The sequence below is a fragment of the Amycolatopsis sp. NPDC021455 genome (assembly GCF_040640995.1).
Taxonomy (GTDB): Bacteria; Actinomycetota; Actinomycetes; order Mycobacteriales; family Pseudonocardiaceae; genus Amycolatopsis.
Genome location: NZ_JBFACT010000002.1, coordinates 56,441 through 113,342, shown reverse-complemented (window position 1 = coordinate 113,342; position 56,902 = coordinate 56,441). Strand labels below are relative to the sequence as shown.

Here is a 56,902-nt window from a genome sequence, read left to right as displayed (position 1 = left end):
TAGGCCAGGGTGACGGCCAAGCTGGGGAGTTTCCGCCCGCCGGCGGCTTCCGAGAGCGTGCCCGCCGAGTAGTGCGCGCGCCGCCCGAGCTCGCGGTAGGTGGGATTTCCGGCGCTCTCGCGCAAACGCCGGAGATCGGCGGCGAATTCGGTCAGCAGATCGTCCCTGGGCTCCAAGGGTCGCTCCGGACGCGGCACCCGTCCTCCTGTTTCTCATTTCCCGATTCGCCCCACCGTAGCCAAAGACGCGAGATCAGGTGGCGGATTCCAGCCGACGGCGAACGGCTTCGGAGTCGACGCCCAGCTCCGCGAGCAGCTCGGCCGCCGGGTCGGGCGGGGTCAGCTTCACCAGCGCCCGCAGCAGCCGCGCCGGATCACGCGGCCGCGGCGTCCCGCGGATCGCCTCGTCGACGACCGCGCGCGCCCCGGACGTCAACGCTCCCCGTGTGAGTTTTCCGCGCCGCGACGGGACTTCGGCCGGGCGGAGGCCTTCGACGTCGATGCCGAGCGCCGCAAGCGCCGCCCGGTCCAGGCGGTCGAGGGCCGCCCGGGCGTCGGCCAGGCCGGTGTCGAGCACGAGCGCGCTGTCCGGGTCGTGCAACAGGCCCAGCAGCAGGTGTTCCGTGCCGAGCCGCCGGTCGCCGCGGCGGCGGGACTCCTCCAGCGCCGCCGTCACCACCGCGGCGAACGGGCTCTTCGCGATCAACCGGTCGAGCACGAGTCCCTCACTTCCCGTACTTCGCGTGCACGGACTGCCGGGCGACGCCGAGCGCGTCGCCGATCTGCTCCCACGACCAGCCGCGCTCCCGCGCGTGCGCGACGGCCGCCGCTTCGACCTGCTCGGCGAGCCGGTGCAGGGCCCCCACCGCCCGCAGCGCCACCGCCGGATCCGTTTCCGAGACGCGTCCCGAAAGCTCTTCCGCTTCCATGGCATGTCAGTCTAGCCTGACAATCTCGTCAGTTTGAACTGACACGAAGGAGGGCGTCATGGAGATCGCGGTGATCGGAGCGGGCCCGGTGGGCCTGATGCTGGCGGCGGAGCTGCGGCTCGGCGGGGCCGAGGTGGTGGTGCTCGACCGGCGGCCCGCACCGGACGAGCGGCCGCGGGCGAACGGGCTCGTCGGCCGGGTCGTCGAGCAGCTCGACCACCGGGGGCTCCTGGACCGGTTCCGGGCCGAGGCCGCCTTCGCCGGACCGTTCCCCGGCTTCCCGTTCGGGCCGGTGCCGCTGAACACGCCCGTGCCCGGACTGATGCTGCAGCAGCCGCGGATGGAGGCGCTGCTGACCGAACGCGCACTCGAACTCGGCGCCGAAATCCGGCGCGGGCACGAACTCGTCGATCTCGGTACCGTGCGAGGCCCCGACGGCGACTATCGCCTGGACGCGCGGTACGTCGTCGGCTGCGACGGCGCGCACAGCCGCGTCCGCGAGCTGGCCGGCATCGGGTTCCCCGGCACCACCGACGGCGAACTGCTGCGCCTGGGCCACTTCCGCGCGGACGCGCCGCTGTTCGCCACGAGCGGCCGCGGCTGGCGCCGGCGACCCGGCGGCCGCGTGCTGGTGACGTCGCTGACCCCGGGTGTCGTGATCGTCGGCGTCCGCGAAGTGACGCCGGAGCCGCCCGGCGAACCGACTCTCGACGAGTTCCGCGACGCCCTCCGCCGGGTCCTCGGCGAAGACCTTCCCCTCGGCGAACCGCTGTGGCTGTCGCGGACCACGAGTTCGGCGAGGCTCGCGGAGCGGTACCGGGCCGGGCGCACGCTGCTGGCGGGCGATGCCGCGCACCTCTTTCCCGCCGGCGGGTCTTCGCTCAACGTCGGGCTGCTCGACGCCGTCAACCTCGGCTGGAAGCTCGCCGCCGTCGTGCGCGGTTCGGCTCCGGAAAGCCTCCTCGACAGCTACCACGCCGAACGGCACCCGGTCGCCGCGCGGACGTTGACGCAGACCCGCGTCCAGGCCCTGCTCGACCGCCTGACCGGCGAGGACGGCGATGCCCTGCGGACGCTCTTCGGCGAGCTGGCCGCGTTTCCCGAAGCGACGCGGCACCTGGGTGAGCTGCTGCGGGACACCGACGAACTGCCGTACGTCCCCGACCTGCCGCTGACCGTCGGCGGCGAGCCGACCCGCGTGGCGGAGATCATGCGCGCCGCGCGGACCGTGCTGTTCGACTTCGCCGACCGGGCCGACTTGCGGGAAGCCGTCGGCGAGGACGTGAAGATCGTCACAGCGTCCTGCCCGGACGCCCCGGCCGACGCGCTGCTCGTGCGCCCGGACGGCGTCGTGACCTTCCGCGGCGGTGATCCGGCGGCGCTGCGGGAAGCAATGGCGGCACCGGGGCGTTGACCCCGGTTGTGAGCTCACTGCCTGACGTGCCGCTGTCCGTGCTCGACCTGTCCCCCGTGTCGGAGGGGAACACCGTCGGCGAGACACTGCGCAACACCCTGGACCTCGCCCGCGCCGCGGAACGGCTGGGCTACCACCGCTACTGGCTGGCCGAGCACCACAACATGCCCGGCATCGCCAGCTCCGCCACGGTCGTGCTGATCGGCCACGTCGCCGACGCCACCGAGCGCATCCGCGTCGGGTCGGGCGGGATCATGCTGCCCAACCACGCTCCGCTGGTCGTCGCCGAGCAGTTCGGCACCCTGGAGGCGTTCCACCCGGGCCGGATCGACCTCGGCATCGGCCGCGCGCCCGGCACCGACCAGCGCACCGCGCTCGCCCTGCGCGGGCCGGGTGGGCTGTCCGCGGAGAACTTCCCGGAGCACCTGCAGGAGCTGATCGGCTACTTCACCCACTCGGAGGCCCGCGGGGTCAACGCGGTGGTGGCCGAGGGCAACCAGCCGCCGGTCTGGCTGCTCGGCTCGAGCGGCTTCAGCGCCCAGCTCGCCGGGCGGCTCGGGCTGCCGTTCTCCTTCGCGCACCACTTCGCCGCGGAGAACACCATCCCGGCGGTGCAGCTGTACCGCGAGAACTTCCGGCCGGGGGTGCTCGACGAGCCGTACGTGATGCTCGGCGTGTCCGTGGTCGCCGCCGAGACCGACGAGCGTGCGCGGTTCCTCGCCGGTCCCAGCGGGCTGACGTTCCTCAGCCTCCGCCGCGGCCGCCCGATCGCGCTGCCGACGCCGGAGGAAGCCGCGGAGTACCCGTACACCGAGATGGACCGCGCGTTCCTGGCCGAACGCTTCGGGTCCAGCATCGTCGGCTCGCCCGAAACCGTCCAAAAGGGACTCGAACAGCTCCTGGCCGACACCGGCGCGAACGAGCTGATGGTCACCACGATGGTGCACGGCCACGCCGACCGCGTCCGCTCCTACGAGCTCCTCGCCGCCCTCAAGTCTTGACGTGCCGGAAGGGCCGACACGCGTGATCGGGAGGTCGACACGCGTGATTGAAGGGTCGACACGGCGGGGCGCGGGCTCCCGCGGCGTGTCGTCTCCCCGATCACGCGTGCCGACCCTCCAGACACGCGTGTCGTCCGTTCCGGCGCGCGGGAATTGACAAAACGGGGTAGTTTGTCAAGCTCGGGTTCGACCGGGAGGTAACTTTCTTCTCCACAGTTGACAACAAGATCGGGTCCGTTTGTCAGCGACGCACAATAAATGCGGGGTTACCAGCCCGTGACCCCGTGATCCTGCTCAAGTTCTTGTCTCCCGCCAGGGCCGTCGTTAGCGTACCGACCAGTAGGAAACGGCACGGTGTTTCCCCGAGACCGTGAATGGCCGAGAATTGTTACCCCGTTCGGACCATTTCCCTTTAGTCAACTCGGGTGAATTCGGCCTGCCGCCGAAACCGCTGGAGGCACACGAATGGCCGAACGGACGACGACGCCGTCGTTCCCGGGGGCGGCCGCATTGCGGCAGACAGGCCGGCTCTACGGGCTCGGCCTCGACGTCGTCCGGCTGACCTTCCGCCGCCCGTTCCAGGTGCGGGAGCTGATCCAGCAGTTCTGGTTCATCGCGAGCGTGTCGATCCTGCCGACAGCGCTGGTCTCGATCCCGTTCGGCGCGGTGATCGCGCTGCACATCGGCTCGCTGACGACGCAGATCGGCGCACAGTCGTTCACCGGCGCGGCGAGCGTGCTCGCGATCATCCAGCAGGCCAGCCCGATCGTCACGGCGTTGCTCATCGCCGGCGCGGGCGGCAGCGCGATGTGCGCGGACCTCGGCTCCCGGACCATCCGCGAAGAGATCGACGCCATGGAGGTCCTCGGCGTCTCGCCCGTCCAGCGGCTCATCGTGCCGCGGGTGCTCGCCGCGATGGGGGTCGCGGTCTTCCTCAACGGCATGGTCAGCGTTGTCGGCGTGCTCGGCGGCTACTTCTTCAACGTGATCATGCAGCACGGCACCCCGGGCGCCTACCTGGCGAGCTTCTCGGCCCTGGCCCAGCTGCCCGACCTGTGGATCAGCGAGATCAAGGCCCTCATCTTCGGCTTCGTCGCCGGGGTCGTCGCCTCCTACCGCGGGCTCAACCCCAAGGGCGGCCCGAAGGGCGTCGGCGACGCGGTCAACCAGTCCGTGGTCATCACGTTCCTGCTGCTGTTCGTGCTGAACCTCATCCTCACCACCGTCTACCTGCAACTCGTCCCGCCCAAGGGGAGCTGAGCGTGACCACCACGGACCTCCCGAGAACAGCTCGCGTGCGCGAGGCCGTCGACCGCCGGTTCGGCTTCCTCGACACCCTCGGCGACCAGATCCTGTTCTTCCTCCGCGCGATCGCCTGGACGCCGCGGGCGATCCACCGCTACCTGCGTGAGATCACGCGCCTGCTGGCCGAGGTCAGCTTCGGCAGCGGCGCGCTCGCCGTCATCGGCGGCACGATCGGCGTGATGATCGGGATGACCGTCGCCACCGGCACGGTCGTCGGCCTGCAGGGCTACTCCGCGCTGAACCAGGTCGGGACGTCGGCGTTCGCCGGGTTCGTCTCCGCCTACTTCAACACGCGCGAGATCGCGCCGCTGGTGAGCGGGCTCGCCTTGTCCGCCACGGTCGGCTGCGGCTTCACCGCGCAGCTCGGCGCGATGCGGATCTCCGAGGAGATCGACGCCCTGGAGGTCATGGGCATCCCCAGCGTCCCGTACCTGGTGACGACGCGGGTGATCGCCGGCTTCCTCGCCGTCATCCCGCTCTACGCGATCGGGCTGCTGTCGAGCTACCTCGCCTCGCGAGAGGTCACCGTGTTGTTCTACGGCCAGTCCGCCGGTACTTACGACCACTACTTCCTGCTGTTCCTGCCCCCCGGCGACGTGCTGTGGTCGTTCGGGAAGGTCCTGGTGTTCAGCGTCGTGGTGGTCCTGGCGCACTGCTACTACGGTTTCCGCGCGAGCGGCGGCCCGGCCGGCGTCGGCGTCGCGGTCGGCCGCGCGGTCCGCACCGCGATCGTCTCGATCAGCGTCCTCGACTTCTTCCTGTCCCTGGCGATCTGGGGCGCGACGACGACCGTGCAGGTGGCCGGATGAGACGGGAAACCCGCCGCAAGGCCGGGATCCGCACCGCAGGCGTGCTGTTCCTGGTGGTGATGGGCGTGCTCGTGACGCTGTCCATCAAGGTGTACGACAAGGACTTCGTCAGCACGGTCCCGGTGACGCTCAAGGCGAGCCGGATCGGCAACCAGCTGTCCCCGGGCGGCCAGGTCAAGGCCCGCGGCGTGCTGGTCGGCGAGATCCGCGGTGTCCGGGCGACACCACAGGGCGCCGAGATAGCACTCGCCCTCGAGCCTGACAAAGTGGACATGCTCCCCCGCGACGTTTCCGCGCTGCTCGTGCCGAAGACGCTGTTCGGCGAACGCTACGTGCAGCTGTCCATCCCGGACGGAACGCGGGCCCCGCACCTGGCCGCCGGCGACGTCATCGAGCAGGACCGGTCGGCCAACGCGGTCGAGCTGGAACGGGTCTTCGACAACCTGCTGCCGATCCTGAAAGCGGTCCAGCCGCAGAAACTGGCGACGACGCTGACCGCGGTTTCGACGGCCCTGCAGGGACGCGGCGAACAGCTCGGGCAGACGATCGACACGGCCGCGGCCTACCTCAAGAACTTCAACCCCGACGTCCCGCAGCTGACCTCGGACCTGCGCGACCTCGCCAAGGTTTCCCGCCTGTACGGCGACATCGCCCCCGACCTGCTGGACGCGCTCACCGCCTCCGCCGTCACACTCGGCACGGTCAAGGAGAAGGAAGCCGACCTGGCCGGGGTGTACCAGCAGGTGACGTCGTCCTCGCTGGACGTCGCCGGGTTCCTGGCCCGCAACCGCGACAACCTCATCTCCCTGGCCGCCGACAGCCGGGCGCCGCTGGAGATCGCGGCGAAGTACTCCCCCAGCTTCGCCTGCACCGTGGGCGCGCTCGACGCTTTGCGGGGCGCCATGGACAAGGTCCTCGGGGCGGGCACGAACGAACCGGGCATGCACGCCGAGGTCGCGGTGACCACCAACAGCGGCAAATACGTGCCCGGCAAGGACGACCCGCGGTTCACCGGCGGCGGCGAGCCGCGCTGCTACCCCTCCGGTGTCGCCCCCACCACGGGCACCGCCGCGGTCGCACCCGGCAGCGCCGGCCATCCCCTGCTGACCGGCGGCCAGGGCGACCTCGGCGTCGCGAACTCCCCGCAGGAACAGCAGCTGCTGGCCACGCTGGTCGCCCCGACGATCGGCGTCCCGACGGCCCAGGTCCCCGATTGGAGCAGCGTGCTGGTCGGCCCGCTCTACCGCGGCACGGAGGTGAAGCTCAAGTGAGGAACATCGCGGCCCCGCTCATCAAGAGCATCATCTTCATCCTCGTCACGGCACTCGCGACAGTCCTGCTGGCCATCTCCATCACCAACTCCGGTGTCGGCGCGGGCCAGCGGTACTCGGCGAAGTTCCTGGACGCCACTTCGCTCAACGTCGGCGACGACGTGCGCATCTCCGGCGTCCGCGTCGGCCAGGTGGAGTCCCTCGACATCAGCGACCACAACCGCGCGCTCGTCCGGTTCTCCCTCGACTCCGGACGGCGGCTGCCCGCCGACGTCCGCGCGGTCATCAAGTACCGCAACATGGTCGGCCAGCGGTACATCGCCCTCGAACGCGGCGCCACCGGCACCCGGGACCAGCTGCCCGAAGGCGGCGAAATCCCGCTGGACCGCACGACACCGGCGCTGGACCTGACGGATCTGTTCAACGGCTTCAAGCCGCTGTTCCAGGCGCTGTCGCCGAACGACGTCAACGAACTCTCCGGCGAGATCGTCCAGGTGCTGCAGGGCGAAGGCGGGACCGTCGAAAGCCTGCTGCAGCACACCGGTTCGCTGACCACCACCCTCGCCGGGCGCGACAAGGTGATCGGCGAGGTGATCGGGAACCTCAACTCGGTGCTCAAGACCGTCAACGGCAAGGGCGACGCGCTGGCGAACCTCGTGTCGACGCTGCGGCAGCTGGTGTCCGGCCTGGCCGGCGACCGCGCCGCGATCGGCGACGCGATCAGCGGGATCGGCGCCCTCACGCAGTCCACCGCCGGGCTGTTCGAGCAGGCCCGGCCGCCGCTCAAGGACAGCATCGCCGGGCTGCAGGGCCTCGCGGGCAACCTGGCCCAGAACCAGTCCGATGTGGACAGTTTCCTGACCAACCTCCCGGTCAAGTTCAACGAGATCGGCCGGACCGCCTCCTACGGCTCGTGGATGAACTTCTTCCTCTGCCGCGCCACGCTCGAAACCACGCCCCCGCGCGGCGTGTACGTCCCCACGCCGAGGTGTGAGTCGTGAAGTCCTTCAAGGAGCGCAACCCGATCGTCCTGGGCGTGGTCGGCAGCGTCGCGCTGGCCGCCCTGCTGACCGTCACGTTCAACTACGACAACCTGCCGATCGTCGGCGGCGGCACCACCTACGAGGCCGAGTTCTCCGAGGCCGCCGGCCTGCAGCCCGAAGACGAGGTCCGGATCGCCGGCATCAAGGTCGGCGAGATCCGCGAAGTCGCGCTGTCCGACGACCACGTCCTGGTCACCTTCCGCGTGAAGAACGCCTGGATCGGCGACCGCACGTCCGCCGAGATCAAGATCAAGACGTTGCTGGGCCGCAAGTTCCTCGCGCTGAACCCGACCGGCGACGGTGTCCAGAACCCGGACCAGCCGATCCCGCGCACCCGGACCGTCACGCCCTACGACGTCACCGACGCGTTCAACGGCCTGGCCGACACGGTAGGCGCCATCGACACGAAACAGCTCGCGGACAGCTTCACCACGCTGTCCGACACCTTCCGCAACTCCCCCGAGCACGTCCGCACCGCGCTCGACGGGCTCAGCCAGCTGTCGAAGACGGTGTCCAGCCGGGACAGCCAGATCGCCGAACTGCTGGCCAACGCGCGGAAGCTGACCACGACGCTGGCGAACTCGAACGACGACTTCGAGAAGCTGATCGACGACGGGAACCTGTTGCTGACCGAACTGAACCGCCGTCGCGACGCGATCCACGACCTGCTCACCGGGTCCGCCCGGCTGGCCGACCAGCTGCGCGGCCTGGTCGCGGACAACTCGGCTCAGCTCAAGCCCGCGCTCGAGTCGCTGAACCAGGTCACCGACCTGCTGAAACGGCAGAACGACAACCTGTCCAAGGGCCTGCAGCTGGCCCAGCCGTACTTCCGGGTGCTCACCAACACGACCGGCAACGGTCACTGGATCGACGCCTACCTCTGCGGGCTGCTGCCCGAGAACCACGACCCCTGCACCCCGCCGAAGAACCCGGGAGGCGCCAAGTGAGCGCGCTGACCACGACCCGCACCGGCGTCCTGGTGAGCCGGTTCGTCGCCGCCGCGATCCTGCTCGCCCTCGTCGTCACGGCCGCGCTGTGGTGGGTGTTCTCCGGCTCCGGGCAGCACCACGTCACGGCGTTCTTCACCCGCGCGGTCGGCGTCTACCCCGGCTCCGACGTCCGGGTGCTCGGCGTCCGGATCGGCCAGGTCGACGCGGTCACCCCGCGCGGCGAGCAGGTGCAGGTCGACATGTCCGTCGACGGCTCGGTCGGGATCGCCGAGGACACGACACTGCTGGTGATCGCGCCCAGCGTCGTCGCCGACCGCTACCTGCAGTTCGGCAAGCCGGCCCGCGGCGGGCCGCGGCTGCCCGACGGCGCCACGATCCCGGTGCAGCGCACCGCGACCCCGGTGGAGCTCGACCAGCTCTACGCCAGCCTGGACACGCTGACCAAGGCCCTCGGCCCGAACGGCGCCAACTCCCAGGGCGCGCTGTCCGACCTGCTGAAGACCGGCGCGCAGAACCTGCAGGGCAACGGCCGCGCGTTCAACGACAGCGTGCGCAACTTCGCGCAGCTGGCGCGCACGCTGGCCGGGAACTCGGGCGACCTGTTCGGCACCGTCGACCAGCTCCAGCAGTTCACGACCATGCTGGCCACCAACGACCAGCAGGTCTCCACCGTGAACCAGCAGCTCTCACAGATCTCGACCACGCTGGCCGCCAACAGCGGCGAGCTCGCGCGGGCCCTCGACGGCCTCGGCCACGCGCTCGCCGACGTCCAGGCGTTCATCCGGGACAACCGCGGCGCGCTCAAGGCCAATGTGGACAACCTGGTGACGACCACGCGGACGCTCGTCGAGCAGCGCGAATCGCTGGCCGGGACGCTCGACTCCGTGCCGCTGGCGGTGACGAACGTGCTCCAGTCCGTCGACCCGAAGACCGGGCGGCTGCTCGGCCGCGGCGATCTCGACTACTACCTCCAGCAGTCGCTGCCGTTGCCGGTCACCGGCGACGTCTACACCAACGGGGGGCAGTGATGAAGCGCGTGCTGACCCTGGTGGCCGTCGGGTGCCTGGCTCTTTCGGGCTGCTCGGGTGAGTTCAAGGGCGTCTACGACCTGCCCCTGCCCGGCGGCGCCGACCTCGGCGACCACCCGTACTCGGTGACCGTGCAGTTCGCCGACGTCCTCGACCTGGTGCCGCAGGCCGCGGTGAAGGTCGGTGACGTCCCGGTCGGCCGCGTGCGGGAAGTCCGGCTGGGCGGCGACGGCTGGACGGCCGAAACGGTCCTGGAGGTCAACGGCGACGTCGTGCTGCCGGCCAACGCCGTCGCGCGGCTGCGGCAGTCCAGCCTCCTCGGCGAGAAGTTCGTCGAGCTGGCCCCACCGGACGGCCAGGCGCAGAACGCCGGGAACGGGCGGCTGGCGAACGGCGCCACGATCACCCTGGACCGGACGAACCGCAACCCCGAGTTCGAAGAGATCTTCGGCGCGCTTTCCCTGCTGCTCAACGGCGGCGGCATCGGCCAGCTGCAGACGATCAACCGCGAGCTGTCGAAGGTGATGGACGGCAACGAGGAGCAGATCCGCTCGTTCCTGTCCGGCGTGAACACCCTGATGACCGACCTGGACGCCCACCGCTCGGACATCACCGAAGCGCTCGACGGCCTGAACCGGCTCTCGGCCACCCTGGCCAACCGGCACGAGCAGGTCTCCGGCGCGCTCACCGACCTCACCCCGGGCCTGCAGGCGCTGTCCGACCAGCGCACCCAGCTCGTCTCCATGCTGCAGGCGCTGGACCACCTTTCGACGGTGGCCACCGACGTCGTCGACCGCAGCCGCGACGACATGGTCGCCGACCTGCGTGCCCTGGCCCCGATCCTCGGCCAGCTCGCCGCGGCCGGCGACAAGCTGCCGAAGTCGCTGCAGATGCTGCCGACGTTCCCGTTCCCCGACTCGGTGCTGCCGGCGGTGAAGGGCGACTACATCAACGCCTACGTGTCGATGATCCCGGCACCCGGCGTGCCGCTGCCCAAGCCCGGTGACGGCGTTCCGCCCGGTCTGCCGCCCCTCCCGCTGCCGAGCAGCGCCGCCCGCGCCTCCGGAGGCAGCTGATGCTCTCTCGCAGAGTACGGATCCAGGTCATCCTGTTCGTCGTGATCGCGCTGGCCACGACGGCGTTCGTCGGCGCGAACTACGCCGGGCTGGGCCGGCTGCTGGGCTCCGGCAGCTACACGGTGAAGCTGGAGCTGGCCGAAGGCGGCGGCCTGTTCACCAACGGCGAGGTGACCTACCGCGGCGTGGCCGTCGGCCGGGTCGGCGAGCTGCGGCTCACCGTGACCGGCATGGAGGCGGACCTGCTGATCGACGACGGCGCCCCGCCGATCCCGGCCAACTCCCGGGCGGTGGTGGCGAACCGGTCGGCGGTCGGCGAGCAGTACGTCGACCTCCAGCCGCGCACGGGCGACGCGCCCTACCTGGCCGGCGGCTCGGTCATCCAGCGCGAGTCGACGACGCTGCCGCTGCCGGTGAACAGCCTGCTGACCGACCTCGACTCGTTCACCGCGTCGGTGCCGACCCAGGACCTGCGCACGGTGGTGAACGAGCTCGACGACGCGTTGCGCGGCGCGGGCCCGGACCTGCAGACGCTGATGGACTCGGCGACGACGTTCACGCAGGAGGCGAGCGCCCACCTGCCGCAGACGTCGAAGCTGATCGGCGACGGCGCGACGGTGCTGCGCACCCAGGTCGACTCAGCGGCGGAGTGGCGCACCTTCAGCGGCAACGCCCGCGTCTTCGCCCAGCAGCTGGCCAAGTCGGACGGCGACCTCCGGCGGCTGATCACCTCGGCGCCGCCCGCGGCGACGGAGCTGAGCAGCCTGCTGAAGGAGAACGACCCGGGCCTGCCGATCCTGCTGGCCAACCTGCTGACGACGGCCCGGGTGTTCGGCACCCGCACGGCGGCGGAGGAGCAGCTGCTGTCCGACGCCCCGCGCGCGGTGGCGGCGGTGGACTCGGCGCTGGACCACGACAACAACCGGCTGCGGATGGGGCTGGTGCTGAACTTCAACGACCCGCCGCCGTGCCTCCAGGGCTACGAGAAGACGCCCCACCGGCCGAGCACGGACCTGACGCCGTTGCCGTTCAACACGGACGCGGCCTGCACGCTGCCGTACGGGAACGAAAGCTCGGTGCGCGGCACGCAGAACGGGCCCCACCCGGCGGTCCCGGCCCCGGCCCTGCCGGGCGGCCTGACGAGCCCGCTCGGGCTCGGCACCCAGGCGACGGCGACGAGCCTCGAGGAGATGCTGTGGCTGCGGTGAAGCTGAAGCACGCGGCGGCGGTGCTCGCGACGGCGGCCGCGGTGTTCGCGGGCTGGTCGGGCTACTCGTGGTACTCGGCGGCCAACGCGACCGAGGTGACGTACGGGGTGGCCCGCGACGAGGCGCTGACCAGCGGACGCACGCTGGTGGCGGAGCTGAACACCCTGGACTACCACGACGTGAACGCCGGCCTGAACCGCTGGCTGTCGGCCTCGACGGGCCCGCTGCACGACCAGCTGGCCCGCACGGACGAGACGACGAAGAAGACCCTGGCGGCGAACGCGACGGTGGCCACGGGCCGCGTCCTGGACGCGGCCTTGAGCGAGCTGGACGAGCACGCGGGGACGGCGAAGCTGCTGGCCTCGGTGGAGATCACGATGGCGAAGCAGGGAACGGCCCCGGCGGTCAAGCGCAACCGCTTCGCGGCGGCGTTGAGCCGGACGCCGGACGGGTGGAAGCTCAGCGCGCTGGACCAGCTGCCGGTGGGTGCCCGATGAGCCGCGCGGACACCGTTCCGGAGGAGAGTGCGGCCATCTCCGCGGCAGACGACGGCGAGCCGACGCCTGTGCCGGCCGACGCGGCTCCGGCTGTTGTCGAGCCTGAAGCTGCGACCGACGAGACTGACGGCGAAGCCGAGTCCGGCGAACCGACCTCGGACCCCGGCGAGACCGAAGCCGAGGCCGCCGAACCCGGCCATCCCCGGCCCGCGTGGCGCCGCCTCCCCGTACTCCTCCTCGCCGCCGCCGTGCTGCTCACCGGCGCCGGCGTCTGGTTCACCCTCGAGGCCCGCTCAGCCGCGTCGAACCCCGCGGCCGCCAACCTCGCGCTCACCGACGTCGGCGCGACCGCCGACGTCACCTCGGCCGTCACCATCGCCATGAACCAGATCTTCTCCTATTCCTACGACCGCACCGACGTCACCGAAAAGGCCGCGGCGGCGGTGCTGCGCGGGCCCGCCAAGGATTCCTACGACAAGCTCTTCGCCGAGGTGCGGCAGAAGGCACCGGAGCAGAAACTCGTCCTCACTTCCCGCGTTTCGGCGATCGCCGTGCAAGAACTCCGGAATGGTCACGCGCGGTTGCTCGTCTTTCTCGACCAATCAGCCGTCCGAGCCGACAACAATGCGACCGACAGTGCCGCCGCGCAGCTTTCGGTGACCGCGGAGCACGCCGACGGCCACTGGGTCGTCACCGCACTCGAACCACGCTGAACCGTCCCGCACGAATAATCGCACTTCCGTTTCCGGGAGCACCCGGAAACGGACGGGAAAACGCAAAAGGAGGACAACCATGTCCGTGGCAACGCAGCTGAAGAGACTGGCCGTGCTCACGTCGGCGGCGGCCGTCGTACTCGGCGGGGTCGCGGTGACGCCGGCTTCGGCCGACGTCATCGAAATCCCCGTGTCCTACAGCGTCTCCGGCACCACCACGGTGAAGAAGACCGGCAGCACCATGAATCTCGGCCCCGGCACCCTCCAGGGCAACCTCGTCATCGACGACCAGACCGGCTCGGTCGGCCTCAGCGCGAACCTGACGCTGCCGCCGTCGCAGGCCGATTTCTCCCTGGCCGCCGGCCTGTTCCGGGTCAAGGCCAAGGTGAAGGTCGTCCCGCTCGGGCCGGCCACCGGCACCCTCGCCGACGGCACGCTGACCACGCACGCCAAGGCGAACATGGAGATCTCCGACATCTACTTCGGCATCCTCAGCCCGCCGACCATCCCGCTGCCGACCCTGCCCGGCGCCTGCCGGACGAAGACCCCGGTCGAACTGAACCTGGTCGCGCCGAACATCGACATCACCTCGCCGACGATCTCGCTCAGCTCGACCTACACCATCCCCGAGTTCAACAACTGCTTCATCGCCGACCTCGCGCTCGGCGCCCTGGTTTCCGGTCCGGGCAACACAATTTCGCTCGACCTGACCGCTCCCCAGAGCTGACCCGCCGGGTGGCGGGCGACCCGCCCGCCACCCGTCCGCTCAGCAGAGCGCGCCGGGATTTTCCTTCAGCCCGAAGCTGTCGTTGTCCCCGGCCGAGACGGCGAAAACCGGTCCGCAGACGCCGTCCAGCGTCGTCTCGCCGACGAAGTTGGTGCCCCAGGCGATGATGTCGCCGTTGGTCTTGAAGGCCAGGTTGTGGTTGTACCCGGCGTCGATGCCGACGACGTCGGACAGCGCCGCGTCCGGGACGGTGGCCTGCTGGTAGTTGTTCTGGCCCCACGCGTAGACACGGCCGCCCTTGAGCGCCAGGCTGTGGTTGAACCCGGCGGAGATGGCCGTGACCCCCGAGGACAGTCCGGCCGGGACGGTCGACTGGCCGTAGGCGTTGCTGCCCCAGGCCAGCACCCCGCCGTTCTTGAGGACCAGGTTGTGGTCGCCCCCGGCGGAAATCGCGGTCACCCCGGACTGCGCGGCCGCCGGCACGTCGGTCCGCGTGCCCCAGCTCACCACCTGCCCGCCCTGCTTCAGGGCCAGGCTGTGCATGTTGGACGTCGAGATCGCGATGACGCCGCTGCTCACCGAAGCCGGCAGGGTCGTTTGGCCGTACCAGTTGTTGCCCCAGGCGATGACCTTGCCGTTCTTGAGGGCGAGCTCGTGGCCCCAGCCGGAGGCGATCTGGCTGACCCCGGACTTCGCGTCGGCGGGGACCACGTTGGCGCCCCAGTTGTTCGCGCCCCACGCGAAGACCGCGCCGCTCTGCAGGGCCAGCACGGTCGTGCTGCCCGCCGACACGGCGGAGACCCCGGACAGCACGTTCGGCGGCGGGACCGTGATGGCGTAGTCCTGCTTCCCCCACCCGATCACGCCGCCGACGGTGGCCGCGGACGCGGGCGATGCGGACAAGGACACGGCGAGCGCCGCCGACACCGTCAATACGGCTCCCCTGAGCGTTACCCGTTCACATCGTGAAGTAACCGGCACAGTAGCCTCCTTTCTCCCGATTCGTTATCGGCGATTGCTCCGGCAAGATCGTGAATGGTAGACCGTAACGAGGGCCTTACGGCGGCGCGGTCGTTCTTTGTCAAAATCCGATAGAACATCCGCCGGACCTGTGTGTGACCGCACAAGAAACCCGGACCGCCCCGGCGGGGTGGGCTGACCGAGCCCCGAAGTCTTGTTCCGTAATGAACTCACGAGTAGCCTTCTTTTCGGCAGATGGACCTCCACCTCGCATGTCGGTGAATTATCACGTCCCGCCGCTCGGGGCAAAGGGGGCGGGCGATCGTGATGGGAGACCAGCGACGGCGAGCAATCGATCAGCCAAAGCCGAGACTGTACTGAATCAAAGGAGATGGGTATGTCCCGACTCAGCAGGCTGTCCGCCGGAATCGCGACCACCGCTACCGCCGTCGGCGCCATCGCGGTGCTGACCGCGGGCACCGCGGCCGCCGCCACGGTCACCTACACCGCCGGTGGCACCACGCCCCTGACCTACACCTGCTCGTTCCCGGGCATCACGCCGCAGCCGGTCCTCGTCACCTCGCACCTCGACGCGGACGACACCGTCCCGGCCGGTACCACCGTCACCCCGACCAACGTGGGCGGCTCCGCGACGATCAGCGCCGGTGTCCACGCGCTGCTCACCGCGGTCGGCTACGACGGCATCCGCGGCGTCGCCAACGTCCCGGTGACGGCGGGGGCGGGCACGCTGTCGCAGCCGGCGGCCACCGGGCTCAGCATCCCGGAGACCATCTACCCGGCGGGCGGCCCGATCACGGTGAACATCTCGCAGGTCGCGACGTCCAGCGTGCCGACCTACACCGCGCCGGCGACGGCGGGCACCGACACGCTGTCGATGGGCACCCCGGTCTCGGCGAACGTCGAGTTCCACAAGAAGTCCACCAACACCTGGTCGCCGTGGGCGATGACCTGCAACCTGAAGGTCACCAACCCGGCGCAGAACACCGCGTTCAGCCCGAGCATCACCGTCTCCTGACGCCGGTTCCCGGTGCGGGTCCCCTCGTGAGAGGGTCCCGCACCGGGATTTCCGTCTTTCCGCACCACGAACACACCAGGGAAACCGATGCCTCGTCGAGTCCGGCCCCGCTCCGTCACGGTGACCGCGCTGGCGGCCGCCGGCCTGCTGTCCGCGGCGAACGGCGCACTGACGGGGGTCGGTTCGGCCGCTCCCGGCCCCGCGGTCCCGCCGGACACCCAGGCGAGCGCGTCGGTCTCGGTGCACTGCCCGTTCGCCGACCCGCTCGGCCCGCGCGCGCTCACCGTCGAAACGACGGCGACGCTGCCCGCGCAGGCCAAGACCGGCACCTCGGCGAAGATCGGCGCCTACGCCGTCAAGCTGAGCCTCCCCCGCGACGTCGCACTCTCGTTCCTGCCCGCCGGCGCCACCACCGGTTCGCTGCGCGGCACGGTGCAGCTCGACCTCGCCGTCCACCAGGGCGACCGCTCGGACAAGGTGCCGGTCTCCCTCGTCGTGGCCCCGACCCCGCTGCCGGAGACCGGCGACGTCGTCCTGACCGCGACCGGCACCGTGCCGGAGATCGCGATCAACACCGTCGGCCCCGTCACGTTCGACGTCACCGCGCCGGCCCTCACGCTCGAAGCCGTCCCGGCTTCCGACGCGCCCCCGGCCACCACCGCGCCGCCGAAGGTCGCGTGCACCCTCGACGAGGGTCAGCAGGCCACGCTGGGCAAGATCCTCGTGCTGCCGAAGGTGACACCGGGCACCAAGCAGAAGCAGTCTGCCGCGCTCGGCGACGTGACGACCATGGACGAAGAGCCGCCCCCCAACATCTACACCCAGCCGCTCGGCCTGGTCAGCGTGATCACGAACTCGCAGGTCAAGAAGCTGGGCGCCACTGTCGTCTCCACTCCGTCCCTCATCGTCAACGGGTTCATCAATGTGAACGTCGACACCGCCGAAGCGTGGATCACCGGCGCGACCGCCTTCAGCCCGGTCACCGCGACGTTCCTCGGCTTCGGGTTCGTGCCGGTGAGCGCGACGGTCGAGTTCCTGCCGGTCGAGTACCACACCCAGCGGATGATCCAGATGACCGGTGGCCTGTACACCGACGAGGTCTCCGGGCTCCCTTCCATGCGCGCGACCGTGGAAGTCATGGCCCGGATGAGCCACGCGGAGATCAACGGCGTCCCGCTCGACCTCGGTCCCGACTGCGTGACGAAGAAGCCGGTGCTGCTCAAGGTGAGCGGGCCGTACGACCCGTTCGAGCCGGGCGGCGTCGGCCACGTCGACACCAGGGAGGCGGGTGGCTTCACGTTGCCGGGCTTCTCGGGCTGCGGCACCGGCGGACAGGACCTGAACCCGCTGCTCGAGGGCATGAGCTCGGGCCCGGGCAACCAGGCCGACGTCTACCTCTACAACCTGGTGGGCTGCGAGACACCCGACCCCGCCGACTGCCCGCCCCACAGCAACCCGCCGCCACCGGGCTCGCAGACCGCGGCCGCGGCGGCGAAGAAGGCGGCGACGAAACCGAGGTAGCTCGAGGCGCACCTGGAGGGCACATGAACATCCGCCGTTTCCTGACGACGGCCGCCGCGACGGTCCTCGTCCTCGCCGGAACCGCCGGGACGGCCCGGGCGGACACGACGTTCAGCGCGCCTCCCGGTGTGCTCTACCTCTGCTCGTTCCCGGGTGTTCCGTCCCAGCAGGTGACCGTGGTGGAGGGGTTCACCGGCCCGGGCGCCGTCCTGCACGGCGAAAACTTCTCGATCACCGACATCTCCGGGACGATCTTCCTGAGCGCGGCCACGCGCAGCCTGATGCGGGCCGTCGGCTACGACGGCGTCCGCGGCAGCGGGATGATCCCGGTCACCGCGTCGAACGCCACCCCGACCTCGAGCGACGGCGGCTTCGTCTGGGAGCAGATCTGGCCCTCGCAAACCGGGACGATCGATTTCTCCGCCCGCTCCCAGTCGTTCGTGGCAGGCAACCCCGGCACGGCCGGGCTCACGATGGCCACGTCGTTCTCCCTGGCGCTGCAGTTCCACAAGCGTGCCAACGACACCTGGACGTCGTGGTTCATGACCTGCACCCTCAAGGTCACCAACCCGCCGCAGAACCCCGCGTTCACGCCGGACCTGCCGGTGGTCTGACCGGAGCGGCCACCCAGGCTCCGAGGGCGCCCAGCAGGCCGCGGGCGAACGGGTCCAGGAGCCGGTCGCCGTCCTGCTCGAACTCGGCGTAAGCCTCCCGCGCGGCCGCCACGGCCACCCGGAGGGCGTGCGGCGGAAGGGCCCCGGCCGTCAGGCCCGGTAGCGCGAGCAGCTCGGGCAGCGCCGAGATCCGGCCTTCCAGGAGGTCCGGCAGCGTGGTGTCGAGCCGGGTCCGGTCGCCGCGCAGGGCCAGGACGTCTTCGACGCGGAGGAACAACCTGCCCAAGGTCGCGCCGCAGGTCCGGAACGCCTCGGCGTCCGCGCCGCCGAGGGCCGCGCCGATGCGCAGCGGGAACTCGAACAGTGAGGCGAAGACCGCTTCGGCGCCTGCACCGGTCGTCACGACGGTGGCCCGCAGCGAGGTCAGCTCGCCCAGCCAGTCCGAAAAGGACCAGGCGAGTCCGGGCGCCGCCTCCGCGATCAGCCGCGACGCCTGGCCCAGCAGGTAGTCACCGGCGAGCACGGTCGTCGCGGATTCCCAGTCGACACCGCGTACCTCCCGCGGTGTGGCGGCGGGACCGACGAAGGCGAGCGTGCCGAGCGTCGCGAGTTCGATGGCCGCGGCGACGGACGCGTCGCCGCGCGCCGGGCCGTCGCGACCGGCCGCGAGGGCCGCGAAGAACCCGATCGCGGGCCTCAGCAGCAGTTTTTCCGTCCGGTCGACGGTGAACATCCGGGCCAGGAACGGCCAGTCACCCCGGACGGCCGACAGGCACACTTCGTCGCAGGCCGCGAGGAACGGCAGCACCCGGGCCCGGGTGGCGGCCGGCAGCTCCAGGGGTTCGGCTCCGGCGAGTGCGGACACGCCTTCGGGCAGCACAATGGCCCGGCGTCCTTTCACGTGGAAGGAGTGCTCACTGCCCGCACCGGCGGCGAGCACGCGCCAGGTGAGGTGGTACCGGCGGGCCGCGTGCCGCGACGTCTCGAAGTAGCCGACGAACGCGGCCGCCAGCGACCGCTCGTACTCCCGGCGAGCGGCCACCGGATCGTCCCGCGCGCTCAGGATGGCTCGAGCGGCCAGCCGTCCGGATTGGACGGCCCCGCTCAGCCCCTCGCCGGTGAACGGGTTGACCAGGCCCGCGGCATCACCCACCCGCAGCCCGCCGGGGCCGGCCGCCGAACCGGGACCGAACCCGCACGACAGCGTCCCGGACGCCATCGGGCCGTCCGGGACGCAGTCCCGCACACGGGGGTCGAGTTCGGCCAAGGCCTCGACCGCCTCGGCCATCAGCTCACCGGCCGGAACGGCGTCCAGCGCCGACGCGCCGATCGTGCACCCGCCCGGCACCGGGGCGAGCCAGGCACAGCGGGGACGCCCTCGCGGGTCGTCCGCGGGCGGAGCGAGCAACCTGAGCACGACCCGGTCTCCGGCAGCGGGTCCGGTGAACCTCCGCGCGCAGCTCACCCCGGTACCGGCGATGTGTCCCGCACCGCCGGCCAGCACCACGTGCGGGGCGTCCGGCACGGTCGGCCGGTAGTCGGCGCCGCACCGGACGGCGTGTTCCCGCAAGGTTTCCCGGAGGACACGGCTGTCGACGACGGCGTACCCGGCTTCGGGAACAGCGTGCGAGGTGCCGGCGTCGAAGGCGATCGTCACCGGGCGGAGCGGCCAGTCGTCGGTGGCCACCCCGATCGAGCGCAGGATGTCCCGCGCCGGACCGCTGAGCAGGACGTCGTACTCCGGCCCGCGGTCTTCGCGTCCGGCCAGCACGACGGGCATCCCGGCGCGGGCCAGCACGGCGGCGGCCACCGCACCGGCCGGTCCGGCACCGACGACGACGGCGTGGCTCAAGAGCGGCTCGCTTCGAGCATCCCGGCCAGCGCGCGGCGCGCGTGACCATCCGGCGTTCGGTTCAACGCGGCCCTGGCGTGTCCGAAGTGGACACCGGCGAGCGTGCGCGCGGCCCGCAGTCCGCCGTGTGCGGTGACCAGCTCCCGTACCCGCGGCAGGTCACCGCCCGAGAACGACGGCCCGAGCAGGAGCCGGCCCAGCTCTCCCGTCGTGTCCGCGCGCAGGGCGGCCAGCGTCGGCGCGCCGAACAGGCCGAGCAGGTGGTCGGTGCCCGCCGGCTTGTCATCGCCCGAGGCTTCGAGGTCGAGGCAGTCGTCGAGCACCTGGAAGGCGATTCCCCATTCCACGCCGAACTCGGCGAGCGCGGCGACGACCGCGCTGTCCACTCCGGACTCCACGGCGCCGAGCAGGCAGCACAACCGGAACAGCACCCCGGTCTTGCGCCGCACGAGGTCCACGTAGTCCGGCAACGACAACGCGGTGTCGAAGCCGCGTTCGACGTCGAGCAGCTCGCCGTGGGCCAGCTCGGCCACCGTCCGGCTCACCGCCGTGGCGACGCCCTCGCCGAGGTCGGCCGCCTCGGTCCCGGCGGCCGAGAGGCAGGCCAGGCCGGCGAGCACGGCCAGTTCCGGCCCGGCGGACCGGTGTGCCGCGGGCCCGCCGCGCCGGGTCGCCGCCCGGTCGATCACGTCGTCGTGCACCAGCGAAGCCAGGTGCACCAGCTCGACGACCGCGCCGAGCCGCGCCACCCGCCCGGCGTCGGCCCGGCCGAACCCGGCGCAGGCGGCGAGCAGCCGCGACCGCAGGAGCTTGCCGGGCCGGTCGACGAGCCCGCCGACGGCGTCGCGCAGCGAGGCGGAAAGCCCGCCGACGAGCCGGACGAGGTGGTACCGGACCGGATCCGCGGCCGTCGTCACCGGGACGAGAACCCGAAGGTCTCGTCGACCTCGAGCCCCGGGATCTGCCGCAGCGCCGCCACCACCCGCTGATACACCGCCAAATCGTTCATGTAGCCGAGCAGCTGAGTGCGCGTGAAGCCGGCCGAAGGCGCGATCACGTCGTCGAAGATCACCCACATCGCCTGCTTTTCCGGCAGGGTGACCAGTTCGGGCGAGAGTCCCGCGAAGACCGCGCGGATGTCGTCCACGTTCTCCTGGGTCAGCTGGACGGTCGAGCCGGGGTCGCCGAGCAGGCCGATGACGAGCCCGCGGTACTTGTCGTAGTACCGCCTCGCCTCGGCCTTCTCCTCCGGGCCGACGGTCGCCGCCTCGAACCGGTTCACGGCGACGTCGAGGTTCTGGTACACGAGCCGGACCACGAGGTTGCCGACGAGGCTCTCGCCGAAGAACTCGTCCCTGGCCTGGTCGACATAACCGTTGTCGTTCGCCAGTGGCAGGTCGTACAACGCCCCGGCCGCGCCGAGCATCCGGCAGGCGATCGCCGGCATCGGCGTGTAGGTCCGGCCGTTGCCGCCTTCGCACACGACCGCCCCGGAGTCGCCGACGAGCGAAAACCGCTGCGCGTAGATCAGGTCGGTGAAGTGGTAGCCGTCGACGAACACGGTCGCGGTCGTGTCCAGCACGACGCTCGACGTGTAGCCCGAACTGCGGCCGACCTTCTCGATGCGGCGGCCCTCGACCGCGGCTGCCGTCGAACCCGGGGTGAGCAGTTCGACGTCCAGCTGCGCCAGCACGGTGTCGATCTTGGCCATGAAGGTGCCGCCGTGGGCGCTGGCGAGGAACGCGAGCCCGATCGCGGGGTGGGTCGGGGAGATCGGCGCCATCAGGTTGCGCACCACCGTCGAGCTGACGCCGATGCCGGGCTCCAGCTGGGCGATCGCGGCGTCGGCGCTGTTCGGCACCCCCCTGACGAGCGGGATGGCCCGCTTGAACCGGGCGACGGTGTTCCCGGCGTCCGCGCCGCCGTCGAGCGGAGCCGGCTGCAGGATCCCGGCACCCGGTGCGGTGACCCCGAAGTTGGCCAGGACGTGGTTCGCCGAAAGAACGCAGATCGAACCATCGGTGCGGTCGCGGACCAGGCAGCCGAGGGTGCCCAGGGTGCCGTCGGCGAGCGAGCCGATGCTGCCGCCCTGCAGCGGAGGCCGGAGCCGGTCCGCGATCGGCGCCGGCGCGGCTGCCCTGGCGGTGGCGCCGGAGAACGTGAACTCGCCCGTCTCGACGACGTCCACCCCGTGCCCGCCGACCGTCGACGGCAGCAGCCGGCTCCGGGACACCAAGGCGGCACGGCGTTTCTTGCGGACCAGGGCGATCACGACCGGCTCTTCGGTGAGCTCACCCCCGCGGGTGCGGAATCCTTTGGCGACGCCCACGACGTTCGGGTCGGCGAGGTACTCGTCGGCCAGCCGGGCCTTCGCTTCGTCGAGCGCGGCCGCCGTTCTCGTGTCCATGTGCACGCCTCAGCGCACCTCGATCGTCGCGGCCAGCGGATCGCCGTTGACCGGGAAGAGAGTGATGGTGCTGGTGATCGCCGTGCCGGCCCCGGCGTTGTTGAACACCGTCACCGCGCCCTTGGCAGTGGGCTCCACCTTGATCGTCATCGTTCCGGGGTTGCGGACGGCGGGGAGCTGAGGTGTACCGGTCAGCGTGGCCGTTCCGGTCAGGACGGTCTCGGCGGCGGTAGTGGGGACCGTGACGCGGGGGAAGACGATCGTCATCGGCAAGCGTCCGGAGAGGCCGCGGGCGTCGGTCACCACGACCGCGGCGGTGACCGTCGCGGTCAGCGAGGTGTAGCCGGCACTGCGGAGGATCAGCGGGAAGCTCTGGTGGCTGATCGCCTGCACGATGACCGGGCCGAGAGTCACGGCCGTTCCGTAGCCGGCGACCGCGGGAATCCCGGAGATGATCCTCGTCCGGAACGGCTGGGGGCTGATCCCCGGCGCGGAGGCCCGCCAGGCGAGTTCGGCGAACTCGCCGGCGGCCGCGACGCCTGCCAGCGCGGCGGCACCGGCCGCGAGCACGGCCGCGCCACGCAGCGCGGTACGTCTTTTGAAGGCGGCTTCCATCGTTTCTCCCCCTCGGAATCGTCCTTTTCGGAGGCTAACCGCAAAATCGAAAGGCGGACAAGGAAATTCCGCGGTTTTGTCGGATCACGACAAACACGGTGGGCCGAACGGCCGATTGATCACCACTTCACCGCGATGTTACGTTGGTGCGGATCGGGCGTTTTGCCCGCCCGATCGCCATGGGGGGAGGCAAGAATGTCACGGCTTCGCGTCCTGCTGTGCGGTGCGCTGGCCGCCGCGACCTTCGCCGGGACAACCGAAATTCCTGCCGCTTCGGCGTCCACATCGGACTCTTCGACGCTCGCCGTCACGGCCGATCCCGCCACCACCGCACGGAAACTCGTGCGGCGGCTGGCCGGCAAGGACCCGCGAGCGGCGGTGCGGGCCGACGCCTGGGTGGCGTGGGCCGACGAGAACGACGACGTCGTCTTCGAGTTCCTCGACCACGGGCTGGCCGCGGCCGAGCAACGGGCAGCGGAGACCGCTGCGGTCAACACGGACTTCTGCCGCCGGGTACTGCTCACCTACACCGCGGCCTACGCACCCGAGGTCAACGCGGCCGCGCAGCGCGCCTTGCTGGGCACCGACTCGGACCGGGAGCTGTTCGTCCGCCAGGGATTCGCCGCCGCGGAGCAGCGCGACCGGCTCGCCAGGGAGGCCGACGGCAGCCAGCGGGAAGCCCTCGCCGAAGCGGATCGCCAGTACGTCCGCACGCTGGCCACGCACGATCCCGGGGCGCAAGTGCGTGCCGCCGCGGCCTGGGCCACCCGGGCCGGTGCCACCGACGCGGACGTCGTCGAGTTCTTCGCCTACGGCTGGGCGACCGGCGCGGAGCTCGACCTGGAGGCGCACCGCCTGCGTGACGCCGAGCAGGAGGCCCGCTGGCTGGCCATCGTCCAGCGGTTGATCCTCGACGCACGGGAAGCGGAACAGGCCGCGCTCGACGCCGCCGGGGAAATCGCGGTCCAGCTGCGGGAAGCCGCGGCCCGGGCCTGGCAACGGGTCGGCGGGCAAACTTCGGCGCCCCGTGTCGCGTGGGCCGACGCCGAGCGGGTCGCCTGCGACCAGGCCGCGAACTGGGCGGCCGTGGCCGCCGCCGCACAAGCCGCGACCGGGCCGAACTGGCAGGCCGTGCGCGACGCGGCCGATCCCACCCGAGCCGCCTGGACGGCCGAACAGGACTGGGCGGCGGAGCAGGCCCGGTTCTGGGCCGGCGTGCTGGGCCAAGCCGTCGACGGGGAAACACGGATGCGGAATCCGCTCCCCAGGTAAGCGCTTTCTTTCTTTTTCGTCCCACCCGTCACGGAGGACGCGGAAAATGCCGCACGGATTCGTCACGAAGGTGTTCGCGCTCTTGCTGGCGGTCACCGTGTTCACCACGACCGACGTCGAAGCGGTCGTCCCGGCGCCCGCCGCGGTCACCGCCGACGACCCGCCACCGACCGGCGCGCGCCCGATCCCGCACACCGAATATCCGGGCTGGGACGGCGAGACCGGGCTGGGCGAGCCGATCGACCCGCGGCTGTGGAAGCTGGTCTCCGACATCGCGCAGCTCTCCGAAGAACCCGAGGTCCGCGCGGCGGCGCAGGCCGCGCTGGACGCCGGGACCGAGGACGCGATCTGGGAGTTCCTCGACACCGGCGAGGTCGAAGCGCAGCAACGCGCGCGGGCTCGTCGTGATGAAACGGCCCGGCTGAACCGCGAAGCCGTGCTGAACCTCCGCGGCACGGGCGGCCCGATCTTCAACGCCGAGGTCGAGCGGGTGCTGGCCGGTTCGGACGCCGACCGGGCCGCCTTCCTCGACTACGGCCGGGGCATCGCCACCGAACGCGACGAGCGCACCCGGCGCAACACCCAGGCCCGCGCCGACGAGCTGCGGGCGCGCGTGACGGCGCTGTCCGGCTCGGCCGGGCCGGAGGTGAAGCTCGCCGCTCAGCAGGCCCTGGCGGCCGGGGACGCGGCGATCGTGGCGTTCTTCAACGGCGGCTACGTCGCGGCCGCGCAGCGGGACGCCGCGGCCCGTGAGCAGTACCTGAAGGACCTCGAGGAACGGAACAAGGCCGCCGAGGCGGCGAGCGACCTCGCGCAGCGCGCGGCGCGCGCGTCACGGGCCCGGCAGAACCTGCTGGTCGCGAACGGCCGGGGCATCCGGTCGTTGCAGCGCGCGGCGAACGCGATGGTCTCGGCGGGCACCGCGGCCCGCCAGGCCGCCCAGATCCTGGCGGCGAACACCGCGGGCGGCCACCACTCCCCCGGGTCGTTCAGCCTGGTCCGCCAGGAGGTCCAGCGGCAGCTGGACTTCGCCGGGCAGGCGGCGTCCGAGGCACAGAGCGCTTCCGTCGCGGCGACTGCCGAAGCGAACATCTTGATCGAGGTGGGCCTGCCCTACGGCGCCGACTGGGCCCGCCTGGCCCAGGGCATGTCCTCGGCCTCGCAGGCGGCGGTGCTCGCGATCCAGACGGCGCAGCACGCCGTCGACGCGACGACGGCCACGGACGCGGCCATCGGCCACCAGGACGAAGCCGTCGCCCGGGCGGAGGAGGCCCGGCAGTGGCGGTTGCACGCGGACGAGCACGCCCGCCAGGCGGCGGCCCTGGCCGCGGCGGCCGCCGACCAGGCCAAGGCGGCCAAGGACGCGGCCGAACGCGCGAACCAGGCCCGGCTGGCCGCCCAGACGGCCCGCGACCAGGCCTGGCAAGACCTGCAACGCACCTACGACTCCCTCCACACGGCGGAGCAGGAGGCGGACAAGGCCCGAACGGCCCGGATGGAGGCCGAGCGACGGCGCGACGAGGCGGCCCGCTACCGCGAGCAGGCCGACCAGGCCGCGGCCGAAGCAAGCAAGGCGCGGGGCGAGGCTGAGGCGAAGAAGCGCGAAGCCGCCGCCTACCTGGCCCGCGCCCGCGCGCAGGAGGACATCGCCGCCGGGTGCGAAGACACCGCCCGGCGGGAGGAGTCGAACGCCAAGACCGCGCGTGACCTGGCGTGGAAAGCACAGCGCGAGGGGGACGCCGCCGAGGCCCGCGCCCAAGCGCTCGAAGCGTCCGCGGCCGCGGCGCGGGGAACCGAGCAGGAAGCGCCCGCCTGGGCCGCGGCGCGGGAAGCTCGCGCCGACGCGGGCGACGCGGCACGGGCGGCCGGCGAAGCGCGTGATGCCGCCAACCGGGCGACAGGTGCCGCCGCGCGGGCCCGTGAGGCGGCGACCAAGGCCACTGCCGCGGCCGCCGCATCCCGTGCCGCGGCGGAAGAAGCGGAGAACGCCGCGGCAAACGCGGATCTTGCCGCGGACAACGCCGAATCCGCCGCGGCCGACACGCACGTGTCCGCCACCCGTGCGAACGCCGCGGCCGCCACCGCGACGGCGGAAGAGGTCAAGGCCGCGGCCAACGCCCGCAACGCCGCCGCGCTCGCCGAGCAGGCGACGGAGCAGGCGCGGCTGGCGACGGTCGCCGCTACCAGGGCGGGGCAGAACGCCGGCGAGTCGTTCCGCGAAGCCGTCTCCGCCGCGACCCAGGCAGGTCTCGCCGGCCGGGCCGCACTGGCCGCACGAGAGTCGTCCGCCGCCATCACGGCACCGGCGAACACGGCGATCGTCGTGGTCGCGCCGTTCACCGGAGCCGACCTCGACGCCGACTTCGTCGCCGAGGTCGCGGCGCAGGCACAAGCGGCGGGCGACGAGCAGGCACAGGCCGCGCAGACCCGGGCGGACGAGGCCAAGACGGCCGCCACCCGAGCCCAGCAGGCGGCCGACAACGCCGCCGCCGACACGAAGGCGGCGTTCCAGGCGGCGGCCAACGCGGCGAAGTCGGCATCGCAGGCCGCGCAGTCGGTGGCGGAGGCGGCGCGAGCCGCAGCCGACGCGGCGTCGGCGGCGGACCTCGCCCGAGGTGCGGCGGACATGGCCAACGGCTACGACGCCCAAGCGCACCAGAACGCGGTGAAGGCGCGCCAGAAAGCGAACGAAGCGAACGCCGACGCGGCGATCGCGGGACTGGCCGCGGACGCCGCCGAAGGCCAGGCAGCCGCGGCGCGCGGCGCGGCCACCCAGGCGGAAACCGACGCGGCGGCAGCCCACAAGGCGGCCACGCAGGCCGAGACCTACGCGGCCGAAGCCGCCGCGGCGGCGGAACGGGCGAGGGCCCACGCCCAGGAGACGTCGAACGCGGCCCAGCGGGCCCGCGACGCCGCGGCCGACGCGCAGCGTGCGGCGGACCAGGCCGAGAAGGAACAACGGCAACGGGACGCCGAGATCGAGCAGGCCAAGGCGATGGTGCTGGCCGGCTGCCTGCCCGGCCTTTCGGTCGAGGACATCGACGAGCTCGTCGCCGAACCGGACAGCGAAGCAGCCCTGACGGAGTACCGCACTGCCCAGCAGGGGTGCATGAACGGCGAGGACGTCGTCAGCTTCCTCGCCGAGGTCGGTGGCGAGGTGCTCCTCGAGTACATCGGGATCCCCGACTTCAAGCGATGTCTCGGCTCCGGGAACATCGAGGCCTGCCTCTGGAGCGTCGTCAACGTCGTCGGGCTGGTCCTGCCGTTCGTCAAGGGCAAGGCGATCGTCAAGTCGATCGCCGCCGTGGTCGCGAACATCGGCAAGTACCTCGCCAAGTCCGAGAAGATCGCGCGGCTGTCCGAAAAGATGACCGTTCTGCTCGACCAGCTGCGGCGAGTCTGCCGGGTCGGCAGCCGGCTCGCGGCGAGCCGGGCGTCCACCAGCCAGGTTGCCGCGGAGTTCTTCATCTGCCTTCCGTTGCGGAACAGGCTGCCGGAGCGATTGGCGGACGAGCTGCGGCAGGCGCGGGAGCTCCATGTCGAACCGATCGAACTCGGCACCCAGGAGTTCAGGCATCTGATCGGGGCAGGCACGATCACGGTGAAGTGGGCGGTGCTGCTGGACGGGCGGCTCGTCGTGATGCCCAAGTACGTGGGTACGGTCGAGCTCAAGCATCCGGTGCTCAGCGGCGGCGCGGACGTCCTCTCCGCCGGAGAGGCGACCATCAGCGGGGGCGGCCCCGGCGTGTTCGGACTCGACATCAACCCGACCAGCGGCCACTACAGGACACCGCGAAGCGGCTCACGGGGACGGGGATACATGAAGATCGCCAGAGATGCCTTCGAAGCCTTCGGGGTGTACTTCCCGTGATCCCCTCCCTGGACGAACTCAAGGTGATGAGCTTCCGGGACCTGGTGGACCGGCTGTCCCGGATCCGCGTCGAGGAGCTGGCCGCGATCGACCCGGAGGTGCTCGCCGACGCGGAGTGGACGTTGGCCGGCGAACTGTTCCGCGAGGGGCTCATCGCGCACTGCCGGGAACTCGGCGAAGCCGACTGGGCCCGCTGCGACGAGGTCGCCGCAAACCTGTTCGCCTGGATGGAAACCTTCGGCGAGCTGTCCCACGCGAGTGTCACCGCCGACCGGTTCCACCTTTCCGCGAGTCTCCTGCTCGAAGCCGGGCCACGCCCGGGAGTCGCGCTGCTGTCGCCCGGACGGCTGCTGGCCGATTTCGCCGCCGAACTCCCCTGGCCGCCCGCGGAAGCGCGGCGCACGGTCGCGAGGTGGCACGGCGAGCCCGACCTCGGCGAGCTCCGGCGGCTCGCCGCGCCGATGGTCCTCGTCAGCCAGCTGGACCGGATCGCACACCTGCTGCCGCCGTCCCCGGACCGGGACAGCTACCGGGAATGGAAAGACCTGTGGCAGAGCCTGTCCTGAACCCGGCCACACCACCACGAGCAACCCGACTGGGCCGGGCTGGAAGTCCGCGATCCGGCCGAGGAACAGGAGACACCGTGAGAGCACTCACCACCCTGGCCGTCGCCGTCGTGGCGGCGTCGGCGCTCACCGTTCCGGTCACCACCGCGGCCGCCTCCGCGGCGCCCGCCGCCTCCGCGGCCGCCGAAGTCCCGCCCGTCGCCAGTGAATCCGAGAAACTCCGCGCGGCGAGGACCCTCGGCATCGTCCCCACCGACGCCATGCTGCTCCTGCGGGACAAGGAGTTCGTCATCGCGCTCTGGCGGCAGGCCATCGGGCCCGAAGTGCGGGCCTCGGCCGAACTCGCCTTCGCCGGCACCGATCTCGCCTGCACCGAGTGGATCAAGTCCGGCGTCCTCTCGGCGAACGAACGGGACCAGACCCAGCAGATGCGGGACGCCGAAGCCGCGCGGGTCGCCCGGGAGGCCAAGGAGCAGGCCGCCATCGTCGTCGGGATCACTCCCGACCCCGAGCTGGTGGTCCAGAGCGACCGGGACTTCATCTACCAGATCACGCAACGGGCGGCCGGGGCCCGGGTCAAGGCCGCCGCGCTCGTCGCGTTCGGGGCGCCCGCCGCCGCGCAGAAGGAGTTCATCGCCAACGGTGCGCGCGCCGCGCACGCCCAGGACCAGCAGGACGCCATCGACGCCAAGACGGAAGCCACCGAAGCCGAGAAGGCCCGCGAAGCCGCCGAAGGCGCCCGCGGCCGGGCCGTCAGCGTGGTGCGGGTGATCCCCACGCCAGAGATCGTGAGCCTGTCCGACGACGACGTCCTGCGCGTGATCGCCGACGGCGCCCGGCCGGGCAGTGAGGTCGAGAAGGCCGCCGTCACCGCGTTGCGCAGCCGCGTCCGGGCGGACTGGAAACGCTTCATCGACACCGGCGTCTACGAGGCCAACTGGCGGGACGTCGCCGCCGTGCTGGCCCAGAAGGCCGCGGCCGACCGGGCGCTGGTCGACGAGATCCGGCACAAGGCCGTCGTGGGCGGCATCCAGCCGCGGCTGGCACGGGCCGCCGAGCGGGCTCTCGCCGGTGGAGTCGACGCCGTCCGCGCCTTCCTCGACCAAGGGCAGTACGAGACGCTGACGCAGTCGTTCAGCCGCAACGCCATCAACGGCAACATCGCCGGGCAGTACCTGCGCGAGACCGCCGACGGCGTGGTCGTCAAGCCCGGTGCCGCGGAGCCCGCGCCGGGTGAGGGGCTCGACGCGACCTGGCGTGTCGTCGCCGGGCTGGCGGGCGATGGCTGCTTCTCGCTCGAGTCGCCGACGAAACCGAACCACTACCTCGCGCGCTACTACGACGGCAAGAAGACGCAGGTCGCCGTGCAGCCCGCGAACGGGATCGTCGACTTCGGCTGGAACGCCACCTGGTGCGTCGACAACATCCTGCCCGGCGCCGGGGTGACCCTGCGGGGCGGGGCCGACTTCCTGACCCGGCAGGCCGACGGCCGGGCCGGGCTGGGCGTCGAGTTCTACTGGTGGGTCACCGAACCGCTGCCGGACTCCACCGAGATCACGGTCGACTGGCTGAACAAGTACCTCCCCGACTACGACCCCTACACCGACCTGCTGGTCTCGCCGCTCGGCCCGGAGCAGGCCGACGGCGCCGTGCGGTACCGGGACTTCCAGCGCCGGACCGCGCCCGGGCAGGTCGCCTTCCGCAGTTACTGGACCCGCGGTGGCGCGGTCCACCCGCTGACGGCCGGACGCGGCACCGCGTGCGCGTCGCCGGAGATCCTGGCCGTCTACCTGCGGCTCGGTGGTCACCCGGCGCTCGGGGTGCCGGTCACCGACGAGACCTGCACGGCCGACAAGGCGGGCCGGTTCGTGAACTTCGCGGGCGGCGGCTCGATCTATTCGATCGACCGCGCCGGCGCGCACGCCGTCTTCGGCGCGATCCGCGCCAAGTGGCTCTCCCTCGGCGGGGAGAAGTCCACGCTCGGCTACCCGACCTCCGACGAGGTCGCCATCCCCGGCGGCCGCCGCAGCACGTTCGAGCGCGGCCGCATCGACTACGACACCGCCACCGGCGTGGCGACCGTGTACCCGGCGAACTGAAGGAGCCGACGATGACAGGCAGAACCCGGCTGGGGCTGGCGGCGGGCGCCGCGGCTCTCGCGCTGCTCGGGACCGTGGTCCCGGCCCTCCCACCGCGAGCGGAAGCCGCGGTCACGGCGGACACGCCGCGCAGCGCCACCCAGGACGACAAAGTCCGGGCCGCACAGGAGATCGGCGTCGTCGCGAGCCCCGACCTGCTGATCCTGACCGACCGGAACTTCGTGTTCGCGTTGTGGCAGCGGGCGACCGGCACCGAGGTGCGGGCCTCGGCCGAACTCGCCTACGCCGGCACCCAGCCGGAATGGACGCAGTGGATCAAGACCGGGATCCGCGACGCGAACGCCCGCGACCAGGCGCGCATCCTGCGGGACACCGAAGCCGCGCGGGTCGCCCGGGAGGCCAAGCAGCGGGCGGCGCTGGTCAACGAAATCGTTGCGTCGCCGCTGCTGCTCATCCAGAGCGACCAGGAGTTCGCCTTCGCCATGTGGGAGCACGCTTCCGGGCCGAAGCTGAAGGCCGCGGCGCTGGCGGCCTACCAGGGCGACGCCGCCGCGCAGAAGGACTTCATCCTCACCGGCATCTTCGCCGCCCGCGCGGCCGACCAGCAGGACAAGATCGACGCCGACACCACGAAGGATGCCGCGCAGAAGGAGGCCGACGCGGCACGGAACGCCCGGATCCGCGCCGCCGCGGTGGTCGCCCTCCAGCCCACCGAAGGCCAGCTCGTCGAACCGGACGTGAACTTCGTGCTGGACCTCTGGCAGGCGGCCAAGGCGGGCACCGAGGTGCAGGCCGCGGCCGAGCGGGCGCTGCGGACGATGGACGCCGCGCAGCTGCGGGCCTACATCGGCACCGGCATCCACAGCGCGAACCTGCAGGACTGGTTCACCTGGATCCGCAAGAAGGGTGAAGCGGACCGGCGGCTGCTGTTCGAACTGCGGACGCGCGCCGAACAAAGCCGGGTGCACCCCGCGCTCGTCGCCGGGGCGAACGCCGCCATGGCCGGCACCGACGACGACGTCGCGCGGTTCCTGCGCCTGGGCCAGTACGAGGACACGGCCCTCGTCCAGTCCCTCCGCTCGCAGAGCCCCGGAACGCCGGGCTGGTACCTGCGCGGCCCGGCCGACGCCGTGGTCGGCGCGGGCGCCGGCACCGACACGGCCTGGCGGGTCGTGCCCGGCAAGGCCGACACGAGCTGCCACTCCTTCGAATCGGTGGCCCACCCCGAGTACTACCTGCGGCAGCAGGGCCTGCGGGTCGTGCTCGCCGCGTCCGACGGCACCGACGGGTTCCGCGCGGACGCGACCTGGTGCTCGAAGGCCGGCTTGTCGGGCACCGGCGTCACGCTGGAGTCCTCCAGCGCCCGGGGAAGGTTCCTGCGCCAGTACACCACCCAGGTCTGGGCGGCGGACACCGGCGGCAGTCACCCCTACGACACCCCGAACGGCTACGCCGCGGACGCTTCCTGGCAGGCCGACGTCCCTTGACCGCCCGCGGAAGCACCGCGATGTCATGAAGAGCCGACCCCGGGCCCGGGCGGTCCCGGCTACCGCGGCGTCCACTGTGGATGGCTGCCGCCCGTGCGCGGCGACGGCAGCAGCTCACTCACCGGGTACCGCAACGGCAGCGGCGCGGCACCCGCCCGAAGCGCCAGCTCCATCTCGAACCGAGCCGCCGGGTCGCGGAGACTGTCGCCGAACGTGGCCTGCAGCTGGCGCATGCGGTAGCGGACCGTCTGGGGGTGGACGCTCAGGCGTTCCGCGATCTCCACCACGTTGCCCTGGCTGTCCAGCCACGCCCGCAGCGTCTCCAGGAGCCGCTCCTGCTGCTTGCCCGTCATGTCCGCCAGCGGGGCGAACAAGCGCTGCCGGAGCGTGCCGACCAGGCCGGTGTCGGAGTTGACCAGCAGCGTCGCCAGGTGCTCCTCGGCACGCAGCACCGGGCGCGGGGCCAGCACACCGCGCTCGGCCAGCTGCAGCGCGTTCCGGGCCCAGCGCAGGGAATCCGCCACCGACGCCAGCGCGACGCACGGGCCGATCGACAGCCGGCAGTCCGGCAGCGCCACCTGCAGCGACGCCAGCCGCGCGCCGCTCAGTTCGCCCGGGACCACCAGTTTCGGGTCCGCCGTGTCGAGCTCGGCCAGGACGTCCGCGTCCAGGCCCGCGTGCCGGCGGGCCGGGGCGACGCCGCCCGCCGGGTGGACCGCCACCGGGGTCGCGTCCACCGGGACCGGCCAGCCGATCAGCTGGGCCAGCTCCGCGATCGCCTTCGGGGACGCGGGCGGTGTCTCGAGGATCAGGTGCAGCAGCTTGCGGCGCCAGGTGTCCAGCGCTCCCGCCGTGCGCGCCTTCGCTTCCAGGTAGCCGTCGAGCGCGACGGACGCGAGCTCGTCCATGAACGCCAGCATCGCGTCGGCCAGCTGCGACATCACCGCCGACGAGAGCCCGCTGCGCCGTCCGACGCGCATGATCCGCCGCCACGACACCCGCGCGCCGACCCGGTAGGCCGACTGCAGCGTGTCGAGGCTGCGGCCTTCGCGCATTTCGTTCTGCCCCAGGCGGTGGTGCACCTCGTGGGACTGCTCCTTGGACACCGTCGGGTCGGCGATCTGCGCGACGAACAGCGTGATGGCGTACTCGACGCCGGCCCGGATCGACTTGCCGTAGGGGCCGTCGAGCGGGCGGGCGTAGGCCGGGATGGTCGCGCGGATCTCGTCGACGATCTCGGCCGCGAGGCTCGCCAGCTCGGGACGCAGGATGTCGGCGAGCTTGCGAGGTAGTGCGGCGGGAGGCGGCGCAGCGTGATCGAATCCGCGCTCCACCGACATCGCAGCTCCTTCGCTCCGCCCCGGGTTTCCGGCCGCGCACCCACGCGAACGGGCACCCCGCGTCTGGAGCGGGGTGGCACCGGACACATCGAAAAAGTAGCGCCGAACGTGTCACCCTTTCGGAGGGAAACCGCTTTCTTGTCACCTTCTTGACAATTTTCCGGAGGCTTGCCCGCCGAAGGGTGACAAAGAGGCCGCCGACTGCATCTGATCATGCGTACGAACGGACGAACTTCCAACGAGCCGCCTACGCTGCGGTTACGGCCGTCTTCTTGTATCGTGTGCTTGATACAAGCGAGGAGGTCCGGGATGCCCTGGGACAACGTGCTGGCCGTCGCCCTGCTCATGGGCCTGGTCGGCCTGGCGATCCTGATCGTGCTCTGGCCGGGCGAGAAACAGGGCAGGCGCCTGCTGAAGCGGTGGGGCGTGCCCGACCCGGACGACGCCGACGTGGCACTCGCCGTCCGGTACCTGAAACGGCGCCGCTTCTGGTACCCGTGGCTCTTCCTGGCGATCCCGCCGCTGCTCGACCGGACGGCAGGCTCGCTGTTCACCACGCTGATGCTCGGCGGCCTGATCGCCGAACTGCTGGCGCAGCGGCCGTCGCGCGGCCGTCGCCGCGAAGCCGTGCTGGCGCGGCGCACGCTGGCGGACCTGGTTCCGGTGTGGGCGCTCGGGCTGAGCGTGCTCGCGGCCGCCGCGTCGGTCGTCACCCTCGTCGTCGCCGGCCGCTGGACGTCGCTCGCGGTCGCGGCAGGCGCGTTCGTGGTCGCGTGGGCGATCGCCCTGCTCGCGCTGCGCCGCCCCGCCGTCGGCGGCCGGGCCGACCTGGCGCTGCGCTGCCGCAGCGCCCGCGTGGCCATCGGGCTGGGCATCGCCACGTGCGCGGCGGCAGGCGGGCCGGTCCAGTCCTTCGGCGCCTTCGTGACCGTGGTGCTCGGGCTGGTCGTCTTCCTGGCGGTGGTGGCCCCGGTGAAACGGCTGCCGGCCGCGGCGTGAAGATCGTCGTCGACACCGAAAGCGGGCTGGCGCCCTGGCGGCAGGTGCACGACCAGGTGGTCCGCGCGGTCACGACGGGCGCACTGCCCGAGGGGACGCGGCTGCCGCCGATCCGCCAGCTGGCCCGGGACCTGGGACTGGCGTCGGGAACGGTGGCGCGGGCGTACCGCGAGCTGGAGGCGGCGGGCTGGGTGGCGACGGCCCGCGCCCGCGGCACGGTGGTGACCATCCCGTCCGGCCGCCCCGACCGCGAAGCCCTGCTGCGCACCGCGGCCGCCGAGTACGCGGCCCAGGCCCGCGACCTCGGCGCCGGCCTCGACGACGCCCTGGCCGCGGTCCGCGCCGCCTACCGGGAAACGGCGACCACCTAGCGTCGCGCGTCGCAGGCTGTCCGACGTTCGGGTCGACGCGCCCCCATGAGGTTTTCTCAGTAGCGTCGATGTCTGGTGTGGTGAGGCGGGTTGCCTCGCGCGGCTACCTGCACCCGGCGAGCTCCGGTGGCCGGCGACAGCCATGAATCCCGCGGGCTGCGGGTGTCTTGAACGAGTCGTTCAAGACACCCCAGGTCCCGAACGACTCGTTCAAGACATGAGCGGGCCGCAGCCGGCCGAGCGGCCTGCCACGCCGACCCACGCAGCCCGCCAGTGAGAAAACCCCAATGTGGCATTGGGTGCGTTGGACGCACCCAATGTGGCGTTCGGTGCGTTGAGCGCACCCAACGCCACATTGGGGCGTTTGAGCGGGGCCGCTGTCAACGAACCGCGGACGCGCGACCACCTAGCGGGGGTCGAGCAGGCGGCCGATCGCGGCGAGGACCGGTTCCAGGACCTCGACTTCGCGGGGCGTGCCCACGCATTCCGTGATCCCCGCGCCGACCACGTCGTAGCCGGAGAGCGCGTCGAGAGCCGACACCAGCCTCGGGATCGTCCAGCCGCCGGGCTCCGGGTAGTTGAGCCCGGCGAACTCCGCCGGGTCCAGCACGTCCAGATCGAGGTGCACGTACAGCTTCTCCACGCCCGTCAAAGCGTCCACCGAGGTGACCACCAGCCCGCGTGAGACCGCCTCCCGCTCCTCGGGGTCGAACGCGCGGGTTCCGGCCAGCACCACGTTCCCGGGCGTCAATGCCGGGTCCGCCGCGAACTCCGGGTCGCCCTCGCCGAACAGCGACCGCAGCACCATGCCGTGGAACGCGCCCGATGGCGACGATTCCGCCGTGTTCAGGTCCGCGTGGGCGTCGAACCACACGACGCCCAGCCCGGGTCCGTACCGGTACCGGGCGACGCCGATCGGCACCAGCTCGACGCCGCAGTCGCCGCCGATCGTCAGCACCGGGCCGCCGGGTGACTCCAGCGCGGCCAGCTGCGCCGCGCGGTTCGCGCCCGTCAGCACGGCACGCGACGCGATCCCACGGTCCACTTCGGACACTTCACGGGTCTGCCGGACGTGGTGCACGGGCCGGCCGAGCACGTGCCCGGCCAGCTCCGCGAGCGCGACGCAGCCGTCCGGCAGCTCCCCCGCCCGCGGGCCGGCCGCGCCCTGACGCTGCGGTACCGCGTTGATCAGCATCCGCCGAGCGTATCGCTGCCGCCCGCGGTCACTCCAGGACCAGCAGGAGGTCACCGCCCTCGACCTGCTGCACGTTCGTGATCGCCAGCCTGCCCACCGTCCCGCCGGTGGACGCCGTGATCGACGCCTCCATCTTCATCGCCTCGATCGTCGCGACCGTCGCCCCGGCTTCGACCGTGTCACCCTCGGCGACCTGCAGCGTCACCACGCCGGCGAACGGCGCCGCGACCTGCTTCGGGTTGCCCTTCTCGGCCTTCTCCGTCGCCGGGATGTCCGACGCGATCGAGCGGTCGCGGATCTGGATCGGCCGCAGCTGGCCGTTGAGCGTCGACATCACCGTGCGCATGCCGCGCTCGTCGGCCTCGCCGATCGCCTCCAGCTCGATGAGCAGCCGCACACCCGGCTCGAGGTCGACGGCGTACTCCTCCCCCGGCCGCAGCCCGTAGAAGTAGTCCTTGCTCGGCAGCACGGACGTGTCGCCATAGGCCTCGCGGTGCGCCTCGAACTCCTTGGTCGGCCCGGGGAACAGCAGCCGGTTGAGCGTCCGGCGCGGTTCCGCGGCGAGCGCGGAACGGTCCTCTTCGGACAGTTCGACGACCGGCTTCGCGGCCGCGCGGCCCTCGAGGGCCTTGGTGCGGAACGGCTCCGGCCAGCCGCCGGGCGGGTCGCCCAGCTCGCCGCGCAGGAAGCCGATCACCGAGTCGGGGATGTCGAACTTGTTCGGCTCGGCCTCGAAGTCGGCCGGCGAAACGCCTGCGCCGACCAGGTGCAGCGCGAGGTCGCCGACGACCTTGGACGACGGCGTCACCTTCACCAGGTGGCCGAGGATCTTGTCGGCCGCGGCGTACATCGCCTCGATGTCCTCGAACCGGTCGCCCAGCCCCAGCGCGATGGCCTGGGTCCGCAGGTTCGACAGCTGCCCGCCGGGGATTTCGTGGTGGTAGACGCGCCCGGTCGGCGACGCCAGCCCGGCCTCGAACGGCGCGTAGATCTTGCGCACGCTCTCCCAGTACGGCTCCAGGTCGCCGATCGCCTGCAGGTCGAGGCCGGTGGTGCGGGCCGAGTGGTCGGTGGCCGCCACGATCGACGACAGCGACGGCTGCGACGTCGTGCCCGCCATGGACGACACCGCGCCGTCGACGGCGTCCGCGCCCGCGTTGATCGCCGCGAGGTAGGTGGCCAGCTGGCCGCCCGCGGTGTCGTGGGTGTGGATGTGCACCGGCAGGTCGAACTCCTTGCGCAGCGCGGTGACCAGCTTGGTCGCCGCGGGCGCGCGCAGCAGCCCGGCCATGTCCTTGATCGCCAGGACGTGCGCCCCGGCGCCGACGATCTGCTCGGCCAGCTTGAGGTAGTAGTCGAGTGTGTAAAGCTTTTCGCCCGGGTCGGACAGGTCCGAGGTGTAGCAGAGCGCGACCTCGGCGACGGCGGAACCCGTCTCCCGCACGGCCTCGATGGCCGGGCGCATCTGCTCGACGTCGTTGAGCGCGTCGAAGATCCGGAAGATGTCGATGCCGGTCTTCGTGGCCTCCTGGACGAACGCGGTGGTCACCTCGGTCGGGTACGGCGTGTACCCGACGGTGTTGCGCCCGCGCAGCAGCATCTGCAGGCAGATGTTCGGCACGGCCTCGCGCAGCGCGGCCAGCCGCTCCCACGGGTCCTCGGCGAGGAACCGCAGCGCGACGTCGTAGGTCGCGCCGCCCCAGCACTCCAGCGACAGCAGCTGCGGCAGCGTGTTCGCGACGACCGGCGCCACGGCCAGGAGGTCCTTCGTGCGGACGCGGGTGGCGAGCAGCGACTGGTGGGCGTCGCGGAACGTCGTGTCGGTGACGCCGATGTGCGGCGACTTCCGCAGCCACTCGGCGAACCCGGCCGGGCCCAGCTCGACGAGCTTCTGCTTCGAGCCCGGCGCCGGCTCGGCGTCCTTGGGCAGCTTCGGCAGCTTGAGCGTGGCGTCCGGGGTCTTCGGGCGCTCGCCGTGCGGCTTGTTGACCGTCTGGTCGGCGAGGTAGGTCAGCAGCCGCGTGCCGCGGTCGGCGGAGTGCCGCGCGGTGAGCAGGTGCGGGCGCTCCTCGATGAACGACGTCGTGACGCGGCCGGCGCGGAAGTCCGGGTCGTCGAGAACCGCCTGCAGGAACGGGATGTTCGTCGCGACACCGCGGATCCGGAACTCGGCGACGGCGCGGCGCGCGCGGCCGACGGCGGTCTTGAAGTCGCGGCCGCGGCAGGTGAGCTTGACCAGCAGCGAGTCGAAGTGGGCGCTGATCTCGGTGCCGGAGAAGGCGGTCCCGCCGTCGAGCCGGATGCCCGAGCCGCCCGGCGAGCGGTAGGCGGAGATCATCCCGGTGTCCGGGCGGAAGCCGTTGGCCGGGTCCTCGGTGGTGATGCGGCACTGCAGCGCGGCGCCGCGCAGGTAGACCTTGTCCTGGCTGAGGCCGAGGTCGTCGAGGGTCTCGCCGGAGGCGATCCGCAGCTGCGACTGCACGAGGTCGACGTCGGTGACCTCTTCGGTGACCGTGTGCTCGACCTGGATGCGCGGGTTCATCTCGATGAAGACGTGCTTGCCCTGCTTGTCGAGCAGGAACTCGACGGTGCCGGCGTTGCGGTAGCCGATCTGCCGGGCGAACTTGACCGCGTCCGCGCAGATGCGGTCGCGCAGCTCCGGGTCGAGGTTCGGCGCCGGGGCCAGCTCGACGACCTTCTGGTGGCGCCGCTGCACCGAGCAGTCGCGCTCGTAGAGGTGGATGACGTTGCCCGCGCCGTCGGCGAGGATCTGCACCTCGATGTGCCGCGGCTCGACAACGGCCTTTTCGAGGAAGACGGTGGGGTCGCCGAAGGCGGACTCGGCCTCGCGCGCGGCGGCCTCGATGGACTCGCGCAGCAGGGCGGGATCCTCGACGCGGCGCATGCCGCGCCCGCCGCCACCGGCGACGGCCTTGACGAACACCGGGAAGCCCAGCTCCTCGGCTGCCGCGACCAGGGCGTCGACGTCGCTGGAGGGTTCCGACGACCCGAGCACGGGAACACCGGCCTCGCGCGCGGCCTTGACCGCGCGGGCCTTGTTACCGGTGAGTTCGAGGATCTCGGCACTCGGCCCGACGAAGGTGATGCCCGCTTCTTCGCACGCGCGCGCGAGGTCGGGGTTCTCCGAGAGGAAGCCGTAACCGGGATAGACGGCGTCGGCCCCGGCCTTCTTCGCCGCCGCGACGATCTCGTCGACCGAGAGGTAGGCACGCACGGGGTGACCGGGTTCGCCGATCTCGTACGCCTCGTCGGCCTTCAGCCGGTGCAGCGAGTTGCGGTCTTCGTGCGGAAACACGGCGACCGTCCCCGCACCGAGTTCGTAGCCGGCGCGGAACGCCCGGATCGCGATCTCCCCGCGGTTGGCCACCAGAACCTTGCGGAACATGCCCGGTCCTTCCCTCTTGGATCGGTAAGTCAACGCACGTTACCCGGTTCTTCCCGCTCTGCGGGAGTTCAGTCCCGGGTGATGGACATCATGCGCCGCGGAGGGTTGCCGGGCGACGGGCCTGGGCAGCTTTTCAGGATCCCGCCGGCACGTAAAGCAGGCGGTTGGCGGTGCCGGCCGGGACCTCCTTGAGCGCGTCCGGGGTCGCGGCCTGGACCAGGGCGTCGTCGACCTGGGCGGGCGTCGCCTCGGGGTGCTGGGCGCGGTAGAGCGCCGCCGCGCCGGCCGCGAACGCCGCCGCCATCGAGGTGCCGGACTCGGGGCTCGCGCCGGTGCCGCCGGCGACCGGGCCGGGGACGTCGACGCCCGGGGCGTACAGGTCGACGTCCTCGCCGAAGTTCGACGCCTTGTCCGGCCGGTCCTGAGCGTCGGTGGCCCCGACGGTCAGCGCCTCGGCCACCCGCCCGGGCGAGAACCCGCTCGCGTCGGCCTTCTCGCTGCCGGCGGGCACGGCGACGGGCATGACGCCGGCGAGCCGCTTGACGGCGGCGTCGAGCTGGTCGTTCGGCACCCCACCGATCCCGAGGACGGCGACGGCGGGCTGCTGGGCGTTCTGCGCGACCCAGTCGATCCCGGCGATGATCTGGTCGGTGGCGCCCCCGCCGCCGGAGTCGAGAACGCGCACGGGAAAGATCAGCGCACCCTTCGCGACGCCGTAGTCCTTGCCTGCGGCGATACCGGCGAGCCGGGTGCCGTGGCCGTTGAGGTCGGCGGTGTCGGAGCCGCCCTTCAGGAAGTCCCGCCCGGGCGCGACGCGGCCCTGGAAGTCGGGATGCTTGGCGTCGACGCCGCTGTCGATCACGTAGACGGTGACGCCGGAGGCGTCGGTGGCGTAGTGGTAGGCGTGGTCGAGGCCGGCGCGCTGGTCGATCCGGTCCAGCCCCCAGCTGGGCGGATCGGCCTGCACCCCACCGGCCCCGACCTGCCCGGCGAGCACGGCCACGGCCGCGAGAAGCATCCTCATGATCGTCGTGGTACCCCGGGAGTGCCGGGGTGACAACTCAGAGCTGTCGCCCGTTCGGCTGATTCCGGGCTTGCACGCCGAGGACGGCGGTGTCGACCGCCAGCAGCAGGACGGCCACGGTGGCGATCACCTGGCCCGCGTAGGTGAGCGAGGAGTGCTCCAAGACCGCGGCGAACGTCGGACCCAGCACACCCAGGAGCCCGGCGGTCCCCGCGGCCAGCACCGCCCACCCGACCGCCGGCGGGCGAAGCGCCACGGCGACGACGGGCACGACCACGGCCAGCAGGGCACCGAGCAGGAAGTAGACCTCCGCCCGGCCGCCGTCACTCGAGTCATAGGTGTTCAGCTCGACGAGCTGGACGATCCAGCCGGTCGCGGCCGCCACGCCGAGCACGATCGCCACCCACTCCGGCCGGCCGCGGACGGGCCCGGCGCCCAGCGTGACCGCTGGATTCCGCCCGAGCGTCACCAGCGCGCACCACCCGGCGACAACCCAGGCGCCGTGCGCGAGCAGCGCGAAGGTGTAGCCGGCTTTCAGCTCGGAGTCCCCGTACTGGGCGAGGGTGACGACTTCACCGAGGAAGCGCAGCAGCCCGAACAGCGCGGCGAGACCGGTGCCGAACAGCAGCGCGGGACCGGTCCGCGACCTCGTCCGCGGCGCCAGCGTCAGGATCCCGGCGAGCAGGGCGCACGCGCCCACGACGAGGACGAAGACCTCCATGCCGGGCCGGTACTGGCTCAGCGAGTAGTCGTAGCGGTAGCTCAGCGGCAGCCCGGTCACCGCGAACACGGCACCGGCGATCGCGAGGAGCCCGGCGAACCCGCCGACCGGATCCACCTTGACGGCGGCTTCCGGCTCCCGGGCTTCCGCGGCGGCAGGTCCGGAATCCAGTGCGCGTCCACGCTCCGCTTCGGCGACTTCGGGGTCCCCCGAGCGCCCCAATGTGGCATTGGGTGCGTCTGACGCACCCAATGTGGCGCTCGGTGCGTCCAACGCACCGAACGCCACATTGGGGCGTTCGGGCGGCTCGGGCTCGGCCACCGCGAGCGGCTCCGGCTCGGCTTCCGGGGGCGCCTCCGGCTCCGGTACCGCCACCGTCTCGATCTCCACCGCGACCACCGCGTCCCCGGTCGGCCCGGACACCACGACGTTCCCCCGCCGCGTCCCCGACTCCCCCGCGGTCACCGCCAGTTCCGCTCCCGACTCCGTCTCCGTCACCCGGATCCACGAGTGCGAAGCCTCGAACCGCACTTCCCGCGACACCGGAGGCCCCGCCGTCCGGAGCGAAGCCGAAACGCTCGACCCCGCGGGCGCGGACAAGCTCACCGACGGCACGTCGACCCGCACCACCGCGGAGCCCAGTGCGTCCGATGCCGCCGCCGCGACGTGCTCGATGTCCGTCGAGGCCATCACCTTCAACGCCTCGAAGGCCCCCAGCGCCACCGGCAGGTTGTCGCTCGACAACCGGCGCCGCAGCTCCGCCACCGCGCCCAGGCGCGTGAACGGGTTCTCCGCCGCGATGGCCGCCGACAGGTCCGCCGGGATCGGGGACGGCTTGATCCGCTTCCGCCTGCTCTTCGCCAGGTACAGCTCGCCCTGCATCTCGATGTCGCGGCTCGGGGTCTGCTTCGGGTTGCGCTCGCGGACGCGGTCGAACAAGTACTCGTACAGCTCGCCCAGCGCGATCCAGCCGTCCTCGTCGCGGTCGGCCTCGCCCGTGCGCAGGCCCTCCACCAGCGCCGAGGTGAACACCGACGGCTGGGCCGGCTCGTCCGAAGCCAGCGTCGCGCCCTCGAAGGCGTACTCGATCGAGTTCGACGCCGTGATCACCGCCCGGCCGCGGCCGCCGCGGAAGCTGTCGAGGACGTTCGCGTCGCCCGACGACCGGACCGCCACGCCCTGGCCGAACGCCCCGCCGTAGCAGCAGTCCAGCAGCAGGACGATGCTGCGCGAGCGGCTCTGCCGGATGCACTGCTGCACGAAGTCCGCGGGCACGGCCGTCGACCGGAGCCGGTCGGGCCGGGTGTTGCGGGCCGCGAAGTACAGCCCGCCCGCGTCGTCCTTGAGGCCGTGGCACGAGAAGTGCAGCAGCAGGACGTCGTCGGGCCTCCCCTCGGCGCAGAGGTCCTCGATCTCCGCCGCCACGACGTGGGCGGTCTCGTTGCGGACGACCCGGACGTCGAAGTCGCTGATGGTCCGGTCGGACAGGACGCCGGCCAGGGCGTCGGCGTCCGCCGCGGGCGAGCCCAGCCGCTGCAGCCCCGCGTTGTCGTACTCGCCGTTGGCGACGATCAGCGCCCGCCTCCGCCCGGCCATACCGGTAGGAAACGCCCGCACCGGCCATTACGGCAATCGGCCGAACGGGGACACCTACTCGGCGTCACCGGCGAAAATCGTTTCCTGTTTCTCCAGGCAGACGACGGCGTCGAACGCGGCTGCCACGTCGACCGCGGGCGTCATGTGCGCGTGCCGGATGCCCGTCGCCGCGGGGCGCGTGACCACGCATGGCGCCTGGTCGGCGAGCACCGCCTCGACGCTGCCGTCCGCCGGTTCTTCGAGGGCCTGCTCGAACATCCGGAACCCGAGCGGGAAGGCCGGATCGGGGACGAGCCCGGTCGTCGTCCCGGAAACCGCCGTGAGCGCCAGCGCGAAGTAGCGGTCACCCAGTTCCGCCGCCAGGTGGGTGCCCGCCGACGGTGACCTCATGCCGGGCATCGGCGAGAACGGCACGCGCTGGAGGTGTCCGTTGTGGAGCATCAGGACGATCTTCTCGCCCCGGAACCGCCGCCGCAGCAGCCGCACGGTGGCCGCCATGTACGTGTCCCGCGACGAACTCTGCGGCTCGGGCGCGCGGCCCGCCATCAGCGCGTCGAGCTCCCGCAGGTACAGGTCGAGGCGCAGGGCGCCCTCCGCATGGTGCGCGGCCACTTCGCCGTACACCGGCAGCGACTCCACGTGTCCTTTGAGGACGGTCAACGCCGTCGTCGCCGCGTCCCGCGCTTCGGTGGTCATCGCCTTGTAGAGCCCCGGCGCGACCGCACTGCTCACCGAGGCGTAGGGCTCGCACGCGGCGAGAGCTTTGTCCACAAGGGACACGTTGGCCTGGTCCACGCGCAGGACCTCCGAACGCAGTGCCCGCAGCGCGGGCACCGGCGACCCCGCCGAACTCGGCACGTCGAGCCCGAAGAACCGGACACCCCGGCCGCGCAGCCACGTCAGCATCTCGTGCACCTCGGCCGAGTCGCCGAGACCGAAGGTGAAGCCGTCGCGGGCGATGTCGGCGACCTCGCCGGGACCGCCCTGCAGCCACGCGTCGACCAGGTGCCCTTCCGGGAAGCCTCCTTCGAACCCGAGCACCGTGAACCCGCGCTCGGTGACGAGGTGGCGCAGGAGGCGGTCGCGCAGCGCGCCGAACTCGCGGATGTGATGGTTGTTCTCGCCGATGGCGACGACTTCGGCGTCGCCGATCAGGTCGGCGACGGCGGCGACGGCGAAGGGTTCTGGCATACTGAGCACACTAACGCAACAGGAGTAGCAGTTGGCAACCGAGATTTCCGGGACGAAGCGCCCGGGCGGCCGCACCGAGCGGACCCGCCTCGCCGCGCTGAACGCCACCCTCGAGCTGCTCGGCGAACGCGGATACGCGGAGCTGACCGTCGAGGCGGTCGCCGACCGCTCCGGCGTGCACAAGACGACGCTGTACCGCCGGTGGGAGTCCGCCGAAGGCCTGGTCGCGGCGGCTCTGCAGATGGGCACCGAACAGGAGTGGGCCGCCCCGGACACCGGTTCGCTCGAAGGCGACCTGCGCGGGATCAACCTCGAGCTGGTGCGCTACTTCACCACGCCGGGCGAGCGTGAGCTGCCGACGGCGTCGATCTCGGCCGCGTTCCTCTCCGCGCGCGCCGCCGACGCCCTGCGGGAGTTCTACGTCGACCGCCACGCCCGCTCGGCCGCCGCCGTGCACCGCGCGATCGAGCGCGGCGAGGTCCCGCCCGGCACCGACCCCGTCGAGGTGGTCCGGGTGGCCTGCGGGCCGATCTTCTACCGCCTGTTCGTGTCCCGGGAAGGCGTGACGCCGGAGGACGCGGGAATCGCCGCCGCCGCGGCCGCCGCCGCCGCGAAAGCCGGCGTGTTCACGGCAACGAACGGCGGAACCGCGTCTCCTCCAGCGTGACGCGCCCGTCGTCGGCCGTTTCGGTCTGCGTGGCACCGTCGTCCACCCAGCCCTGCCGGCGGTAGAAGGCCTTCGCCCGTTCGTTCGTCGACAGCACCCAGAGGATGGCGCTGTCGCCGGTCATCCCCTCGACGACCCGGTCGTGCAGCGTCCGGCCGAGGCCGCGTCCCCAGTACTCCGGCAGCAGGTACAGCGCGTAGAGCCGCCCGTCCCCGTACGCGGCGAACCCCGCCAGGACGCCGTCTTCCTCGGCGACGAGCACCTGGCCGCCGTCGCCGATGACACGTTCCCACGACGCCGCGCGCGCGGAAGCCGAGAGCCGGGCGAGGAAGTCCTCCGGGATCAGCCCCGCGTACGCAGCCTGCCACGACCGCACGTGGACCTCGCCGATCGCCGCGGCGTCGGCGACCGTGGCCGGGCGGATCAACTCTTCTCCAGGTATTCCGCGCGGTCGACGTCGACGACGTCGGCGACCATGAGCGCCAGACCCCGGTACTTCTTCAGCTCCGGGTCCTTTTCGACGATCTCCTGCGCGCTGGCCCGCGACGCGGCGATGACGTCCTCGTCCCGCAGCAGCGACAGCAGCTTGAGCGTCGACCGCTTCCCGGACTGCGCGGCGCCGAGGATGTCCCCTTCCCGCCGCAGTTCGAGGTCCAGGCGGGACAGCTCGAAGCCGTCGGTGGTCGATTCGACCGCCGCCAGCCGCTCACGCGTCGTCGTGCCGTCGAGGGTCTCGGTGACCAGCAGGCACAGCCCCGGCACGCTGCCCCGGCCGACGCGGCCGCGCAGCTGGTGCAGCTGGCTGACGCCGAACCGGTCGGCGTCCATGATCACCATCGCGGTCGCGTTCGGCACGTTGACGCCGACCTCGATGACCGTGGTGGCCACCAGGACGTCCAGCTGCCCCGCCGAGAACGCGCGCATCACGGCGTCCTTGTCGTCGGGCGGCATCCGGCCGTGCAGCACGCCGATCTTCAGGCCCTGCAGCGGCCCGTTCTCCAGGTCGGGGGCGACGTCGAGGACGGCGAGCGGCGGCCGCTTGTCGCTCTTGTCCGACGGCGGCTCGTCGCCGATCCGCGGGCACACGACGTACGCCTGGTGGCCCTTGCCGACCTCCTCGCGGACGCGTTGCCAGATCCGGTCGAACCAGGCGGGTTTTTCGGCCACCGGCACCACGGTCGTCTTGATCGGCGACCGCCCGACCGGCATCTCGCGCAGCGCGGACACCTCGAGGTCGCCGTACACGGTCATGGCGACCGTGCGCGGGATCGGCGTCGCGGTCATGACCAGGACGTGCGGGCTGGTGTCCCCGGACCCGCGGGTGCGCAGCGCGTCCCGCTGCTCGACGCCGAAGCGGTGCTGCTCGTCGACGACGGCGAGGCCGAGGTCGGCGAACTCGACGTGGTCCTGGATCAGCGCGTGCGTGCCGACGACGATGCCCGCTTCCCCGCTGACGATCTCCAGCAGCGCCTTCTTGCGCTCCTTCGCGCCCATCGACCCGGTGAGCAGCGTGACGCGGGTGGCGTTCTCCGCGGCACCCAGCTCGCCCGCCTGGCCGAGGTCGCCGAGCATCTCGCGCAGCGATCGCGCGTGCTGCGCGGCGAGGACCTCGGTCGGCGCGAGCATCGCGGCCTGCCGCCCGTTGTCGACGACCTGCAGCATCGCCCGCAGCGCGACGACCGTCTTGCCGGAGCCGACCTCGCCCTGCAGCAGCCGGTTCATCGGGTGTTCCGACGCGAGGTCTGCGGCGATTTCGTCGCCGATCGCGCGCTGGCCCGCGGTGAGGTCGAAGGGCAGCCGCTTGTCGAACGCGTCCATCAGGCCGCCGCTGACGTGCGGGTTCGCCTTGGCCGGGCGGGAGATGGCCGAGTACCGCCGCTGCGCGAAGATCAGCTGGACGGCCAGGGCCTCGTCCCACTTGAGCCGCTTCTTCGACGCCTCCAGGTGCGCCCAGTTCTCCGGGCGGTGGATGCCGCGCAGCGCGGTGTCGAGGTCCGACAACCGGTGCAGGCGACGCAGGTCCGCGGGCATCGGGTCCTCGTCGACCTCGAGGACGTCGAGCACCTGGCGCACGCACTTGCCGATCGACCACGACGGCATGCCCTGCGCCGCCGGGTAGACCGGGATGATCGCGGCGAGGAAGTCGTCCATCGCCTCGTCCGCGTTCTCCGCGTCCAGGAGCTCGTACTCGGGGTTGGTCAGCTGCAGGGTGTCCCGAAACGCCGAAACCTTGCCGGCGAACAGGCCGGTCTTGCCGGGGACCAGTTCCTTCTCGCGCCAGGCCTGGTTGAAGAACGCGCAGGTGAGCCGGCGTTTCCCGTCGGTGATCACCATGTCGAGGATGGTCCCGTTGCGGGACTTCATCCGGCGCTTGCTCACCTTTTCGATCCGCGCCATCACCGTGGCGTGCTCGCCGAGCTCGAGGCCGGCGATGTCGGTGAGCTCGCCGCGCTCGGCGTAGCGGCGCGGGTAGTGGCGCAGCAGGTCGCTGACCGTCTCGATGTCCAACGCCGTGGCGAGCGCCTTCGCCGTCTTGGCGCCCAGCAGCAACGGCAGCTTGTCGCGCAACCCGGCCATTCGCTATTCGACTCCCATCAGCAGCACGGCGTCGGCCTGCCCGCTGGCGTAGCCGGCCAGCTCCACCTCCGGGTGCTCCACCCGCAGCTGCTCCGCGAGCTCTTCGGCGACCCCGGGCGGGGCGGCGGCGCCGCTCAGCACCGTCACCAGCTCCCCGCCGAGCGCCAGCATCCGGTTCAGCACCTTCATCGCGGCCGCGACCAGGTTCGTCTCCGACGCGGGCGCGGGCTCGATCAGCACCACTTCGTCGTCGACCAGGCCGACCACGTCGCCGGACTGGGCCCGGCCCACCCAGGTTAGCGACTCCTCCTGCGCGATCCGCAGTTCGCCACGCCTGGTGGCGGCGGCCGCTTCGGCCATCGCGACGACGTCGTCGTTGGTGCGGCGGCCGGCGTCGTGCACGGCGAGGGCGGCCATGACCTGCACCGGCGAGGCGCACGGGATGACCACGACGTCCCGGTCCGCGGCCATGGCGTGCCCGGCGGCGGCGTCGGCCGCGGCAGTCAGCGCGACGCTGCCCGGCAGCACGGTGACGTGCCGGCCCGCGGCCTCGTTGAGCAGGCCGATCATGTCCTCGACGCTCGGCGTCTCGCCTTCGGGCACGGCCAGTACCGGGATGCTTTCGGCGCGCAGCAGCTCGGCCAGCGCACCGCCGTGGACGACGGCGACGACCGTCCGGTCGATCCCGCCACCGGGCTCGATCGGCGTCGGCGTGAGCAGGGGCTCGACGCGGATCCTGCGCGGGCGGCCGAGCGCGAGCCCGGCCTCGATGGCGGCGCCGATGTCGGCGCAGTGGACGTGCACGGCGTGACTGCCCGAGCCGTCGCCGGCCACCGTGACGCTGTCGCCGAGGCCGCTCAGCTCCTTGCGCAGGGTCGGCAGGCTCGCCTCGTCGACGCCGTCCAGGAGGTACATGACCTCCCAGGCGTAGGCCTCGGCGCTTTCCGTGTGGACTTCGAGGGCGTGGTCGTGCTCGACGGGCGCGCCCGTGAGCACGCCGACCAGCGCGTCGAGCACCGCGACGAGCCCGCGCGCGCCCGCGTCGACGACTCCGGCCCTGGCCAGCGCGGGAAGCTGTTCCGGCGTCTTCTCCAGGGCGTGGGCGGCCTCTTTCGCGGCCTTTCGCGCGACTTCGCCGAGCGGGCCGGTGTCGCCGCGCACGGCCGTGGCGACGGCGTGCAGGACGGTCAGGATGGTCCCGGCGACCGGGCGGCTGACGGCGCCGGTGGCGACCTCGTCGGCGTGCCCGAGCGCCTTCGCCAGCCAGGGGCCGTCCAAGTCGCCTTCGGCGTGGTCGGCGAGCCCCCGGACGACCTGGGAAAGGATCACGCCGGAGTTGCCCTTGGCCGAGGCGACCGCGCCCCGCGCGAGGATCTTCAGCGCGTCGGCGGCGTTCTCCGGCTCGGCCTGCTCCAGCTCGCGGGCGGCGCCGGTCATCGTGAAGAGCATGTTGGAGCCGGTGTCGGAGTCGGCCACGGGGTAGACGTTGATCTCGTCGATGGCCGGGCGAAGGCTCGCGAGACTGTGCACACAGCCCGCCGCCCAGGCCGACACCGCCGCCGCGTCCAGCACCCGCACCCCGTAACCTCCTACCCGGTCCTCGGGCAGCGTATCGACCCGGTGCTCGGGGCCTCGATCGCAGTAGTTACTATGGTCGAGTTGCCCAGTGCATCTGGGCTCATTTCTATGACCCAGATCCAAAGGAGTTCGACGTGGCTGCCGTGTGCGACGTCTGTGGCAAGGGACCGGGCTTCGGCAAGGCGGTCTCGCACTCCCACCGCCGTACCAACCGCCGGTGGAACCCGAACATCCAGACCGTCCACGCCAAGGTGGGTGTGTCCCAGCGCAAGCGCCTGAACGTGTGCACCTCCTGCATCAAGGCGGGCAAGGTCGTTCGAGGCTGACGCCGAGAAGTTTGGGTGGCGGGTGCTCCTCGGAGCACCCGCCATTTTCATGTCTCGCCCCGCTCTGGCGCAAAAGCCGTGAAGGCCTCCTTCCCGGCCATTAGAGCCGGGAAGGAGGCCTTCACGGACTTGCTTACTTGAGGAAGTCGGTCAGCAGGTCGCGGAGGGTCTCCGGGTACTGGAGGACGCCGTGGTCCTGGCCCTCCAGGGTCTCGTGACGAGCACCCGGCACCGCCGCGGCCGCCGCGCGGGCGCCGGACTGGAGTGCGTCGTCACTGGCGCCGCCGCCGATCACCAGGGCCGGGATCGAAATCCGGGCCAGCGAGGTGCGGGGGCGGCAGTCCGGGCCGCAGATCGTCAGGTCGTACGGCAGCGTGTGCGCCAGCGCCGTGAACCAGCCCCACACCGGGGCCTGCTTCATCCCCTCGATCATCTCCGCCGGAGTGCCCGCGACCTGCAGGAACGTCGCCACCGCGCCGTCCCGGTCGCCCGCCGCGAGCTGAGCCCGCACCTCGTCCACGACGTCGGCCCGCGGGTGCTCGTCCGTCGCGTACGGCGGCTCGTACGCCACCACGCGCTCGATCCCGATGCCCGCCGCGGCCGCCTCCAGGGCCAGGATCGCGCCCGACGAGTGGCCGAACACCGACGCCGTCCCGCCCACCTGGGCGATCAGCGCCGCGAGATCCTCGATCTCGCGTTCCATCGCGTACGAAGCGGCGTCCCCGCTGTCCCCACGCCCACGGCGGTCGTAGACGATCGCCGTGAAATCGCCGGCCAGCACCGAAGCCAGGCCCTCGACGGTCGTCCGGTCGTTGAACGCGCCGCCGACGAGGATCACCGGCGGGCCGTCCCCGCGCTGCTCGAAGTGGATCGACGTGCCGTCGGCCGAGGTGACGTTCATGGTTTCCTCCGGAAAAGGGTTGGTCTACCCCTTGGTCGGAGCCGTCACGCCGATCCGGACACCGATCCTCAGGGAAGTTTCCAGTCGACCGGCGCCGCGCCCTGCTGCTCCAGCAGCTGGTTCGCCCGGCTGAACGGCCGTGACCCGAAGAAGCCGTTGTGCGCCGACAGCGGGCTCGGGTGGGCCGACTCGATGCACGGGACGTCGCCCAGCATCGGGCGCAGGTTGCGCGCGTTGCGGCCCCACAGGATGGCCACCATCGGCTCGGACCGGGCCGCGAGGGCCTTGATCGCCTGCTCGGTGACCTCTTCCCAGCCCTTGCCCTGGTGCGAGTTCGACTTCCCCGGCTGCACGGTCAGCGCCCTGTTGAGCAGCAGCACGCCCTGGTCGGCCCACGGCGTCAGGTCGCCGTTGGACGGCAGCGGGTGCCCCAGGTCGTCGACGTACTCCTTGTAGATGTTGACCAGGCTCTTCGGGATCGGCCGGACGTCCGGCGCCACCGAGAAGCTGAGCCCCACCGCGTGCCCGGGCGTCGGGTACGGGTCCTGCCCGACGATCAGCACGCGCACGTCGTGGAACGGCTGCTTGAAGGCCCGCAGGACGTGTTCACCCGCCGGCAGGTAGGTCCGGCCCGCGGCGATCTCCGCGCGGAGGAACTCCCCCATCGCGGCGACCTGCGGCGCCACCGGTTCGAGGGCTTTCGCCCAGCCTGCCTCGACGATGTCCTGCAGCGGTCGTGCGGTCACGGCGCGCAAGCCTACCGGGCGTGGCCGGCGTCACCCGAGCGGGTCGAGCCGCCTCAGCTCGGTCCGGAACCGCTTCGCCCGCTCGACGTAGGAATCCACCACGAGCGCGATGTTTTCCGCACTGAACGACGTGTTCTCCCGCGTCTTCCCCGGCACGCCCAGCGCGATCTCCCCGGTCTTGACGTGTGAGCCGTACGACAGGACCGCGCCCGCGCCGACCATGCCGCCGTCCTCGATCACCGAGCCGTTCAGCACCACCGAACCGGACGCGATCAGGCAGCCGGTCCCGATCGTCGCGCCCTCGATGTGGACGGCGTGGCCGACCGCCGACGACGGCCCGAGGATCGTCGGGTGGCGGTTCGTGCAGTGCACGACGCAGCCGTCCTGGACGTTCGAACGCTCGCCGATCTCGATGTAGCCGTGGTCGCCGCGCAGGACCGTCTGCGGCCACACCGACGCGTGGGCGCCGATCCGGACGTCGCCGATCACCGTCGCGTCGGGGTGGACGTAGGCGTCGGGGTGGATCGTCGGCTCGAGCGAACCGAGTGCGTAGATCGGCATGCCGCCTCCGGGTGACCGCGGTTTCACTTCCGGTGCGATTGGATCACGCCATCGCCGCGAACCGGAAAACCAGCACCGGGAGCACGGGCCTCGTGCTCCTCCTCGTCGTGCTGGCCTGGCTGCTCAGCCTGCCGACGGCGTCGCCCGCGCTGGCGAACGGCCTGGCCGCGACGCCGCCGATGGGCTGGAACAGCTGGAACCAGGTCCGCTGCTACGACCTCACCGAAGACGTCGTCAAAAAAGCGGCCGACGCCCTGGCCGACACCGGCCTGCGTGACGCGGGCTACCACTACGTCGTCGTCGACGACTGCTGGCAGGCCTCCACCCGGGCCGCCGACGGCTCACTCCAACCCGACCCGAAGCGGTTCCCGCACGGCATCGCCGACCTCGCCGACTACGTCCACTCCCGCGGCCTGCTCTTCGGCATCTACGCCGTGCCCGGCAGCCGGACCTGCGCGATGGCGAACGACGCCTACCCGGCGTCCGGCATCGGCTCGCTCGGCCATGAGCGCCAGGACGCCGAGACGTTCGACCGCTGGGGCGTCGACTACCTCAAGTACGACTGGTGCAACGCCGACACCGTCGACGGCCTCGACCGGAAAGCCGCGTTCGAGAAGATGCGCGACGAGCTCGCCGCGCTGCCCCGGCCGATGGTCTACGCCATTTCCGAGTACGGCGTCTCGAGCCCGTGGACCTGGGCACGGCCGGTAGCGAACCTGTGGCGGACCACCTACGACCTGGTCCCGACCTGGGACTCCGTGCTCGCGACGATCGACCAGCAGGCCGCCGTCGCCGTCCACAGTGGCACGCCCGGCGGCTGGAACGACCCGGACATGCTGCAGGTCGGCAACGGCACGCTGAGCGCCGACGAGTCGCGCGCGCACTTCAGCGTCTGGGCCGTGCTCGACGCGCCGCTGTTCGCCGGTACCGATCCGGCGAAGCTGAGCGGCACCGACCTGGCGACGCTGGGCAACACCGAAGCGATCGCCGTCGACCAGGACTTCGCGGGCGGCCAAGGCCGGCGGCTCGACGCGGGTCCCGGCTACCAGGTGTGGGGAAAACCCTTGAGCGACGGGGGTTTCGCGGTGGTGCTGCTCAACACCGGCGGCACCACCGCGACCGTCTCCGCGTCGATTCCCGGCGCGTGGCACGTCCGGGACCTGTGGGCGCACCGGGACGCCGGGACCGCGGTGTCGGCGGTCCTGCGCCCGCACCAGGCGGCCCTGCTGAAGCTCACCCCTCGGTGAGGTCCTTGCCGAAGCAGCGGCTTTCCGGCTCGTCCTTGTAGACGCCGAACTTCGGGATCTCGGTGTAGCCCGACGACGTGTAGAGCGCGATCGCTTCCGGCTGCTTCGTCCCGGTTTCCAGGACCGCGCGCTTACGGCCGCAGAGCGCCGCCGTGCGTTCCAGCTCGGAAAGGATCATCCGCGCGAACCCGCGACCGCGGGCCGAATCGGCGACGTACATGCGCTTGAACTCGGCGTCACCCGGCTGGAAGTCCGGCTCGGGGCCGTCGTGGGCGCGCCACGCCCCGCAGGCGACCGCTTCCTCGCCCTGGTAGCCGACGATGAACAGGCCCTGCGGCGGATCGAAGTCCGCGGGGCTCATCGGAGTCGCGTCCTCGCTGCCGTAGCGCTCGACGTAGACCTGCTGCACCGCGGTCATGAGCTTGGCCGCGTCGGGGTGGTCGTAGGGGACTGGAACGATTCTCACGCTTCCGAAGCCTAGATCAGCGCCAGTGCGTCCATCCGGTTTCCCGCGAAAACGGTTTCCCGTCGACGGTGATCCCGGACTCGGCCATCGTGGCGACGCCGATCGTGCGCCAGCCGTCGGGCAGCTCGGTGAACGGCGGGAAGGTGGCGACCAGAGCGTGGTCTTCGCCACCGGTCAGCACCCAGTCCAGCGGGTCGGCGCCGAGGGCCGCGCCGACTTCGGTGAGCCGGGCGGGGATGTCGAGGTCGGCCGTGCGGACGTCGATGCCGACGCCGGAGGCCTCGCCGATGTGGCCGAGGTCGGCGAGCAGGCCGTCGGAGACGTCGATCATGGCCGTGGCCCCGGCGAGCGCGGCGCGCGGACCGTCCTCGTACGGCGGTTCCGGGCAGCGCTGCGCGTTGACGACGCCGACCGGGGACCGGAAGCCGCGGCCGAGCACGGCCAGCCCGGCGGCCGCCCAGCCCAGCCGCCCGGTGACGGCGACGACGTCGCCGGGCCGGGCACCCGAGCGCGTCACCGGCTCGCGGTCGCCGAGGTCGCCGAGGGCCGTGACGCTGATCACGAGCTGGTCGGCGCGGACCATGTCGCCGCCGGAGACGCCGACGCCGGCGCGTTCGGCCTCGGCCCACATGCCGTCGGCCAGGCCGGTGACGACCTCGCGCGGGGTGTCGGGCGGGCAGGCCAGGCCGACCAGGACGGTGGTCGGGGTGGCGCCCATGGCGGCGATGTCGGCCAGGTTGACCGCGACGGCCTTGCGCCCGACGTGCTCGGGCGAGGACCAGTCGAGCCGGAAGTGGACGCCCTGGACGAGCACGTCGGTGCTGGCGACCACCCGCCCGTCGGGGGCGGCGACCACGGCGGCGTCGTCGCCCGGGCCGAGCAGCGTGCCGGGGGGCTGGCGCCGTCCTTCGGTGACGGCGCGGATGAGCGCGAACTCGCCGGTCTCGGCGACCGTTCCGTCGTTCGGTGACACCGGTCACCTCTGCTTTCTCTACCGGGACAAGTGTCGATCACCGATAGTCGGATGCCCTATGTTTTTCCCTGAGCTGGCGATACGTTGCTGATGACGTTCCTACCTTGAGAGACAAGATCCCGACGAAAGGGCACGCCGTGGTCCACGCATACATCCTCATCCAGACCGAGGTCGGCAAGGCGGCCGCGGTGGCTGCCGAGATCTCCAGCATCCCGGGTGTGACCAGCTCGGAGGATGTCACCGGACCGTACGACGTCATCGTCCGCGCGGCCGCCGACAACGTCGACCAGCTGGGCCAGCTCGTGGTCGCGAAGGTGCAGAACGTGGAAGGCATCACACGGACGCTGACCTGCCCGGTCGTCCACCTCTGAACCTCAGTAGGTTCGGGGCGTGCCCGACTCCGACACCGGTGCCCCGCCCCGGGTGGTGCTCGTCACGGCGGCGGCCCTCGCCGTGGCCCTGGCGGTCGCCGTCGCCGTGTTCGCCCTGACCCGGCCGTCCGCCGACGAGACGGCGACGGGACCGCTGGCGCTCGTCCCGGTCCCGGCACCCGACGCGGGCTCGCCGGCGTGCACGACGTTGCTGGGCGCGGCGCCCACCGAGCTGACGTCGAACGGCAAGCAGCTGAAGCTGCGTGAGCTGGCCAGCCCGGCCCCGCCCGCGACGATGGCGTGGGGCGAACCGGACGCGCTGGTGCTGCGCTGCGGCCTGAACCGGCCGCCGGAGCTGACGCCGTCGGCCCAGCTGCGGCTGGTGAACAAGGTCCAGTGGCTGCAGGTCCCCGGCGAAGGCGCGTCGACGTGGTACGTCGTGGACCGCGAGGTGTACGCGGCGCTCACCGTGCCGGACAGCGCGGGAACGGGCCCCCTGCAGGAAATCTCGGACGCGGTGGCCGCGAAACTCCCCGCCCGCCCCCTTCGCTTCTCCTGAAAGTCCGTGAAGGCCTCCTTCCCGGCTCTTAAGGCCGGGAAGGAGGCCTTCACGGACTATCGCGCCGCCTGTCCACAGTGGACGGCTCAGCGCAGGAGGGCGACCAGCGTCGGCAGGGCCGCCACCAACGCCTCCCGCGAACACCCGGCGTACCCGATCGCCACGCCGTGCGCCGACGGCGTTCCCGCGAAGTGCCGCGCCAGCCCGTCCAGCCGGATGCCGCGCCGCTCCGCCGCCGCGATCACCTCGAGCTCGACCGCGGCCGACCGGAACGGCACCACCAGGTGCGCGCCCGCGTCGTCGCCGCGGACCGGGATGCCCGCCCCCGCCAGCGCGCCCGCCAGCAGCGTCCGCCGCTCCGCCATCTCCCGGCGCAGTTTTCGCAGGTGACGGCCCAGATCGCCGTTCCGCGCGAACTCGTACAGCACCCGCTGCCCGGCCGGCGACGGCCGCGTGCCGGTCAGGTCGCGGTAGGCCAGCACCGCCGACGTGATCGCCTCCGGCGCCACCATCCAGCCCGCGCCCAGCGTCGGCGTCAGGATCTTCGAAGTCGTCCCCAGGTGCGCCACGACGTCCGGGGCCAGGGCGGCCAGCATCGGCAACGGTGCGACGTCGAAGCGGAGCTCGCCGTCGTAGTCGTCCTCGATGACGAGCATCCCGTCGGACCGCGCGCGCTCCACCAGCGCGACGCGGCGGGCCGCGCTCAGCCTGCTGCCCATCGGGTACTGGTGCGCCGGCGAGCAGTAGACCGCCCGCGCGCCGGCCGGGATCGCGTCCGGCCGCAGCCCTTCGTCGTCCACCGGCACGCCCGCCACCCGCATGCCCGCCCGCAGGAACGCCTGCACCGCGCGCTGGTAGCCGGGCTCTTCGACGGCGACGACGTCCCCGCGGCGCAGCACCGCGGCGGCCAGCTCCACCACCGCGGCCGTCGTCCCGCCGGTGGCCAGGACCGAACCGGCGGCCAGCCCGCGGTGGCGCAGGAGGTGCTCCGACACCGCCGCGCGGTACTCGGGCAGCCCCGCGCGGTGAGCGCGGACCAGCGGGTCCGGGTCGGCCGCCGCACGCCAGGCGCGCCGCCAGGCCGCGCGGTCCAGCCCCGCGGCCCACGGCGTGCCGGGACTCAGGTCGAGCAGCGGGGAAGCCTCGGCCTCCGCGCCCGGCATCGGCCCGGGCACCGGAACCTCCGAGGCCGACAGCGTCGGCGGGGTGGTCACGTAGGTGCCGGAGCCGTGCCGCCCGGCGATCCAGCCTTCGGCGTGGAGCTGCTCGTAGGCCGCCGACGTCACCGTGCGGCTGACGCCGAGCCGCCCGGCCAGCGCCCGCGTCGACGGGAGCCGGTCACCGCCGCGGAGGTGCCCGGACGCCGCGGCCTCGCGCAGCGCGTCGGCCAGCTGGACGGCCAGGGGCGTGACGGCCTCCCGGTCGAGGCTGACCGGGAGCGCGGTGTCGGCGTGGGACACGGGACCTCCTCGAGTGGACTTCCCAAGTGTACGAGAAGTGGCCGTTTTCCGAGGCCACTACGCCGGGAGACGCTGGTCGCATGCTCTCCCCCACGCCCCGCACGACGCTCGGCCGCAAGAAGCACCGCGCGGTCACCGACCGCGCCGCCCTCCACGCCGTCCTGGACGAAGGCCTGATCTGCCACCTCGGGATCGTCCGCGACGGCGTGCCGCTGGTCCTGCCGACCGGCTACGGCCGCGACGGCGACACGCTCTACCTGCACGGCTCGACCGGCGCGGCCAGCCTCCGGGAAGCGGCCCACGGCGTCGACGTCTGCGTGACGGTGACGCTCCTCGACGGCATCGTCTACTCGCGGT

General features: G+C 71.9%; 52 protein-coding genes (2 of these 52 cut by a window edge). 29 read left to right on the top strand and 23 right to left on the bottom strand.

What is annotated here, in order from left to right; all coding sequences use genetic code 11:
- The 3 genes from AB0G28_RS03545 to AB0G28_RS03535 form a co-directional block, all read right to left on the bottom strand.
- A protein-coding gene (locus AB0G28_RS03545) for a hypothetical protein (RefSeq protein ID WP_361082559.1) crosses the window boundary here: on the bottom strand, nt 1-176 show its 5' portion. The gene continues 3,589 nt to the left of window position 1, outside the view; only the first 176 of its 3,765 coding nucleotides appear in the window; it begins with the start codon at nt 174-176; the stop codon falls past the left edge of the window.
- Nucleotides 177-252: 76 nt separating this feature from the next.
- Nucleotides 253-717 carry a Clp protease N-terminal domain-containing protein gene (locus tag AB0G28_RS03540; protein ID WP_361082557.1) on the bottom strand — a complete coding sequence of 155 codons (465 nt, stop codon included), beginning with the start codon at nt 715-717 and terminating at the stop codon, nt 253-255.
- Nucleotides 718-724: 7 nt separating this feature from the next.
- Nucleotides 725-928, bottom strand: coding sequence for a helix-turn-helix domain-containing protein (locus AB0G28_RS03535; RefSeq protein WP_013223678.1), 204 nt, complete (start codon nt 926-928; stop codon nt 725-727).
- A gap of 58 nt (nt 929-986) precedes the next feature.
- Between AB0G28_RS03535 and AB0G28_RS03530 the strand changes: the two genes are divergently transcribed.
- From AB0G28_RS03530 to AB0G28_RS03470, 13 genes are all read left to right on the top strand, one after another.
- On the top strand, nt 987-2,342 hold the full coding sequence (locus AB0G28_RS03530) for an FAD-dependent monooxygenase (protein WP_361082555.1): 1,356 nt from the start codon (nt 987-989) through the stop codon (nt 2,340-2,342).
- Between the two features lie 8 nt (nt 2,343-2,350).
- Nucleotides 2,351-3,343, top strand: coding sequence for an LLM class flavin-dependent oxidoreductase (locus AB0G28_RS03525; RefSeq protein WP_361082553.1), 993 nt, complete (start codon nt 2,351-2,353; stop codon nt 3,341-3,343).
- 465 nt (nt 3,344-3,808) lie between these two features.
- Entirely contained in the window at nt 3,809-4,603 is a 795-nt protein-coding gene (locus AB0G28_RS03520; protein ID WP_093950820.1) for an ABC transporter permease, read from the top strand.
- 2 nt (nt 4,604-4,605) lie between these two features.
- Nucleotides 4,606-5,457, top strand: a complete 852-nt coding sequence (locus AB0G28_RS03515; RefSeq protein ID WP_361082550.1) for an ABC transporter permease — start codon at nt 4,606-4,608, stop codon at nt 5,455-5,457.
- Nucleotides 5,454-6,728, top strand: a complete 1,275-nt coding sequence (locus AB0G28_RS03510) for an MCE family protein (RefSeq protein WP_361082549.1) — start codon at nt 5,454-5,456, stop codon at nt 6,726-6,728. The genes AB0G28_RS03515 and AB0G28_RS03510 overlap by 4 nt, the downstream gene beginning before the upstream one ends.
- A complete protein-coding gene (locus AB0G28_RS03505; RefSeq protein WP_361082547.1) occupies nt 6,725-7,729 on the top strand; it encodes an MCE family protein in 1,005 nt (334 codons plus the stop codon). The genes AB0G28_RS03510 and AB0G28_RS03505 overlap by 4 nt, the downstream gene beginning before the upstream one ends.
- Nucleotides 7,726-8,718, top strand: a complete 993-nt coding sequence (locus AB0G28_RS03500; protein ID WP_361082545.1) for an MCE family protein — start codon at nt 7,726-7,728, stop codon at nt 8,716-8,718. Before AB0G28_RS03505 ends, AB0G28_RS03500 begins: the two co-directional genes overlap by 4 nt.
- The gene (locus AB0G28_RS03495) at nt 8,715-9,749 is read left to right on the top strand and encodes an MCE family protein (protein WP_361082543.1); all 1,035 of its coding nucleotides are present in this window, start codon (nt 8,715-8,717) and stop codon (nt 9,747-9,749) included. The genes AB0G28_RS03500 and AB0G28_RS03495 overlap by 4 nt, the downstream gene beginning before the upstream one ends.
- Nucleotides 9,749-10,825 carry an MCE family protein gene (locus tag AB0G28_RS03490; protein ID WP_361082541.1) on the top strand — a complete coding sequence of 359 codons (1,077 nt, stop codon included), beginning with the start codon at nt 9,749-9,751 and terminating at the stop codon, nt 10,823-10,825. Before AB0G28_RS03495 ends, AB0G28_RS03490 begins: the two co-directional genes overlap by 1 nt.
- The gene (locus AB0G28_RS03485) at nt 10,825-12,033 is read left to right on the top strand and encodes an MlaD family protein (protein WP_361082539.1); all 1,209 of its coding nucleotides are present in this window, start codon (nt 10,825-10,827) and stop codon (nt 12,031-12,033) included. Before AB0G28_RS03490 ends, AB0G28_RS03485 begins: the two co-directional genes overlap by 1 nt.
- Entirely contained in the window at nt 12,021-12,530 is a 510-nt protein-coding gene (locus AB0G28_RS03480; protein ID WP_361082537.1) for a hypothetical protein, read from the top strand. The genes AB0G28_RS03485 and AB0G28_RS03480 overlap by 13 nt, the downstream gene beginning before the upstream one ends.
- Entirely contained in the window at nt 12,527-13,243 is a 717-nt protein-coding gene (locus AB0G28_RS03475; RefSeq protein ID WP_361082535.1) for a hypothetical protein, read from the top strand. Before AB0G28_RS03480 ends, AB0G28_RS03475 begins: the two co-directional genes overlap by 4 nt.
- Nucleotides 13,244-13,322: 79 nt before the next feature.
- The gene (locus AB0G28_RS03470) at nt 13,323-13,970 is read left to right on the top strand and encodes a hypothetical protein (protein ID WP_361082533.1); all 648 of its coding nucleotides are present in this window, start codon (nt 13,323-13,325) and stop codon (nt 13,968-13,970) included.
- A gap of 39 nt (nt 13,971-14,009) precedes the next feature.
- Here the strand turns inward: AB0G28_RS03470 and AB0G28_RS03465 are convergent, their stop codons facing one another.
- Nucleotides 14,010-14,903 (bottom strand): hypothetical protein, encoded by an 894-nt coding sequence (locus tag AB0G28_RS03465; protein ID WP_361082531.1) that lies wholly within the window; start codon nt 14,901-14,903, stop codon nt 14,010-14,012.
- A gap of 424 nt (nt 14,904-15,327) precedes the next feature.
- Between AB0G28_RS03465 and AB0G28_RS03460 the strand changes: the two genes are divergently transcribed.
- From AB0G28_RS03460 to AB0G28_RS03450, 3 genes are all read left to right on the top strand, one after another.
- Nucleotides 15,328-15,966, top strand: coding sequence for a DUF6801 domain-containing protein (locus AB0G28_RS03460; protein ID WP_361082529.1), 639 nt, complete (start codon nt 15,328-15,330; stop codon nt 15,964-15,966).
- A gap of 87 nt (nt 15,967-16,053) precedes the next feature.
- Nucleotides 16,054-17,487: a DUF6801 domain-containing protein gene (locus tag AB0G28_RS03455; RefSeq protein WP_361082527.1), complete on the top strand. Its 1,434-nt coding sequence runs from the start codon at nt 16,054-16,056 to the stop codon at nt 17,485-17,487.
- 23 nt (nt 17,488-17,510) lie between these two features.
- Nucleotides 17,511-18,101, top strand: coding sequence for a DUF6801 domain-containing protein (locus tag AB0G28_RS03450; protein ID WP_361082526.1), 591 nt, complete (start codon nt 17,511-17,513; stop codon nt 18,099-18,101).
- Here AB0G28_RS03450 and AB0G28_RS03445 read toward each other — a convergent pair.
- The 4 genes from AB0G28_RS03445 to AB0G28_RS03430 are packed head-to-tail and all read right to left on the bottom strand — an operon-like array spanning nt 18,076 to nt 22,975.
- A complete protein-coding gene (locus AB0G28_RS03445) occupies nt 18,076-19,953 on the bottom strand; it encodes a hypothetical protein (RefSeq protein ID WP_361082524.1) in 1,878 nt (625 codons plus the stop codon). The two genes, AB0G28_RS03450 and AB0G28_RS03445, sit on opposite strands and share 26 nt — an antisense overlap.
- Nucleotides 19,950-20,870 (bottom strand): polyprenyl synthetase family protein, encoded by a 921-nt coding sequence (locus AB0G28_RS03440; RefSeq protein WP_361082522.1) that lies wholly within the window; start codon nt 20,868-20,870, stop codon nt 19,950-19,952. The genes AB0G28_RS03445 and AB0G28_RS03440 overlap by 4 nt, the downstream gene beginning before the upstream one ends.
- Entirely contained in the window at nt 20,867-22,360 is a 1,494-nt protein-coding gene (locus tag AB0G28_RS03435) for a hypothetical protein (protein ID WP_361082520.1), read from the bottom strand. The genes AB0G28_RS03440 and AB0G28_RS03435 overlap by 4 nt, the downstream gene beginning before the upstream one ends.
- A gap of 9 nt (nt 22,361-22,369) precedes the next feature.
- Nucleotides 22,370-22,975 (bottom strand): hypothetical protein, encoded by a 606-nt coding sequence (locus tag AB0G28_RS03430; RefSeq protein ID WP_361082519.1) that lies wholly within the window; start codon nt 22,973-22,975, stop codon nt 22,370-22,372.
- Between the two features lie 195 nt (nt 22,976-23,170).
- Here AB0G28_RS03430 and AB0G28_RS03425 point away from each other — a divergent pair, with 195 nt between their 5' ends.
- The 5 genes from AB0G28_RS03425 to AB0G28_RS03405 all read left to right on the top strand — a co-directional run bounded on the left by AB0G28_RS03425 (nt 23,171) and on the right by AB0G28_RS03405 (nt 32,270).
- Nucleotides 23,171-24,247 carry a hypothetical protein gene (locus AB0G28_RS03425; protein ID WP_361082517.1) on the top strand — a complete coding sequence of 359 codons (1,077 nt, stop codon included), beginning with the start codon at nt 23,171-23,173 and terminating at the stop codon, nt 24,245-24,247.
- Between the two features lie 46 nt (nt 24,248-24,293).
- The gene (locus AB0G28_RS03420; protein WP_361082516.1) at nt 24,294-28,118 is read left to right on the top strand and encodes a hypothetical protein; all 3,825 of its coding nucleotides are present in this window, start codon (nt 24,294-24,296) and stop codon (nt 28,116-28,118) included.
- Nucleotides 28,115-28,684: a hypothetical protein gene (locus tag AB0G28_RS03415; RefSeq protein WP_361082514.1), complete on the top strand. Its 570-nt coding sequence runs from the start codon at nt 28,115-28,117 to the stop codon at nt 28,682-28,684. The genes AB0G28_RS03420 and AB0G28_RS03415 overlap by 4 nt, the downstream gene beginning before the upstream one ends.
- Before the next feature lie 77 nt (nt 28,685-28,761).
- On the top strand, nt 28,762-30,783 hold the full coding sequence (locus tag AB0G28_RS03410; protein WP_361082512.1) for an AbfB domain-containing protein: 2,022 nt from the start codon (nt 28,762-28,764) through the stop codon (nt 30,781-30,783).
- A gap of 11 nt (nt 30,784-30,794) precedes the next feature.
- A complete protein-coding gene (locus tag AB0G28_RS03405) occupies nt 30,795-32,270 on the top strand; it encodes an AbfB domain-containing protein (RefSeq protein ID WP_361082510.1) in 1,476 nt (491 codons plus the stop codon).
- 59 nt (nt 32,271-32,329) lie between these two features.
- Here the strand turns inward: AB0G28_RS03405 and AB0G28_RS03400 are convergent, their stop codons facing one another.
- Nucleotides 32,330-33,610 carry a helix-turn-helix domain-containing protein gene (locus AB0G28_RS03400; RefSeq protein ID WP_361082508.1) on the bottom strand — a complete coding sequence of 427 codons (1,281 nt, stop codon included), beginning with the start codon at nt 33,608-33,610 and terminating at the stop codon, nt 32,330-32,332.
- A 309-nt stretch (nt 33,611-33,919) separates the two neighbouring features.
- Between AB0G28_RS03400 and AB0G28_RS03395 the strand changes: the two genes are divergently transcribed.
- Nucleotides 33,920-34,609: a hypothetical protein gene (locus AB0G28_RS03395; RefSeq protein WP_361082506.1), complete on the top strand. Its 690-nt coding sequence runs from the start codon at nt 33,920-33,922 to the stop codon at nt 34,607-34,609.
- The gene (locus tag AB0G28_RS03390; RefSeq protein WP_361082504.1) at nt 34,606-34,980 is read left to right on the top strand and encodes a GntR family transcriptional regulator; all 375 of its coding nucleotides are present in this window, start codon (nt 34,606-34,608) and stop codon (nt 34,978-34,980) included. The genes AB0G28_RS03395 and AB0G28_RS03390 overlap by 4 nt, the downstream gene beginning before the upstream one ends.
- 406 nt (nt 34,981-35,386) lie before the next feature.
- Here the strand turns inward: AB0G28_RS03390 and AB0G28_RS03385 are convergent, their stop codons facing one another.
- The 5 genes from AB0G28_RS03385 to AB0G28_RS03365 form a co-directional block, all read right to left on the bottom strand.
- Nucleotides 35,387-36,175, bottom strand: a complete 789-nt coding sequence (locus tag AB0G28_RS03385) for an arginase family protein (protein ID WP_361082502.1) — start codon at nt 36,173-36,175, stop codon at nt 35,387-35,389.
- A 28-nt stretch (nt 36,176-36,203) separates the two neighbouring features.
- The gene (locus AB0G28_RS03380; RefSeq protein ID WP_361082500.1) at nt 36,204-39,581 is read right to left on the bottom strand and encodes a pyruvate carboxylase; all 3,378 of its coding nucleotides are present in this window, start codon (nt 39,579-39,581) and stop codon (nt 36,204-36,206) included.
- Between the two features lie 133 nt (nt 39,582-39,714).
- Nucleotides 39,715-40,599, bottom strand: a complete 885-nt coding sequence (locus AB0G28_RS03375; RefSeq protein ID WP_361083130.1) for a S8 family peptidase — start codon at nt 40,597-40,599, stop codon at nt 39,715-39,717.
- 43 nt (nt 40,600-40,642) lie between these two features.
- Nucleotides 40,643-42,922, bottom strand: a complete 2,280-nt coding sequence (locus AB0G28_RS03370) for a caspase family protein (RefSeq protein WP_361082498.1) — start codon at nt 42,920-42,922, stop codon at nt 40,643-40,645.
- Nucleotides 42,923-42,976: 54 nt separating this feature from the next.
- Nucleotides 42,977-44,113 (bottom strand): erythromycin esterase family protein, encoded by a 1,137-nt coding sequence (locus AB0G28_RS03365; RefSeq protein ID WP_361082496.1) that lies wholly within the window; start codon nt 44,111-44,113, stop codon nt 42,977-42,979.
- A gap of 31 nt (nt 44,114-44,144) precedes the next feature.
- On the opposite strand from AB0G28_RS03365, the gene AB0G28_RS03360 reads away from it, so the two are divergent.
- Nucleotides 44,145-44,780 carry a TetR/AcrR family transcriptional regulator gene (locus tag AB0G28_RS03360; protein ID WP_361082494.1) on the top strand — a complete coding sequence of 212 codons (636 nt, stop codon included), beginning with the start codon at nt 44,145-44,147 and terminating at the stop codon, nt 44,778-44,780.
- Here the strand turns inward: AB0G28_RS03360 and AB0G28_RS03355 are convergent.
- The 3 genes from AB0G28_RS03355 to AB0G28_RS03345 are packed head-to-tail and all read right to left on the bottom strand — an operon-like array spanning nt 44,740 to nt 48,935.
- Nucleotides 44,740-45,207, bottom strand: coding sequence for a GNAT family N-acetyltransferase (locus AB0G28_RS03355; RefSeq protein ID WP_361082492.1), 468 nt, complete (start codon nt 45,205-45,207; stop codon nt 44,740-44,742). The genes AB0G28_RS03360 and AB0G28_RS03355 overlap by 41 nt on opposite strands.
- Nucleotides 45,204-47,357, bottom strand: coding sequence for an ATP-dependent DNA helicase RecG (gene recG / locus AB0G28_RS03350; RefSeq protein WP_361082490.1), 2,154 nt, complete (start codon nt 47,355-47,357; stop codon nt 45,204-45,206). Before recG ends, AB0G28_RS03355 begins: the two co-directional genes overlap by 4 nt.
- Before the next feature lie 3 nt (nt 47,358-47,360).
- Nucleotides 47,361-48,935 (bottom strand): DAK2 domain-containing protein, encoded by a 1,575-nt coding sequence (locus AB0G28_RS03345; protein ID WP_361082488.1) that lies wholly within the window; start codon nt 48,933-48,935, stop codon nt 47,361-47,363.
- A gap of 134 nt (nt 48,936-49,069) precedes the next feature.
- Here AB0G28_RS03345 and rpmB point away from each other — a divergent pair, with 134 nt between their 5' ends.
- The gene (rpmB, locus tag AB0G28_RS03340) at nt 49,070-49,261 is read left to right on the top strand and encodes a 50S ribosomal protein L28 (protein ID WP_176172341.1); all 192 of its coding nucleotides are present in this window, start codon (nt 49,070-49,072) and stop codon (nt 49,259-49,261) included.
- Between the two features lie 133 nt (nt 49,262-49,394).
- Here the strand turns inward: rpmB and AB0G28_RS03335 are convergent, their stop codons facing one another.
- The 3 genes from AB0G28_RS03335 to AB0G28_RS03325 form a co-directional block, all read right to left on the bottom strand.
- Nucleotides 49,395-50,162 carry an alpha/beta hydrolase gene (locus AB0G28_RS03335; protein WP_361082486.1) on the bottom strand — a complete coding sequence of 256 codons (768 nt, stop codon included), beginning with the start codon at nt 50,160-50,162 and terminating at the stop codon, nt 49,395-49,397.
- A gap of 68 nt (nt 50,163-50,230) precedes the next feature.
- Nucleotides 50,231-50,908, bottom strand: a complete 678-nt coding sequence (locus tag AB0G28_RS03330; RefSeq protein WP_361082484.1) for a uracil-DNA glycosylase — start codon at nt 50,906-50,908, stop codon at nt 50,231-50,233.
- 30 nt (nt 50,909-50,938) lie between these two features.
- Nucleotides 50,939-51,469 (bottom strand): gamma carbonic anhydrase family protein, encoded by a 531-nt coding sequence (locus tag AB0G28_RS03325; RefSeq protein ID WP_361082482.1) that lies wholly within the window; start codon nt 51,467-51,469, stop codon nt 50,939-50,941.
- A 92-nt stretch (nt 51,470-51,561) separates the two neighbouring features.
- On the opposite strand from AB0G28_RS03325, the gene AB0G28_RS03320 reads away from it, so the two are divergent.
- Nucleotides 51,562-52,716: a glycoside hydrolase family 27 protein gene (locus tag AB0G28_RS03320; protein WP_361082480.1), complete on the top strand. Its 1,155-nt coding sequence runs from the start codon at nt 51,562-51,564 to the stop codon at nt 52,714-52,716.
- On the opposite strand, the gene AB0G28_RS03315 is transcribed toward AB0G28_RS03320, so the two are convergent.
- On the bottom strand, nt 52,703-53,182 hold the full coding sequence (locus tag AB0G28_RS03315) for a GNAT family N-acetyltransferase (RefSeq protein WP_361082478.1): 480 nt from the start codon (nt 53,180-53,182) through the stop codon (nt 52,703-52,705). The two genes, AB0G28_RS03320 and AB0G28_RS03315, sit on opposite strands and share 14 nt — an antisense overlap.
- Nucleotides 53,183-53,198: 16 nt before the next feature.
- Nucleotides 53,199-54,155, bottom strand: a complete 957-nt coding sequence (locus AB0G28_RS03310; protein WP_361082477.1) for a thiamine-phosphate kinase — start codon at nt 54,153-54,155, stop codon at nt 53,199-53,201.
- Between the two features lie 137 nt (nt 54,156-54,292).
- Here AB0G28_RS03310 and AB0G28_RS03305 point away from each other — a divergent pair, with 137 nt between their 5' ends.
- On the top strand, nt 54,293-54,526 hold the full coding sequence (locus tag AB0G28_RS03305; RefSeq protein WP_003091994.1) for an Lrp/AsnC ligand binding domain-containing protein: 234 nt from the start codon (nt 54,293-54,295) through the stop codon (nt 54,524-54,526).
- Between the two features lie 19 nt (nt 54,527-54,545).
- On the top strand, nt 54,546-55,085 hold the full coding sequence (locus tag AB0G28_RS03300; RefSeq protein WP_361082475.1) for a DUF3515 domain-containing protein: 540 nt from the start codon (nt 54,546-54,548) through the stop codon (nt 55,083-55,085).
- An 86-nt stretch (nt 55,086-55,171) separates the two neighbouring features.
- On the opposite strand, the gene AB0G28_RS03295 is transcribed toward AB0G28_RS03300, so the two are convergent.
- The gene (locus AB0G28_RS03295) at nt 55,172-56,545 is read right to left on the bottom strand and encodes a PLP-dependent aminotransferase family protein (protein WP_361082473.1); all 1,374 of its coding nucleotides are present in this window, start codon (nt 56,543-56,545) and stop codon (nt 55,172-55,174) included.
- Between the two features lie 80 nt (nt 56,546-56,625).
- Between AB0G28_RS03295 and AB0G28_RS03290 the strand changes: the two genes are divergently transcribed.
- Nucleotides 56,626-56,902, top strand: partial view of a pyridoxamine 5'-phosphate oxidase family protein gene (locus tag AB0G28_RS03290; RefSeq protein ID WP_361082471.1) — the 5' end (the start) only. The gene runs 380 nt beyond the window's last position; 277 of the gene's 657 nt are visible here — the first part of the coding sequence; its start codon is at nt 56,626-56,628; the stop codon falls past the right edge of the window.

Bases quoted from the DNA above. Each gene is read 5' to 3' on its own strand.
- AB0G28_RS03535 (WP_013223678.1), bottom strand. From the start codon at position 928: ATGGAAGCGGAAGAGCTTTCGGGACGCGTCTCGGAAACGGATCCGGCG.
- AB0G28_RS03530 (WP_361082555.1), top strand. From the start codon at position 987: ATGGAGATCGCGGTGATCGGAGCGGGCCCGGTGGGCCTGATGCTGGCG.
- AB0G28_RS03520 (WP_093950820.1), top strand. From the start codon at position 3,809: ATGGCCGAACGGACGACGACGCCGTCGTTCCCGGGGGCGGCCGCATTG.
- AB0G28_RS03510 (WP_361082549.1), top strand. From the start codon at position 5,454: ATGAGACGGGAAACCCGCCGCAAGGCCGGGATCCGCACCGCAGGCGTG.
- AB0G28_RS03490 (WP_361082541.1), top strand. From the start codon at position 9,749: ATGAAGCGCGTGCTGACCCTGGTGGCCGTCGGGTGCCTGGCTCTTTCG.
- AB0G28_RS03485 (WP_361082539.1), top strand. From the start codon at position 10,825: ATGCTCTCTCGCAGAGTACGGATCCAGGTCATCCTGTTCGTCGTGATC.
- AB0G28_RS03475 (WP_361082535.1), top strand. From the start codon at position 12,527: ATGAGCCGCGCGGACACCGTTCCGGAGGAGAGTGCGGCCATCTCCGCG.
- AB0G28_RS03470 (WP_361082533.1), top strand. From the start codon at position 13,323: ATGTCCGTGGCAACGCAGCTGAAGAGACTGGCCGTGCTCACGTCGGCG.
- AB0G28_RS03460 (WP_361082529.1), top strand. From the start codon at position 15,328: ATGTCCCGACTCAGCAGGCTGTCCGCCGGAATCGCGACCACCGCTACC.
- AB0G28_RS03455 (WP_361082527.1), top strand. From the start codon at position 16,054: ATGCCTCGTCGAGTCCGGCCCCGCTCCGTCACGGTGACCGCGCTGGCG.
- AB0G28_RS03450 (WP_361082526.1), top strand. From the start codon at position 17,511: ATGAACATCCGCCGTTTCCTGACGACGGCCGCCGCGACGGTCCTCGTC.
- AB0G28_RS03435 (WP_361082520.1), bottom strand. From the start codon at position 22,360: ATGGACACGAGAACGGCGGCCGCGCTCGACGAAGCGAAGGCCCGGCTG.
- AB0G28_RS03430 (WP_361082519.1), bottom strand. From the start codon at position 22,975: ATGGAAGCCGCCTTCAAAAGACGTACCGCGCTGCGTGGCGCGGCCGTG.
- AB0G28_RS03425 (WP_361082517.1), top strand. From the start codon at position 23,171: ATGTCACGGCTTCGCGTCCTGCTGTGCGGTGCGCTGGCCGCCGCGACC.
- AB0G28_RS03420 (WP_361082516.1), top strand. From the start codon at position 24,294: ATGCCGCACGGATTCGTCACGAAGGTGTTCGCGCTCTTGCTGGCGGTC.
- AB0G28_RS03405 (WP_361082510.1), top strand. From the start codon at position 30,795: ATGACAGGCAGAACCCGGCTGGGGCTGGCGGCGGGCGCCGCGGCTCTC.
- AB0G28_RS03400 (WP_361082508.1), bottom strand. From the start codon at position 33,610: ATGTCGGTGGAGCGCGGATTCGATCACGCTGCGCCGCCTCCCGCCGCA.
- AB0G28_RS03395 (WP_361082506.1), top strand. From the start codon at position 33,920: ATGCCCTGGGACAACGTGCTGGCCGTCGCCCTGCTCATGGGCCTGGTC.
- AB0G28_RS03385 (WP_361082502.1), bottom strand. From the start codon at position 36,175: ATGCTGATCAACGCGGTACCGCAGCGTCAGGGCGCGGCCGGCCCGCGG.
- AB0G28_RS03380 (WP_361082500.1), bottom strand. From the start codon at position 39,581: ATGTTCCGCAAGGTTCTGGTGGCCAACCGCGGGGAGATCGCGATCCGG.
- AB0G28_RS03375 (WP_361083130.1), bottom strand. From the start codon at position 40,599: ATGCTTCTCGCGGCCGTGGCCGTGCTCGCCGGGCAGGTCGGGGCCGGT.
- AB0G28_RS03370 (WP_361082498.1), bottom strand. From the start codon at position 42,922: ATGGCCGGGCGGAGGCGGGCGCTGATCGTCGCCAACGGCGAGTACGAC.
- AB0G28_RS03365 (WP_361082496.1), bottom strand. From the start codon at position 44,113: ATGCCAGAACCCTTCGCCGTCGCCGCCGTCGCCGACCTGATCGGCGAC.
- recG (WP_361082490.1), bottom strand. From the start codon at position 47,357: ATGGCCGGGTTGCGCGACAAGCTGCCGTTGCTGCTGGGCGCCAAGACG.
- AB0G28_RS03335 (WP_361082486.1), bottom strand. From the start codon at position 50,162: ATGAACGTCACCTCGGCCGACGGCACGTCGATCCACTTCGAGCAGCGC.
- AB0G28_RS03325 (WP_361082482.1), bottom strand. From the start codon at position 51,469: ATGCCGATCTACGCACTCGGTTCGCTCGAGCCGACGATCCACCCCGAC.